The following is a 55601-nucleotide window of genomic DNA, read 5'->3' as shown; positions in this document are numbered from 1 at the left end:
CTCGACCTGCGGCGTCAGCGCCAGCATAAGCGCGCGGACCTGGCGGCCGACGCCGACATATTTTTCCATGTTGGGCGGGATCACCACGGCTTCCGGGCAGAGTTCCAGCGCCTTGAACATCGGCATGGCCGAGCGCACGCCCTGGATGCGGGCGATGTAGCAGGCGGTGGAAACGACGCCGCGCCGGCCGCCGCCGACGATCACCGGCCTGTCCTTCAGCGCCGGATTGTCGCGCTTTTCGATCGCCGCATAGAAGGCGTCGCAGTCGATATGGGCGATGTGCAGGCCATAGAGCTCGGGATGGCGGACAAGGCGCGGGCTGCCGCAGCGCTCGCAGCGGCGCGTTTCCGAGCGCTGGAGCGCCAGGCAGTCACGGCAAAAACCGTGTTCGGGATTGTTGACAGGAGCCGCCATCGCTTCGAACATAAAGAGAACAAACGCAATGGTACGACAGCGCAGGGCCGGCAACAAGCTTGGCCTGGGGATGAACGCATGAGCACGACCATAGCCCCGCTTACGCCTGAACGCTGGGCCGATTTCGAGGACCTGTTCGGCAAGCAAGGCGCCTGCTACGGCTGTTGGTGCACGCATTTCCGGCTGGCGCCGGCCGAGCGCCGGGCCAGCGACAAGGAGCGCAACAAGGATCATATCAAAGCGCGCATCGAGGCCGGTCCGCCGCCTGGGCTTCTCGCCTTCGAGGACGGCGCGGCGGTCGGCTGGATGCAGATCGGCCCGCGCGCCGACGTGCCGGAGTGGAACAATCAGGGCAGGGGTTCGGCGCCGATCGACCCGGCCGACGCGAAGGATCCGGACGTCTGGGCGATTTCGTGTTTCTTCATCCGCGCCAAGGCGCGCGGCAGAGGCGTCAGCCACCAGCTTGTCGCGGGCGGCATCGCGTTTGCGCGCGACAACGGCGCGAGGTTGCTGGAGGCCTGCCCGATCGACCTGTCGCGCGATTCGCGCTCGATCGGGCTGTTCGTCGGCTCGTCGCGCGTGTTCGAGAAGGCCGGCTTCGAACGGCTCCTGGAGCGCAAGCCCGGCCGGCCGCTGATGCGGCTGATGCTTTAGCCGGATGCGCGTTTGGCCTACAGTCGGCGTCTTGCGGCTGTAACGCTTCTTGCCTACCAGAAGCAGATTGTTTCGTCTTCCGAGCCAACGGAGAAACCGACGTGAAGCGTATTTTGCCATTTGTTTTCGCCGTCGCGTTCAGCGCGCCCGCCTTCGCCCAGACCGTCGACAGCCAAGGTGCGAAAAAGCTTACCGACGATCTGGCGCATTATTTCGGCAGGCAGGGTTTCGATATCGGCCTGTTGAAGATCACCGCCGATGGCGACGCCTACAAGCTCGCCTTCGACTTCAAGCCGCTCGTCGCCCTGCTGGCAAAAGAGCAGTCGTTAAAGTTCGACGTCTCGCCCTATTCCATGCGGGCCAAACCTCGCCAGGATGGGCAGTGGGACGTTTCGGCAGACACGTCGCTAACAGGATCGCTTGATTTCACTGGTCCCAAGGGGCCGCAGCACGTCGACTTTTCCGTGTCGAACAACAAGTTCACGGGTGTGTATGATCCAGCCTTGGCGGCCTTCGTCAGCGCCACGGGCTCAATGGACGCCATGTCGATGAAAACCCGGGAGCCGACGCAAGAGGCCCATGTCTCTGCCGGCGCCGGCACCGCCACGATTACTTCGACAAAATCTGCGAATGGCGGCATCGATTTCACCATGGCGGAAAAGATCTTGGACTTTGCCGAAATCGTCCAAATCAACGATCCCGACAGAGGCTTGAATTTTCCGGTTACCCTCAACGCGCCGGAACTTTCAGTGACTGCAAACGGCAAGGGGGTTCGAACAAAGCCGCTACTGGATTTGCTTGCCTTTGCGGTCGCTAACGAAGACGAGGCAAAACTGAAAGCAAATCAGGCAGAATTCAAATCGCATCTCCTTGCCGTTTTGCCCGTCTGGGAAAGAATTGACGGGACGTACGCCTTCAAGAATTTCGCGATGGAGAGCCCAGTCGGTAAGTGGGGCGCGAAGCAATTGGATTTGGCCAGCGGCATGGACGGCGTCTCTCAGAACGGCAAGATCAACTATGCGATCAAGGCCTCCGGTCTGACGATCCCGCGGCAATTGCTCCCCGCCTGGACTGCTCCGCTGGTGCCGACAGACATCGACCTCAACTTCGGCGGCGCCAATATCGACCTCGATACGATGGCGAAGAAGGCGATCGAAGCCTTTGATCTCAATCAGAATCCGCCGCTATCGGACGAGTTCGGACAGGCTTTGGTCGCCGATTTCAAGGCCAAGAAGCCCAAAGTCGTGCTTGGCCACTCGACCGTGAAGAATGGCGATATCGAAGTTGCCATGGAGGGCGAGATGACGTTCCCGGGCGGCGAGAAGCCCGATGCGAGCGTGACCGTCGACGTGGCCGGCTACGACAAGATCGTCGATGCGCTCAAGGAAGCCGCCAAGAGCGATGAGCAAATGGCGCAGGCCTTCCCGTTCGCGCTTGCCGTCAAAGGATTTGGCAAGACGATGCCGGATGGTCGCCTGGAGTGGGTGATCGACACCAAAGCCGACGGCTCGGTCAAGGTGAACGGCGCCATGCTGAAAGGTCCGGACGCCGTCCAGGAGGCTGGCGGTGACCAGGACGGCGGCGGCGCCAACCTCAACGACAATTCGAGCGGCGATGACAACGCTACCGGGGGCGATGGCTCGGATGGCGGCGACAGCGGCGGGGCCGGCGCGAAGCTGCAGCCTTAGCCGCTGGCCTACAGGCCAAGCGCTGCCGCGATCTTCGGGGCCGCTTCTCGCCAGTCCTCGACCGAGATGATGTCCTCGGGCGTCGGCGGCAGGAAGGCGCGCAGCGAATTGTCGGCCATCAAGTGGAAGAGATGCGCGTCCGCCACGGAATGGCGCGCGGAGATCAGGTTGGCGGGCTGGTCGTCGACGAAGGCGACCGGCCGGCCTTTCAATCCTCGTAGTTTCGCAATGGCCGGCCCTTTCGCCATCTCCGTCGTCAGCAAAGGATAATCAAGGCCGAGCGCGTCGAGATGCGCCCGGCGCACGGCGCGATGCTTGTGCGGCATGGCTGTGAGCATGATGATCTCGGCATCCCGGCCCAACATCGCCAGCGCGTCCGCCGCGCCGTCGGCAATGCTTTGCCAATCGGCCTGAGCATCAAAGAAATCGCCAAGCAACTCTGTCACCTCCGGCTGCTCGATCAGCCGGCCTGTCGCCGTCTCGGCGATGTTGCCCGTGAGGCGGAAGGAGGCGAGCGTCAGCCCGAAGCCGCGCGACTTCAAAAAATGCGGGAAGGGCCGGATGAATTCGAGCACGACGTCGTCGACGTCGAGCACCAGCAGCGGCCGGTCGTCGGCGGACAGTTCCTCGATCTGGCGCGCCGTCTCGGGATCATCGCTCATGTCGAACGCTCGTGGTCGTCATTGCCAAGGGGAAGCGCGCGCAAGGCCTTGCCGACGGCTGCCGGTGGTGTTCCGGTCTCCTCGGAAAAGCGCAGCAGCGTCGGCTCGTGGGCAAGGATGAATTGCAGCACGCCGGCGAGAAAGCCAGGTTCGGCGGCGGCCCTGCGGATCGAACTCGCCTCGATACCGGTGATCGCCAGGAAGCGGGGCAGTAGTTCGGGGTCGGCGGCGACGAATCCAAGCGCCTTGACCGCAATCGATTCCGCTTCCTCGCGCATTGACGCTGCGTTCGCCATCATTACCTTTGGATGGTGGATTGGTTTTTGAGTCTCTCTCCGCAGTAACGGCAAGCGTCGCTTGCGGCAAGTCTCCGCGCTCTCCAGTACAACGCCACACAGTGGAAACCGAACGGGCTTTTCCCAACCTGCGGTTTCCGTTTCGTCAATCATATTGGCGTAAGTGGAGAAGGGTTGGATGCGATCCGGAAAGGGGCGCATGACGATTGTCTTCGCGGTGAAGGCGGTCGGGATGGGAAATTGATGGCTAAGAAGGTCATGATCGTCGAGGACAACGAGCTCAACATGAAGCTCTTTCGGGACCTCATCGAAGCCAGCGGTTACGACACGGTTCGCACCCGCAACGGGCTGGAGGCACTCGATCTCGCGCGCCAGCACCGCCCCGACCTGATCCTGATGGACATCCAACTGCCGGAAGTGTCCGGGCTGGAAGTCACCAAATGGCTCAAGGAAGACGACGAGTTGCACACCATTCCGGTCATCGCCGTTACGGCTTTCGCCATGAAGGGCGATGAAGAGCGCATTCGCCAGGGCGGATGCGAGGCTTACATCTCCAAGCCGATCTCGGTGCCGCGCTTCATCGAGACGATCAAATCCTATCTGGGCGACGCCTGATGACTGCCACCCGCCGAACCGGAGCCTGCTGAATGACCGCGCGGATCCTCGTCGTCGACGACATCCCGGCCAATGTGCGGCTTTTGGAGGTTCGGCTGCTGGCCGAATATTTCGAGGTGCTGACCGCCAATAACGGCCCGGACGCCATCGAAACCTGCGAGAATGGCAAGGTCGATGTCGTGCTGCTCGACGTGATGATGCCCGGCATGGACGGGTTCGAGGTCTGCAAGCGGCTGAAGAGCGATCCGGCCACCTCGCATATTCCAATCGTCATGGTCACCGCGCTCGACCAGGTTTCGGACCGGGTGCGCGGCCTCGAGGCCGGCGCCGACGATTTTCTGACCAAGCCGGTCAACGACCTGCAGCTGATGACGCGGGTGAAAAGCCTGGTCAGGCTCAAATCGCTGACCGACGAACTCAGGCTGCGCGCCTCGACCACCCGCAATATCGGCATCGAAGAGCTGCTGAGCCGCGATTTCGCGAACGAAGACGTCAGGCCGCGGGTGCTTCTCATCGACGAGCGCCGGTCCTCCGTCGAGCGCATCCAGAAGATGCTGCGCAATATCGCCGATCTCGACGTCGCGACCGAGCCGAATGCGGGTTTCTTCCAGGCGGCCGAGACTCCTTACGAGTGCGTACTGATCTCGACGGCCTTCGCCGACTTCGATGCGTTGCGGCTGTGCTCGCAACTGCGATCGCTTGACCGCACCCGCTTCCTGCCGATCATGCTGCTCGCCGACGAGGGCGAGGAAGGCCGTATCCTGCGCGGCCTGGAGCTTGGCATCAACGACTATCTTATCCGGCCGATCGACCAGCATGAGCTGACGGCGCGGCTGCGCACGCAGGTGCGGCGCAAGCGCTATAACGACCAGCTGCGCGCCAGCGTCGCCCAGACCATCGAGATGGCGGTTATCGACGGGCTGACCGGGCTGCACAATCGGCGTTACCTCGACAGCCATCTGCAGACTTTGTTCGATCGCGCCGTGGCGCGGCGGCGGCCGCTTTCGGTGATGATCACCGACCTCGACCGTTTCAAGTCGATCAACGACACGCACGGGCATGACGGCGGCGACGACGTGCTGCGCGAGTTCGCGAGAAGGCTGCGCAAGAATGTGCGCGGCATCGATCTCGCCTGCCGTTTCGGCGGCGAGGAGTTCGTGGTGGTGATGCCCGACACCGACGGCGAGGTCGCCGAGAAGGTGGCAGAGCGCATCCGCGCCGAGATCGCGCAGGCGCCTTTCGCGATCGGCAGCGACGGCAAGATGATCGAGGTCACGGTCAGCGTCGGGGTGTCCTCCCTGCTCAGGGGGGCCGACAGCGTCGCGGCATTGATGAAGCGTGCCGACCTCGCGCTCTACGAGGCCAAAAGCGGCGGCCGCAACCGGGTGGTGGCCAAAGCCGCCTAGGGCGGCAGGCCGATTCCCATGTCAATCCGGCAAGGTTAGGAATTTACCTTAACCCAAGCGAATCGCGAGCGGTGGTTAAGAAATGGTTGATTTTTATAAGTCTTTGCGCAAATCTGCACCGCATAGACCGAAGACGAGGCCGGCACGAGGGTAGACTGTCCGGCCCGATCCAAAAAATACCCCATGATGCTCAGGTCCGCCGCATCTCCTGGGTCCGTGGGGTCGGCCGGCCGGCGCTGGCACATAGTGGCCTCCTCGTACCGCTGCCAAACGCCGACCGGCCCCCTTTGCTCAAAAGCCGCACTCTTTCCAAAAGACCAATGTCGAAACCCTGCGCGAAGTAGGGGTGCCGACGCCGTTGCTGTCAGTTGTACCGCAAAACAAAAACGCCGCCCGGAGGGCGGCGCTCTGATATTCCGGGATAACCAGATTACTTGATCTTGGTTTCCTTGAACTCGACATGCTTCTTGGCGATCGGGTCGTACTTGCGGAACGACAGCTTGTCCGTCTTGGTACGGCTGTTCTTGCTGGTCACGTAGAAGAAACCGGTGTCAGCGGTCGACAGGAGCTTGATCTTGATGTTTGCGGCTTTGGCCATGATGTTCGTCCGTTAATGTTCGTGGAGTTTTGGCCGCTGGAGCACGGGGAAAACACCCGGACGCGGGAAACTTGGCGCGACACATAAAGAACGCACCCGGAAAGTCAAGCCCGGGCGCCCTTTTTGGCCATCAGCAAGGCCTGATCTGCCACGTCAGGCGTCGATCATCATGCCGGCCTTCTTCCAGTCGCCGGTGGTATTCCACCAGCGATTCGGATTGGCCTGGTCATCGAGGCCCTTCGAACGGCTGGCAAGCAGCGGCTGGATGCGGATCACCGGCTCCTGGTAGGAATGCACCTGGAATATCGCCTCGACGACGCGAGCCGCCAGCGCCTGGTCGTCGGCGATCTCGAACGACAATTCGACCGTGCCCGGGCGCCGGCGCAACTCCGTCTCGGCGCCGGCAGCGGCACCCTCCAGCGGACGGTAGCGCTCGATGCCTTGCGCCGACTGGTAGGCATTGCTGTCATATTTGCCCATGCGCAGCGGCGTGATCGCCTCGACCGCCGCCATGACGCGCTCGACATCAGCCGCTGGCGCCTGGAATGTGACGAGCAAAAGCAATTCCATCCTGAGGGATTTGGTTTCAAAGCCGCTGTCGATCATCGGTTCGTCCTCGCTCTTCCTGCGTTGGAGCGCAGCTATAGCAGGGGTGCTGCTGACACGGTGATGTCAGCATTGCCCAGCGCGGCAACCGGATTCCCTCAAAGAATTTTTCGCACCAGTCTGACGCTGACCAGCACCATATAGGCGGCAAAGAACAAGGCGAGCGACCAGCCAAAGCCGGAAGGGCCGAAGGCATCCATGCCGATGCCGATCGCCTGCGGGCCGATCACCATGCCGACGCCGTAGCAAAGCACGAAGGCGGCGTTGGCCGAGGCAAGCTCGTGGCCGGAAAGCTGCGAGCCCAGATGCGCCAGGCCGATCGTGTACATGGCCGCGACAACGCCACCCCAGACGAACAGGAGCGCGGCCATCAGGTGCCAGTTCTGCGCGAAGAACGGCATAAAGGCGGTTCCGATCAGCCCTACCGTGGCGCAGGTGAGAAGCAGGTAGCGCCGGTCTGAGACGCGGTCGCTGACCATGCCGATCGGGATCTGTAACAGAACGTTGCCGAGACCGATCATGGTCAAAAGCAGCGCCGCATCGGCTTCCGAATAGCCGATGCGGTTGCCATAGACTGGGAACAGCGCGAAGCCGCCTGTCTCGACCGCTCCAAAGACCAGCACGGCGAAGGTGGCGGTCGGCACCAGCCAGATGTAGCGCAGGAAGTGGCTGGTTTCGCTGTCGGCGACGATCGCAGGGCTCTCCTTGCGTGCCGCAAGGACCGGGATGGCGGCGAGCGTCACCAAAACGATGATGACACCAAAGGGTCTGAAACCCGAGCTTCCGAGATGGGCGAAAAGCCATGGCCCGGCGGCGAAGCCGAGCGACAAGACGGTGGCGTATATGCCGAGCACCAGGCCGCGCCGCTGCGGAGGCGCGGAGGTGCTGATCCAGAACTCCGACAGGATGAACAGCACCGTCAGCGAAATGTGCAGCACGACGCGCAGCGGAAACCACATCCAGAAATCGGGCGCGAAATGGAAGCCGACAAAAGCAAGCGCGCCGATGAAAATCATCCACAGCATGGTCCAGGCGACACCGAGGCGCATGGCCAAAGGAGTGGCGAGCGGCGCGCCGGCGATCGAGGCGAGGCCCGCAACTGCCGTGTTTAGGCCGATCATGGAGGCCGAGTGGCCGCGGCTTTCCAGGATGACGCTGAGCAGCGGCATGCCAAGCCCGATGGCGATGCCGACGACGCTGATCGAGGAGATCGCGGCGATCATCGGCAGCCAATGGACGCGTTCGTCGCCCTGTTGTTGGGTATCGACCGTCATGAGATCAAAAACGCTCTGCTTCTAAAGGACTTCGCGGACAAATCGGCTGCGGACAAGCCGGAAGAACGGCACGGCGCCCCCCGGGCGCAGCAAGGGGTCATCGGCGAGCCGCTGTTCCAGTTCTTCCAGGATCATGCGGGTGATATCGGGAATGTCGGCCTTGCGCGCTTCGGCAAGGGGTAGCCAGACCAGTTCTTCCAGCTCGTTGGTCGGGCCGCCGCCGGGTAATTCCACGGCGACATCGCCGCGCCAGGCTGCGAAGAAGCGGGTGTCGAAGCGGCGCACGCGGTTCGGCGGGGTGATTGCGCGGGCGATGAAGCGCAACGCATCGAGCGAAGGGGCCACGCCATGGTCGACGAAGCCCTGCCAGTCGCGCTTGGTCGTCGCGAAGGGCCTCTTGCGGCCGATCAGCAGGCCAGCTTCCTCATAGGTCTCGCGGACGGCCGACAGGGCGATGGCACGCGCCCGCGCTGCATTGGTACGGCCAGGGCCGACGGCGAGCTTGGCCTCGATCTCGCCATGCAGCGGCGCGGCGACCGGAATGCGGCTGTCGGCGGGATCGGTGCGGCCGCCGGGAAAGACGAATTTACCGGGCATGAAGGCATGGCCGGCGTGGCGGCGGCCCATCAGCACCACGAAGTCACCGCCACTGCGGTCGAGCAGGATCAGCGTCGCGGCATCGCGCGGACGCAGCGCCCGGCCGCTGCGCACGGCCAGGCCTTTATCGAGCTTGTCGACATCCGCCTTGGTCATTCCTTTCATGCGCTCGACCTAGCGGAAACTTCCCGAATGCGAAAGTGGCTTGCGCCTCCGTGCCTTTGAACCAGCCTGGAAAGCAGTGCGTTGCTGCGATTTGTCAATGCGCTTCGAACTCGTCCTTCTCGCCACCGAAGCCGTGCATATAGAGCGCCCATTGCAAACCGATGACGGCGCCTTTGACCGGCTGCAGCAGCGCCAGCGACAGAATGATTGTCAGCGGTACCCAGATCAGCGCATGCTGCCAGGTGGACAGCGTGCTGGTCGCCTCCACAGCCATGAAGGCGCCGAGCACGACATGGCCGACAATGACGATCACCAGATAGGCAGGCAGATCGTCGGCGCGATGGTGGTGGATCTCCTCGCCGCAGACGCTGCAGGTGTCGACGGTCTTGGTGAAGCCGCGAAACAGCTTGCCTTCGCCGCAGCGCGGGCAGCGGCCGAGCAGGCCGCGCTTGATCGCCGTCCACAGCGGGCGCGCGACGCGGCCCGAATGATGCTCGCCGCCGAAAACCTGCTGCTCCATTTCCATTTCGTTTGGCATTCAACGTCTCCTGCCGCGCGGACCGACACGCGATTGCGACGCGCGGGCGCGGCCCTTTGCCTTGTGGAACGACCGCTTCGAGCCGGGCAGGGGCTTCGGGTCGGTTAGCATCTCGAAACGCATCGCGCCGGCCATGGGTGCTACCTCGACCAGCCGGACCTCGACGCGATCGGCAAGCTGATAGCCCTTGCCGGTACGCTCTCCGTACAGCGATCGGGCGGTTTCGTCGTATATATAGTAATCGCCGCCCAGAGTTGACACCGGGATGAAACCATCGGCGCCGAACTGCGGCAATTGGACAAAGAGTCCAGCCTTGGTGACGCCGGAAATACGCGCATCGAAGGTGTCGTTGACGCGTTCGGCAAGATAGGCAGCGATCAAGCGGTCGACCGTGTCGCGCTCGGCCGCCATGGCGCGGCGTTCCGTCGCCGAAATCAGCGCGGCGACCTCTTCCAGCCGGTCGGCCTCGGCTTGCGTCAGGCCGCCGGGGCCGAGACCGAGTGCGGCGATCAGCCCGCGATGCACGATCAAATCGGCATAGCGGCGGATCGGCGAGGTGAAATGCGCGTAGCGCCTGAGGTTGAGGCCGAAATGGCCGATGTTCTTAGGCGAATATTCGGCCTGGCTCTGCGAGCGCAGCACCACCTCGTTGACCAGCGCCTCGTTGTCGGCGCCGCGCACGCGCTCCAGGATCGAGTTGAACTGGCTCGGCCGCATCTGCGCGCCGCGCGCCAGCGACAGGCTCAGCGTCTGCAGGAACTCGCGCAGCGATTCCTGCTTGGCCAGCGACGGCGCATCGTGGATGCGGTAGACCAGCGGCTCCTTCTTGCCTTCCAGCGTTTCGGCGGCCGCGACATTGGCCTGGATCATGAATTCCTCAATGAGCTTATGCGCATCGAGGCGTTCCGGCACGATGACGCGATCGACCGTGCCGTCGGCTTTGAGCAGGATCTTGCGCTCCGGCAGGTCGAGTTCGAGCGGTTGGCGGGCATCGCGGCCGCGCTTCAGCACGACATAGGCGTCCCATAGCGGCTTCAGGACGCTGTTGAGGATCGGCCGCGTCTTGTCGTCCGGCACGCCGTCGATCGCGGCCTGCGCCTGCGGATAGGCGAGCTTTGCCTTCGACTTCATCATGACGCGGTGGAAGGAGTGGCGCAGCTTGCGGCCCTCGGCCGAAAAGGTCATGCGCACCGCGATCGCCGGCCGGTCCTCGCCTTCGCGCAGCGAGCAGAGGTCGTTGGAGATGCGCTCGGGCAGCATCGGCACGACGCGGTCCGGGAAATAGACCGAATTGCCGCGCTTCAGTGCCTCGCGGTCGAGGGCTGTATCGTAGCTGACATAGGCCGCGACATCGGCGATCGCCACAGTGGCGATGACGCCGCCGGGGTTCTTCTCGTCCGTGTCGGGCGTGGCGAAGACCGCGTCGTCATGGTCCTTGGCGTCGGCCGGATCGATCGTGACCAGCGGCAGGTCGCGCCAGTCCTCGCGGTGTTCCATCGTGGCCGGCTTCACCACATTCGCCTCGGCGATGACGTCGGCCGGGAAGATATGCGGGATGTCGTGTGCGTGGATGGCGATCATAGAGACCGCCTTCTCGCTGGTCAGCGAGCCCAGCACCGCCAGCACTTTCGCCCGCGGCAGGCCGTAGCGGGAAGCCCGCGCCGGCTCGACTTCGACCAGGTCGCCGTTCCTGGCGCCGTTCTGGAATTCCTTGTCGACGATCAACTCGGGCTGGCGGCGTTCGACCGGCTCGATGCGGAGCGTGCCGTCCTTGAGCACGCGGAAGACGCCGAGCACCGCATCGCTGCGCTTCTCGAAGACCTTCATCACCCGGCCGGTATAGGCGGGACCCGACGGATCGTCGGCCGGGAAGGTCTTTGCCAGCACACGGTCGCCGATGCCGGGCACCGGCCCGCTGGCGCCGCGCGAGATGCGGATGGCGATCACCGGCGGCGCGCCGTTGCCGGCATGCTCGGTCGGATGCGCCAGAAGCACGCCGTCGGCGTCGCGGCCAAAGATATCGAGCACGGCGACATGGGGCACGGCGCCGGCGCGGCTGAGCCGCTTGCGCTCCTTGGTCAGCAGGCCTTCGTCCTGCAGGTCGCGCAGCATGTCCTTCAGCCAGACGCGGTCGTCGCCGCGCAGCGCAAAAGCCTTGGCGATTTCGCGTTTTCCCGAGCGGTCCGGATTTTCGGCGATGTAGCGCAGGAGCTCGTCACGCGAAGGCCGGTAGTCGTCCTTGACCTTGGCTCTCGTGTCGGCGGTGCGCGGATCGCCGTGGCTTCGTCCGGAGATCCTGCGCGCCACGTCCCGCTACCCCTTCTTCGCGCCCCGGCGGAACGGTTTCTTGCCGCCTCCGCCCTTGGCTTCCTTTTCGGCGATCAGGGCGAGCGCCTCTTCCATCGTCACCGATTGCGGGTCCTTGCCCTTGGGCAGCGTCGCATTGACCTTGCCGTAATTGACATAGGGCCCGTATTTGCCGTCGCGTACGACGATCTTGCCGCCGCCGTCGGGATGGTCGCCGAGCTCCTTGAGCGCCGCGGGCGTCGAGCCGTTGCGGCCGCCCTTGCCCTTCTGCTGCTTCTCGGCGATCACCGATACGGCGCGATTCAAGCCGATCGAGAACACATCCTCGATGCTTTCGAGATTGGCATAGGTGCCGTCGTGCAGCACGAACGGGCCGTAGCGGCCGAGGCCGGCCGAGATCATCTTGCCGCTCTCGGGGTGCTTGCCGACGTCGCGAGGCAGCGCCAGCAGCGCCAGCGCCTTCTCGTGGTCGATCGTTTCCGGCGTCCAGCCCTTGGGCAGGCTGGAGCGCTTGGCGTCCTTGCCTTCGCCGCGCTGGATGTAGGGACCGAAACGGCCGCTTCTGAGCGTGATCTCTTCGGCCGTGTAAGGGTCCTTGCCGAGCAGCTTGACGCCGTCGTCGCCATTGCCGTTTTCGCCGTTCGGATTGGCGGCGTCGCCGAGCTGGCGGGTGTAGGAGCACTCCGGATAGTTCGAGCAGCCGACGAAGGCGCCGAACTTGCCGAGCTTGAGCGACAGGTTGCCTGAGCCGCATTTCGGGCAGATGCGCGGGTTGGAGCCGTCCTCGCGCTCCGGGAACACCAGCGGCGCCAGCTCGTCGTTGAGCGCATCGAGCACGTCGGTGACGCGCAGTTCCTTGATGTCGTCGACGGCGCCGGAAAAATCCTTCCAGAAGTCGCGCAGCACGTCCTTCCAGGCGAGCTTGCCGTCGGAGATCTCGTCGAGCTTTTCTTCCAGCGAAGCGGTGAAGTCGTATTCGACGTAACGCTCGAAGAAACTTTCGAGGAAGGCCGAGAGCAGCCGGCCCTTGGCCTGCGGCACCAGCTTGCGCCGGTCGATGGTGACGTAGTCGCGGTCCTCGAGCGTCTTCAGGATCGCAGTGTAGGTCGAGGGACGGCCGATGCCGAGCTCTTCCAGCTTCTTGATCAGCGAGGCTTCCGAGTAGCGCGGCGGCGGCTCGGTGGTGTGCTGCGTGGCGTTGATCGCCTGGCGGGCAAGCTGTTCGCCGGCGCGGATCTCCGGCAGGCGGCGGCTTTCCTCGTCCTCGGCGTCCTCGTCCTTCTGGTCGGTATAGGCGGCGATGAAGCCGTCGAAGCGGACGACCGAGCCGACGGCGCGCAGTTCGGCGGTGCGGGCGCCGTTGACCGCTTCGATCTCGACCGTGGTGCGCTCGATCTCGGCCGGCTGCATCTGGCTGGCGATGGCGCGCTTCCAGATCAACTCGTAGAGGCGGGCCTGGTCGGCGTCGAGATATTGCCGCACCGAAGCCGGCGTGCGGCGGAAATCGGTCGGGCGGATCGCCTCATGCGCTTCCTGTGCGTTCTTGGCCTTGGTGGTGTAGAAACGCGGCTTTTCCGGCAGGTATTTCGCGCCGAACTCGCTGACGATTGCGCTGCGGGCAGCCTCGATCGCCTCGGGCGCCATCTGCACGCCGTCGGTTCGCATATAGGTGATCAGGCCGGCGGTCTCGCCGCCGACATCCATGCCTTCATAGAGCTTTTGCGCGACCTGCATGGTGCGCGTGGCCGAGAAGCCGAGCCCGGAGGAGGCGGCCTGCTGCAGCGTCGAGGTGGTGAAGGGCGGGCCAGGGTTGCGTTTGGTCGGCTTGGCCTCGACCGAAAGCGCCTTGAAGAGCGCGCCTTCGAGCATCGCTTTGATGTCGTCGGCCTGCGCCTTGTTGGCGATATCGAGCTTTTGCAGCTTCTTGCCGGCAAAGGCGGTCAGCCGGGCTTCAAAGCTGTCGTTGCGCGGCGTGTTGAGGATTGCGGCGATCTGCCAGTATTCCTCGCGGATGAAGCGCTCGATCTCGGATTCGCGGTCGCAGACAAGGCGTAGCGCCACCGATTGCACGCGGCCGGCCGAGCGGGCGCCCGGCAGCTTGCGCCACAGCACCGGCGATAGCGTGAAGCCGACCAGATAATCCAGTGCACGGCGGGCGAGATAGGCGTCGACCAGCGGCGCATCGATCTGGCGCGGATTGGCCATGGCGTCCAACACCGAGGCCTTGGTGATGGCGTTGAAGACGACGCGGCTGACCGGCTTGTCCTTAAGCGCCCGCTTCTGCTTCAGCACTTCCAGCACGTGCCAGGAAATCGCCTCGCCCTCGCGATCAGGGTCGGTGGCGAGGATCAGGCCGTCGGCATCCTTGACCGCCTTGGCGATGTCGGCGAGGCGCTTGCCGGAAGCGGTGTCAACCGACCAGGACATGGCGAAATCCTCGTCCGGGCGCACCGAGCCATCCTTGGCCGGCAAATCACGGACATGGCCGAACGAGGCAAGGACCTTATAGTTCTTGCCGAGGTATTTGTTGATTGTCTTTGCCTTGGCCGGCGATTCGACGACGACGACGTCCATGAGGTCTCTTAATCTGCTGTGAGGCGGCGGAAGGAAACTCCGCGGCGCACGACGAAATCCCACTCTTTTCGTCGCTCACATGGCCGCGCTTTTGCCATCGGTCAAGGGGAAGCTGGCAAATTGCGGAGAGCTTGCCGACGATACACTCTTAGAGTGTATGGCAAAGATCACATTTTTGGGGATGGCGCGGCCCGCCTTTCCGATCAGGCGGGATCGGGGCGTGCGCTCGTGTCGCAAGTCGATCGTCGAACCGGCCCGGATCGCAAAAGGACCGCCGGCTGCCGGATCGCGAAGGATCCGGCAGCCACCCTCCAGCCAGGCGGTGGCGAGGGGCAGGTTCAATCGGCCCAGACTTCAATCGGGCTTCACTTCAATCGGCCCTGACTTCAATCGGCCCTGACTTCAATCGGCCTTGACGACGTGCCAGGCGCCGGCGACGCCTTCGCCGGTCATGTCGCCGGCCTTCTTGTCCTTGACGAAGGTGTAGACCGGCTTGCCGTCATAAGCCCACATCTTGGAACCGTCTGTGCGGTCGATGACAGTCCATTCGTCGTCGGCCTTGGCGTCGGCCTCGGCCTTCAGCGGCGGCCAGTTGGCGGCGCATTTGTCGTAGCAGTTGGACTTGCCCTTCTCGTCCTTGTCGAAGGTGTAAAGCGTCATGCCGTTGGCGTCGGTATAGATCTTTGTGCCGCCGACTTCGGCTTCCTTCCAGGCCTCGGCGGCATGGGACGCGGCGGTGCCGAGCAGAAGGGCGGCAAACCCGAGTGCGATCGTTTTCATGACAATCTCCCTGAGAATAAGCGCGCGGCAAATCGCGCGCTCATCCGGTGAACGCTTCGACGGCGCCGTTTCTTCCTCGCGACCATGCGCCACACAATGGTGATTGGCAGGCCGGCGTCCGCGTCGCTATATCGACGCCACATCATCGGGGTTCACGGAATGGCATTGGACATCGGCTATGTCAGCGCGGTCGGGGCGGGGGCGATCTCGTTCCTGTCGCCTTGCGTGCTGCCGCTGGTGCCGCCCTATCTGTGCTACATGGCCGGCGTCTCGGTCGACGATTTTCGTGGCAACCAAAGCGTGACGGCAAAGGAAGGCGCGCGGGGCGCGTTGCTTTATGCCTCGCTCGCTTTCGTGCTCGGCTTCTCCACCGTCTTCGTCGCGCTCGGCGCCGGCGCCTCGACCATCGGCCGGCTGCTGCGCGTCTGGCAGGAGCCGCTGGCAATGGTGGCGGGCGCGCTGATCATCGTCATGGGCCTGAACTTCCTCGGCATATTGCGCATCCCGCTCCTGTCGCGCGAGGCGCGCTTCCAGTCGCAGGGCAAGCCCGCCAGCATGGTTGCCGCCTATGTCATGGGCCTTGCCTTCGCCTTTGGCTGGACGCCTTGCATAGGCCCCGTGCTGGGACCGATCCTGACCTTGGCTGGCGGCCGCGAAACGGTGGGCGAGGGCGCGCTGTTGCTTGCCGCCTATTCGCTGGGGCTCGGCATCCCGTTCCTGATCGCAGCGCTGTTTTCCGGCGCCTTCATGCGCTTCCTCGGCAAATTCCGCGTCCATCTCGGCCGTGTCGAAAAAGCGATCGGCGCGCTGCTGGTCGTCGCCGGCGTGTTTTTCCTCACCGGCGGCGTACAGAGCGCGTCATATTGGCTGCTGGAGAATTTCCCGGTGCTGGGGCGGCTGGGGTAATCATCGTTGTGCACAGGATCGAACTGTGGACCCGCTGATTAAGAGTCAGATGCTCCGCCATCTCACCGGAATTTAACCGCATTGGTGCAGCATAGCGCCAATGCTAAATGTGCCTTGATTCCAAACCATTCCATACGGTTGCCCATCCATGAGCCAGAGATCCTGCCTGTCCGTCATCCTCGCCGCCGGCGAGGGCACGCGCATGAAAAGCGCGATGCCGAAGGTGTTGCATGCCATTGCCGGCCTGCCGATGGTGGCGCATGTGGTGAAGGCTGCCGAGGCGGCCGGGGCGACGGGCGTGGCGCTGGTGATCGGCCATGGCGCGGAGGACATGCGCAAGGCGGCGCAGAAATTCGTGCCCGAGGCAGAGACCTTCGTGCAGGAGAGGCGGCTCGGCACCGCGCATGCGGTGCTCGCCGCGCGCGAGGCGATTTCAAAGGGTTATGACGATGTCCTCGTCATGTTCGGCGACACGCCGCTGATCGACGCCGAGGCTCTGACGGCGGCCCGGCAAAAGCTGGCCGAGGGCGCTGCCGTCGCGGTCATCGGTTTTCGGCCGCCGAGCCCCACCGGCTATGGCCGGTTGATCGAAAAGGCCGGCCATCTCATCGCCATTCGCGAGGAGAAGGATTGCTCCGAGGCGGAGAAAAAGATCGGCTTCTGCAATGCCGGCATGATGGCGGTGGCGGGCGAGCACGCGCTTCGGCTGCTCGACAAGGTCGGCAACAACAACGCCAAGGGCGAATATTATCTCACAGATATCGTCGAGATCGCCGGCGCGGAGGGGCTGGATGTGGTGGCCACCGAGGCTAGTTTCGAGAGCGCGCTCGGCATCAACAACCGCGCTGAACTCGCCGAGGCGGAAGCCATATGGCAGGCGCGCCGGCGGCGCGAGGCAATGCTTGCAGGTGTGACGCTGATTGCGCCGGAAACCGTCTATTTTTCGCACGATACGGAGATCGGCGCCGATACCATCGTCGAGCCGAATGTCTGGTTCGGGCCAGGCGTCAAGATTTCCACCGGCGCCACGATCCACGCCTTCAGCCATATGACCGGCGCTACCATCGCGGAAAACTGCGAGGTCGGGCCGTTCGCGCGGCTGCGGCCAGGAACCGATCTCCGCAAGAAGGCCAAGGTCGGCAATTTCTGCGAGGTCAAGCAGGCAACGGTCGAGGAAGGCGCCAAGGTCAACCACCTGACCTATATCGGCGACGCGCGCGTCGGCGCCGCGGCCAATATCGGCGCCGGCACCATCACCTGCAATTATGACGGCTACTCGAAATTCTTCACCGATATCGGCGAGGGCGCCTTCATCGGCTCGAATTCCTCGCTGGTGGCGCCGGTTTCGATCGGCAAGAACGGCTATATCGCGTCGGGCAGCGTCATCACCGAAAGCGTGCCCGACGACGCGCTGGCCTTTGGCCGCGCCCGCCAGAAGACCATTCCCGGCAAGGCCAAGGAATTGCGCGAGCGGTTTGCCTCGGCTGCCGCGGCGCGAAAGAAGGCCGCGGCGGAATAGCATTCGTACCTCGCCTTTTGGTGGCATTGCTGAAGCGGCCCCGACTGGTCCAGAAATAAACGACTGGAAACTAAGACCTTGAAAAGGCGAGCGGTCCGGGTAACTGGATTGCAAGCGCAAACTGGCATTGTGCATCGGCAAAAAGGCCGTTCCGGTTGACACGGAACGAAACGCAAAGTGACTTTCGCGAAAGCCCGGCAATCCCTAGATAGCGCTGGGTTTTTCGCTGGGAATCGGGGGCAAGCGCATGTGCGGCATCGTTGGAATCGTCGGCCGAAGCCAGGTCGCGCCGCTTATTGTCGATGCGCTGAAGCGGCTTGAGTATCGCGGCTACGACTCGGCCGGCGTCGCCACCATCGAGAAAGGCGAGCTTGACCGCCGCCGTGCTGAGGGCAAGCTGATCAATCTCGAACGCCGGCTGAAGGACGAGCCGCTCGACGGCACGATCGGCATCGGCCACACGCGCTGGGCCACGCATGGCGTGCCCAACGAGACCAATGCGCATCCGCATTTTTCTAGCGGCGTCGCCATCGTCCATAACGGCATCATCGAGAATTTCGCCGAATTGCGCGACGAGCTGACCCGCGACGGCTACAAATTCGCCTCGCAGACCGACACCGAGGTCGTCGCGCATCTGGTGGCGCGCGAGCTTGCCAGGGGGCTGAAGCCGATCGAGGCGGCGCATGCGGCGCTGAAGCGGCTGTCGGGCGCCTTTGCACTGGCGATCATGTTCCAGGGTGACGAGGACCTCATCGTCGGCGCCCGCAACGGTCCGCCGCTGGCCGTCGGCCATGGCGAGGGCGAGATGTTCCTGGGTTCCGATGCCATCGCGCTGGCGCCCTTCACCAACTCGATCACCTATCTGGAAGACGGCGACTGGGCCGTCGTGCGCCGCGACGGCGTCGCGATCTACGACATCGACGGCAAGCGGGTCCATCGCAAGCGCCAGCAGTCGCTGTCGACCAGCTTCATGGTCGACAAGGGCAACCGCCGGCATTTCATGGAAAAGGAAATCCATGAGCAGCCGGAGGTGATCTCGCACACGCTGGCGCATTACGTCGATTTCGTTTCCGGCACCTCGAAGCCGCTTGCGCTGCCCTTCGACTTCGCCAAGATCGGCCGGCTGGCGCTCTCGGCCTGCGGCACCGCCTATCTTGCCGGGCTGATCTCGAAATACTGGTTCGAGCGCTATGCCCGGCTTCCTGTCGACATCGATGTCGCCTCCGAGTTCCGCTACCGCGAGATGCCGCTGTCGGCCAATGACGCGGCCTTCTTCATCTCGCAATCGGGCGAGACCGCCGACACGCTGGCGTCGCTGCGCTACTGCCGCCAAGCCGGCATGAAGATCGGCGCGGTCGTCAATGTGCGCGAATCGACCATGGCGCGCGAATCCGATGTCGTGCTGCCGACGCTTGCCGGCCCCGAGATCGGCGTCGCCTCGACCAAGGCTTTTACGTGCCAGCTGTCGGTCCTGGCGGCGCTCGCGGTCCGCGCCGGCGTGGCGCGCGGCACGATTTCTCCCGAGCAGGAAAAGCAGCTGGTGCGCGAGCTTTCCGAAGCGCCGCGCTTCGCGACCCAGGTGCTGAAGCTCGACGAGCAGATCGAGCGCATCTCGCGCGAGCTCTCGCGCTACAAGGACGTGCTCTATCTCGGCCGCGACACCAATTTCCCGCTGGCCATGGAAGGCGCGCTGAAGCTCAAGGAAATCTCCTACATCCACGCTGAAGGCTATGCCGGTGGCGAGCTGAAGCACGGGCCGATCGCGCTGATCGACGAGAACATGCCGGTGATCGTGATCGCGCCGCATGACCGCATCTTCGAAAAGACGGTCTCGAACATGCAGGAAGTCGCGGCGCGCGGCGGCAAGATCATCCTGATCACCGACGCCAGGGGCGCCGCGCAGGCGGGCATCAAGACGATGGAGACGATCATCCTGCCCGAAGTGCCGGAGATCATCTCGCCGATCGTCTACGCACTGCCGATCCAGATGCTCGCCTATTTCACCGCGGTCTTCATGGGCACCGACGTCGACCAGCCGCGCAACCTGGCGAAGTCGGTGACGGTGGAGTAGCTTCTCGGCTGCTGCGGCCCTTCTTTCGTCATCCACGGGCGGAGCAGGAGCGAAGCTCCTGCGCAGACCCGAGGATCCATTCCGTGACGTTTGCGGCCGATCAAAGCGGTGCAGAATCAAGCGCTACCACCCGGTCCCGCGAAAAAGCTCGAACCACTCCGGATTCGTCTTCTCGATCAGTTCGATCTTCCATTGGCGCGGCCATCGTTTCAGTGATTTCTCTCGCTGGATGGCATCGCGGATATCAAAATATTCCTCGTACCAGACCAGGCGCTGCACGCCGTAGCGCCCGGTAAAGCGTGAGCCTTCGCCGGACCTGTGTTCCGGCATCCGACGACCAAGATCGTTCGTGACACCGGTGTAGATGGTGCCGCGCTTGCGGCTTGCAGTCATGTAGACATAGCCCGTCATGCGTGAAGAATAGCGGATGGATGATCAGGCGACCATTCTGACGGGCTGCATTCCTTGGCCGGCGTCACGGAATGGATCCTCGGGTCTGCGCGCGTCGCTTCGCTCCTTGCTCCGCCCGTGGATGACGAAGGGAAGAATGTCTCGGCTAATCGCGAAAGGGAGCAGCTTCCATTTGGAACGTTGAAAGCCGCGCCTTAGCCAATCTCTTTAAAAACTTCGCAGTTCCAAACCGGCCCATGGTTCACTAATGTTTGCGGCGCAACCTCCGCCGCGGTGAGCCATGTCCGACGTCCCGAAAACCTCCGGCATGACCCGACTCAGGAACTATTTCCTGACCGGCTTCATCGTCTGCGCGCCGCTGGCGATCACCGCCTATATCGCCTGGTCGCTGATCGGCTGGGTCGATTCCTGGGTGAAGCCCTATATTCCGGTCCGCTACAACCCCGACACCTATCTGCCTTTCCCGGTGCCGGGCTTCGGGCTGATCGTGGCGCTGGTGCTGATTACGCTGATTGGTTTCCTGACCGCCAACATCGTCGGCCGCGCCATCGTGAATTTCGGCGAGCGGTTGCTTGGCCGCATGCCGCTGGTGCGCGGCATCTACGGCTCGCTGAAGCAGATTTTCGAGACGGTGCTGTCCAACAAGGGCGACATGTTCCGGCAGGTCGGGCTGGTCGAATATCCGCGCAAGGGCGTCTGGTCGCTGGTCTTCGTCGCCAGCGAGAAGGAAACCGAGATCAACCAGAAGCTCGACCAGGAAGGCGATCCGCTGATCGCGGTGTTCATGCCCTGCACGCCGAACCCGACCACCGGCTTCCTGATGTATGTCTATAAATCCGAGATCGTGCTGCTCGACATGTCGATCGAGGACGGCGCCAAGCTGATCGTGTCGGCCGGCATGGTGGCGCCGGAGGTCAAGGCGAAGCTGGTGACGCTGAACGGCGAGCCGGTCGAAGGCGGGCTTGCCAACCCGCCGGTCGGCGCTCAGCCCGCGCGCAGCAGCCGCACCGCCTCGTCACGCCCGAACAGGTAAAGCAACAAGCGCAGCGCCTCGCCGCGTTCGGACTGCAGTTCCGGATCGCGCGACAGGATCAGCCGCGCATCGTCGCGCGCGGCTTCGAGCAGGTCTGCGTGGAATTCCAGCCGGGCCACCTGGAAGCCGGGCGTGCCGGACTGACGTGTACCCAGCAATTCGCCTTCGCCGCGCAATTTCAGATCCTCCTCGGCGATCTTGAAGCCGTCCTCGGTCTCGCGCATCACCGACAGCCGGCGCTTCGCCGTCTCGCCGAGCGGATCCTTGTAGAGCAGCACGCAGGAGGAGGGCTTGTCGCCGCGCCCGACCCGGCCGCGCAACTGGTGCAACTGCGCAAGGCCGAAGCGCTCGGCATGCTCGATGACCATGATCGTGGCATCCGGCACGTCGACACCGACCTCGATGACGGTGGTGGCGATCAGGATGCGCGTCTCGCCCTCCTTGAAGGCACGCATCGCCTCGTCCTTTTCCGCACCTTTCATGCGGCCGTGCACAAGGCCGATGCGGTCGCCGAACAGCGGCTTCAGCGAGGCAAAACGGTCCTCCGCCGACATCAGTTTTATTTCCTCGGATTCCTCGACCAGGGGGCAGATCCAGTAGATTTTCTGGCCTTCGGCGACGGCGTCGCGCATGCGGCCGACCAGTTCGTCGAGACGCTCCATCGGCAAGGTGACGGTGCGGATCGGCTGCCGCCCGGCGGGCTTTTCGGTGAGTTTCGAGACATCCATGTCGCCGAAGGCGGTTAGCACCAGCGTGCGCGGGATCGGGGTCGCCGTCATCACCAGCATGTCGGGTGCGTCGCCCTTTGCGGTGATGGCCAGGCGCTGATGGACGCCGAAACGGTGCTGCTCGTCGACGACGGCAAGGACGAGATCGTGGAACGTCACGCTTTCCTGGAACAGCGCATGCGTGCCGACGACGATATCGATCGCGCCACTGGCGAGGCCTTCCAGCGTTTCGCTGCGTTCACGGCCTTTTTCCCGGCCGGTCAGGATCGCAATCCGAAGTCCGACCTTTTGCGCCAGTGGCGCGATGGTCGCCAGATGCTGCCGGGCCAGGATTTCGGTCGGCGCCATCAGCGCGGCCTGGCCGCCGGCCTCGACAGCGCGTGCCATGGCGAGCAGCGCCACCACCGTCTTGCCGGAGCCGACATCGCCCTGCAGCAGGCGCAGCATACGCTCCGGATCGGCGAGATCGGCGTTGATCTCGGCAAGCGCGAATTCCTGGCTCGGCGTGAGCTTGTAGGGCAGGGCGGCGCGCAATTTCTCGACGATGCGGCCGTCGCCGGTGAGCGGACGGCCCGACAGGCGGCGTATTCTCGATCGCACAAGCGCCAGCGACACCTGGCCGGCCAGCAGCTCGTCATAGGCAAGGCGGCGCCAGGCCGGGCCTTCGACGGCGACATCGATCGGGTCGGCCGGATGATGGACACGGGCCAGCGCGTCGCCGAACGGCGCGAAGGTGTGGCGGCGCATGAAGGCGTCGTCCTGCCACTCCGGCAGTTCCGGCAGCCGGCCGAGCGCCTGGCCGATCGCCCGGCGCAGCACCTTGGCCGACAGCCCGGCGGTCAGCGGATAGACGGGCTCGACCAGGGGCAGGCCGTCGGCTTCGCTCGCCAGCACGATATGGTCGGGATGGACCATGCTTGGGCGGCCGTTGAACCACTCCATGCGGCCGGAAATCACCACGCGCTCGCCTTCCGGCAGCTGTTTTTGCAGATAGGCGGCATGGGCGTGGAAGAAGGTCAGCGCGACCTCGCCGGTGTCGTCATGCGCATAGACGCGGTAAGGCACCGACTTGTTGCCGCGCGGCGGCGGCTGGTGGCGGTCGACCCGCACTTCCAGCGTGACGATCTGGCCCTCGGCCGAGAGCGCGATGCCGGGCCGGTTGCGGCGGTCGATCACCGTGTTCGGCAGCATGAAAAGGAGATCCGCCGCCCGCGCGGGCCGGTCGCCGAGATCGGCCGGCACGACACGCTCGATCAGCGTGCCGACCTTCGGGCCGACGCCGGCAAGCGAGGTGATGGGCACGAACAGGGGATCGAGGATGGAAGGACGCATCGTGTCAGCTTATGTCGCGACGGCGGCAGCGCAAAGGCTGACACCGTCCTCTATCCACGCTATATGCGCTCGCTTCAAGAGGGATGCATGCCATGACCGGAACACAGCGATCAAGCGAGGGGCTGGATGCCCGACGCCGCAAGCTCCTGTTTCGCTCCTGGCATCGCGGCATGCGCGAGATGGACCTGATCCTCGGCTCCTTCGCCGATGCCGAGATCGACGCCTTGACCGGCGACGAAATCGACCAATATGAAAGACTTCTCGAAATCCCCGACACCGAATTCTTCCCGATGGTCACCGGCGAGCGCCCGGTTTCGCCCGATATCGATTGCGCAGTGCTGCAAAAGATACTGGCGTCGCGCCGGACCATGACATTTTGAAACAAGCCTACCCATGAGCCTCATTCCCACCATCGGCCTGCCGAAGGGCCGCGCCGGCCAGTTCATCGTCGACGGCGTCGCCGACGGCTACGAAGCCTTTGCGCTTATACAGACGGCGCAGGAGATCGCGCCGGACAAGCCCGTACTGTTCGTGGCGCGCGACGGCCAGCGCTTGCCGGCAATCATCGATGCGCTCGCCTTCGCAGCACCCGGCCTGCCGGTGCTGGAGCTGCCGGCTTGGGACTGCCTGCCTTACGATCGCGTTTCGCCTGGCGCCGACGCCGCGGCGCGGCGGCTCGACGCGCTTTCGGCGATGATTGCGCTGGCGAAGAAGCCGCATCGCGCCGTGATCCTCACCACCGCCAACGCGCTGTTGCAGCGCATTCCGCCGGCCGAACTGATCGAGGCGCAGACTTTTCATGCCAGGCCCGTCAACCAGATCGATATGAACGCGCTGGTCGCGCGGCTTGAAACCTCCGGCTTCGAGCGCGTGCCGACAGTGCGCGGCCTCGGCGAATTCGCGGTGCGCGGCGGCATCCTCGACCTGTTCGCGCCGGGATGGAGCGAGGCGTTGCGCCTCGATTTCTTCGGCGACACGCTGGAATCGATCCGCGTCTTCGATGTAGCCACCCAGCGCACCACAGGGCAGCGAAAGTCGATGTCGCTGCAGGCGATGAGCGAGGTGGCGCTGACGCCGGAAACGATCAGCCGCTTCCGCCGTTCCTATATCGAAGCCTTCGGCGCGCCCTCGCGCGACGACGCGCTCTATGCCGCGGTCAGCGAAGGCCGGCGCTTTGCCGGCATGGAGCACTGGCTGCCGTTCTTCTACGAGCGGCTGGAAACGGTGTTCGACTATCTGCCGGACGCGCCTGTCGTCTTCGACCATCTGGCGCATGAGGCGCTGGCCGAGCGGCACACGCTGATCCTCGACCACTATGAAGCGCGCCGCAAACAGGCCGACAGCGCGTTGAAGGACGCGGTGCCCTATAAGCCGGTAGCGCCGGACCTGCTTTACCTCTCGCCGGACAATCTCAAGGCGTCGCTTGGGCCGCGCGAGGACATCGACTTCACTGTGTTCGATGCGCCCGACGTCGGCGCCAAGAAGGTCTTCCATGGCGGATCGCGGCAGGGCCGCAGCTTTGCCGAGGAACGCGCCGATCCGAACATCAACGTCTTCGACGTCGTCGTGAAACACATTGCCGACGAGCGCGCGGCGCGCCGCCGCGTCATCGTCGCCGGCTGGACGGAGGGCTCGCTCGACCGTCTTGGACAGATCCTGGCCGAACATCATCTTGGCAATCTCAAGTCTGTCGCGACGCTTGCCGAGGTCGAGAAGCTCGAGCCGGGGCAGGCCGGTCTGGCCGTGCTGCCGCTGGAAACCGGTTTCGAGACCGACGATCTGGTCGTCGTCGCCGAGCAGGACATCCTCGGTGACAGGCTGATCCGCCGTTCGAAGCGCAAGAAGAAGGCTTCGGACTTCATCGCCGAGGCCTCTTCGCTGTCGGCGGGCGACATCGTCGTCCACGCCGATCACGGCATCGGCCGCTTCATCGGCTTGCGCACCATCGAGGCGGTCGGCGCGCCGCATGACTGCCTGGAAATCCACTATGCCGGCGACGACCGGCTGTTCCTGCCAGTTGAAAACATCGAGCTTCTGTCGCGCTACGGTTCGGATTCGGCCGAGGCGACGCTGGACAAGCTCGGCGGCGGCGCCTGGCAGGCGCGCAAGGCGCGGCTGAAGCGGCGCCTGCTCGACATGGCCGGGCAACTGATCCGCATCGCCGCCGAACGGCAGATGCGTTCCGCGCCGGCCATGATCCCGGCCGAAGGCCTTTACGGTGAGTTCGCGGCGCGCTTCCCTTACGAGGAAACGGACGACCAGCAGACGGCGATCGATTCCGTCATGGGCGATCTCGGCGCCGGCAAGCCGATGGACCGGCTGGTCTGCGGCGATGTCGGCTTCGGCAAGACGGAGGTGGCGCTGCGCGCCGCCTTCATCGCGGCGATGGAAGGGTTCCAGGTCGCGGTCGTGGTGCCGACGACACTTCTGTCGCGCCAGCATTTCAAGACCTTTTCGCAACGCTTCTCCGGCCTGCCGATCCGCATCGCACAGGCGTCGCGCCTGGTCGGCGCGAAGGAACTGGCGGAGGCCAAGAAAGGCATCGCCGAAGGCACGGTCGACATCGTCGTCGGCACGCATGCGCTGCTCGGCTCTTCGATCTCGTTCAAGCGCCTCGGCCTGCTGATCATCGACGAGGAGCAGCACTTTGGCGTCAAGCACAAGGAGCGGCTGAAGGACCTCAAGTCCGACGTGCATGTGCTCACGCTGTCGGCGACGCCGATCCCGCGCACGCTGCAACTGGCGCTGACCGGCGTGCGCGAACTGTCGCTGATCGCCACGCCGCCGGTCGACCGCATGGCGGTGCGCACCTTCATCTCGCCCTTCGACCCGCTGGTCATCCGCGAGACGCTGCTGCGCGAACGCTACCGCGGCGGCCATTCCTTCTACGTCGTTCCGCGCATCAGCGACCTGGCCGAAATCCATGATTTCTTGAAGGAATCCGTACCAGAGCTGAAGGTCGCGGTGGCGCATGGTCAGATGCCGCCGGGCGAGCTCGACGACATCATGAACGCCTTCTACGACGGCCAATACGACGTGCTTTTGTCGACGACCATCGTCGAATCCGGCCTCGACATCCCGACCGCCAACACGCTGATCATCCACCGCGCCGACATGTTCGGGCTGGCGCAGCTTTACCAGTTGCGCGGCCGCGTCGGCCGCTCGAAGGTGCGTGCCTATGCGCTGTTCACGTTGCCGGCCAACCGCAAGCTCACCGACACCGCCGAGCGGCGGCTGAAGGTGTTGCAGTCGCTCGACACGCTGGGCGCCGGCTTCCAGCTCGCCAGCCACGACCTCGACATACGCGGCGCTGGCAATCTTCTCGGCGAAGAGCAGTCGGGCCACATCAAAGAGGTCGGCTTCGAGCTCTATCAGCAGATGCTGGAAGAGGCAGTGGCCGAGGTGAAGGACACCGGCGAGGCGCAGGATGGCGGCTGGTCGCCGCAGATCGCGGTCGGCACCGCGGTGATGATCCCGGAAAGCTATGTGCCCGACCTGCAACTCCGCATGGCGCTGTACCGCCGGCTCGGCGATCTCGAAAGCACCGAGGAGATCGACGGTTTCGGCGCCGAACTGATCGACCGCTTCGGCCCGCTGCCGGAAGAGGTGACGCATCTGTTGAAGATCGTCTTCATCAAGGCGCTCTGCCGCAAGGCCAATGTCGAGAAGCTCGACGCCGGCCCCAAGGGCATCGTCATCCACTTCCGCAAGCGCGAATTCCCGAATCCGGTTGGACTGGTCAAATTCATCGGCGAACAGGGCTCGCTGGCCAAGATCCGCGCCGACCACAGTGTCGTCTTCATGCGCGATTGGCCGAACGCGGAGAAGCGGCTCGCGGGGTCTGCGGTTGTCATGACGCAACTGGCGCGGTTGGTCGACAAGGCGGCATGACATGACCAGGACCATTCGCCACCGCTGAAAAACCCGGCTAGAATAGGCAGTCGGCTTCGTGTAAGGAGCCGCGACCTCGTTTCGAGGCTGAATGGCGGGCAAGGGCGCTCGCCGGTTTGTTTTGACGCAATTCCGGACGAAAACAGTTCACGTTTCCTGGAATTGCCCTGGAAGGCCCAGGAAGGGCATTGGGTGCAGCGATGACGAAATGGTCGCCGAATTCGTGGAGAACAATGCCGATCAAGCAGGTTCCGGCCTATCCGGACGCTGCGGCGCTGCAGGCGACGGAGGCGCAGCTCGCCACGTTCCCGCCGCTGGTTTTCGCCGGTGAGGCGCGCAAGCTGAAGAAGCAACTGGCGGCGGTCGCTGCCGGCGAGGCCTTCTTGCTACAGGGCGGCGACTGCGCCGAGAGCTTCGCCGAGCATGGCGCCGACAACATCCGCGACTTCTTCCGCGTCTTCCTGCAGATGTCGGTTGTGCTAACCTTCGCCGGCGCGCAGCCGGTGGTGAAGGTCGGCCGCGTCGCCGGCCAGTTCGCCAAGCCGCGCTCCTCCGACAACGAGACCAAGAGCGGCGTGACGCTGCCGAGCTACCGCGGCGACATCATCAACGGCATCGAATTCGACGAAAAGTCGCGCATCCCGGATCCGGCGCGCCAGGAAATGGCCTACCGCCAGTCGGCCGCGACGCTCAACCTTCTGCGCGCCTTCGCGCAGGGTGGCTATGCCAGCCTGGAGAATGTGCATCGCTGGATGCTCGGCTTCGTTGCCGACAGCCCGCAGGGCGAGAAATACGAGTCGCTCGCCAACCGTATCACCGAGACGATGGAGTTCATGCGCGCGGTCGGCATCACGTCGGAAACCAATTTCGCGCTGCGCGAGACCGATTTCTACACCAGCCACGAGGCGCTCCTGCTCGGCTATGAAGAGGCGCTGACCCGCGTCGATTCCACCTCCGGCGACTGGTACGCCACCTCCGGTCACATGATCTGGATCGGCGACCGCACGCGCCAGCCCGATCATGCGCATGTCGAATATTGCCGCGGCATCAAGAACCCGCTCGGGCTGAAATGCGGCCCGTCGCTGACGCCGGATGGCCTGCTCGAGCTGATCGACCTGCTCAACCCCGAGAACGAGCCGGGGCGGCTGACGCTGATCGCGCGCTTCGGTTCCGACAAGGTCGCCGAGCACCTGCCCAAGCTCGTGCGGGCGGTGAAGAAGGAAGGCCGCAACGTGGTCTGGTCGTCCGACCCGATGCACGGTAACACGATCGAGGCAGCCGGCTACAAGACGCGGCCGTTCGACCGCATCCTGAAGGAAGTGCAGACCTTCTTCGAGGTGCACCGCGCCGAAGGCACGCATCCGGGCGGCATCCATGTCGAGATGACGGGCAAGAACGTCACCGAATGCACGGGCGGCGCCCGCGCCATAACGGCGGAAGACCTGCAGGACCGCTACCACACCCATTGCGATCCGCGTCTCAACGCCGACCAGGCGATCGAACTGGCCTTCCTGGTTTCGGACCTGCTCAAGAAGAGCCATCCGGTCCAGCACAAGCAGGCCGCCAACGCCTGAACCGACGCGTTTTTTGCGAGATTTGCGAAAGGCGTCGGATAGGATCCGGCGCCTTCTTCAATTCGTACTGGAGGTTGGCAAAGCTTCGCCGCTAGAGCAGTTCACCGTTCAACGGAATCGGTGAGCCGCTCTATCTCTTTGTTTTTACGCAATTCCGGACGGAAAACCGATCACACTTTTCCTGGAATTGCTCTAGTCAGGGTCAGGCGCCTGTGTCGGATCATCAGGAAAATTGCTTCTGCCCGGTGGCAGAACGGCAAAGTTGATGGCGATGGGCCGCGCCCTCAGCGACCAGTTGAAAAGCACCGTCTTGACCGGCAGGCCGGCGACCCAGGGCTGCAGTCGCGGCGGGACGGTCTTGCCGCGCGGCCATACCAGCAGCATGCCTTGGTCGCGCAGCCGCTCGTTCGTGATCCAGGGCGCGAAGCGTTTGTTGAGCATGGTGTAGATCGACGGCTCGTCGGGAGCGTCGAGCCCCGCAAGCATGGCGACGGTGTCTTCGCCGCCGACAATGCCCAGCCGTCCCGGCACCGTCTCGTGCCAGATCGTCTCCGCGGTATCGGAGATCGATTGCGCGGGCCAGCAGAAGGGTTGCAGGCGCCCGGAAACATTGCAGCCTGTCCAGCGGGTCGCGGCATAGGCGCTCGACACGCCGACGATGCAGACCATAGCAAGCACCGTCAGCCGGCGAAGTTGCGTTGCTCCGAGTCGCTGGCCGAACAGTGCGACAGCCACGGCGCCGACGAGGTTGTACATCGTCGCGCCCCATGACTCGCCCGCGCCCGTGAATAGCGAGGCAATCACCACGAGCAGCGCCGGCCCAAGGCCCATCCACGCCAGATAAACGATCGCGCGCCGCTCCGGCTCAGGATGCAGCGCAGGGCCCGAGCTCGGCCGCGGCAACAGGCCCGAGAGACCGAGAACGACCAGGAAGCCGGAGAGGGCGGCAAGTTGGACGCCGAGATAATAGAGGCGCGCGCGGTGCGCGAGCACCCAGGCATTGCGGTTTTCTGCATAGGTCAAAGGCAGGAAATCGAAGCGATAGAGCGCCAAAGCGAGCGGCGCGACGACAGCGATGAAAACGGCAAGGCCGAGCCACGGCCAGGGCGTGGCGAGCCGGCTGCGGGCGCGGGCGTCGTAGAGCAGCCACAGGGCGCCGAACGTCAACAGCAAGCCGGTGGAGAATTTAGCATAGAGCCCGACTCCAGAGACGAGGCCCAGCGCAAGCCACCAGCCCGGACGTCCGTCGCGGGCGGCGCGCCAAAGCAACCAGCAGATGCCGGCCCAGAAAGGCATCTGCGCATAGTCATGGTTGAACTGCGGGGTCGGCCAGCCGAAAAAGTAGATCGACGGCATCAAAAGCACGGCAGCCAGCGCGCGGGTCGGGCCCATCATGTCGCGGGCGAGACGATAGACCAGGACGAAGGTCGTCGAGATCATCAGCTGCGAGATGAGATATTGCGGCCAGCGCGTCGAGCCGGTCAGAAGATGACCGATCTCGAGCAGCCAGCAGGGGAGTTGCGGGTGCTTGTAGGTCAACAGCACCCATTCGCGACCCCACATGAGGCCCTCGACGACATCGTGCGGCGGCCCGATGTCGACGATCGCCGGCATGACGGTCCAGAAGGAAATCTGAACAAGGCACAAGAGCGCCAGCAATCGCCACGGATGCTGGGTCAGGCTGGTCCATATCGAAGACAGGCTGCCTTCGGCCGAAGTCGCCGCCGGCCAGACATGCAGGGATTCGCTTGACATGCGAGCCTAAAATCACACCGGCGGATTTCTGAACAGCGCAATAGCGAAAGCTTACGAAAATGTATGCTTGCGCAACATTGTAAAACCAAGATCGCGGTGGAATTCGACGACAAGTCTGCCTTGGCGCCCAGGGCTGGACCGTGGCCGGCTGACCGTAGAGGAACCCTGGCACGTTGTTTCCGAGGCGCGTCGATCCCGGGCAAAAGGTGCCTCCAATGCGTCATGAGCATGCCGTCATCCATCATCGCGGGCTCGATTTCTGGTCGGCGCGCGCGGCGGTTCTGGTGATCATCTGCCTGCAGCTTCTGGTCATCAACGACCTGTCCTTCGGCCCGCGCTGGCTGGCACCGGCGATCGAGGCGGCGTTGCTGGCGCCGCTCTCCATCGCGACGGCCTGGACGCAGATGGCGACGCAGAAGGCCGTGGATCACGAGCACTGGTATGCGATCGGTCGGTTCCGCCTCTATATCCGCCGTACCGCGCTGTTCATGACCGGCGTCATCAGCTTCATGAATTGCGGGGCGTTGGTCTTCTTGGTGCGGGCGCTGCTTCAAGGGCATGCCGGCGTCGGTACCACGCTCCTCGTCGATGCGCTCAACATCTGGGTCACCAATGTGATCGTCTTTGCGCTTTGGTTCTGGAGCACCGACCGCGGCGGGCCGCCGACCTGCGGCCTGGTCAAGCGCGCGCAGGCGGATTTCCTGTTCCCGCAAATGACGTTGCCCGATCGCGAAATCCAGGGATGGCTGCCGGGCTTCGTCGACTATGTCTTCCTCGCCTTCACCAATGCGACGGCGTTCTCGCCGACCGACACCTTGCCGCTCAGCCAGCGCGCCAAGCTTTTGATGATGGCCGAGGCGATGATTTCCTTGCTCACGATCGCGCTGGTGGCCGCAAGGGCTGTGAACATCCTCGCCTAAGCTGCGCCGATATTCAGGTGAGGCCGGCCTGCGAAAGGCGGCTTTCTGCGCTTCCGGTGCTCACGTACTTAAGTACGCTCCGCTCCGGTTCTCTGAAGCCACCATTCTCGGCGCGGCCTGACCTGAATCTCGACACAGCTTCCGAGCTCAGCGGCCGCGCTCCCATCGCATCGCGGCCAGCCTCGGATCGGCGAAGGTGGCGCGCGAGAATTCGAGCCGCTTGTCCGGGAATTCGCAGATCGCCTGGAGGCCGAAGGCGCCGATCCTGATGCGCCAGGTCTGCGGCTCCAGCGGCTTGGCCTTGGCAAAGCCCTTGCAGGTCAACAGCGCGATGTTGGCGCCCTTGGGATCGCGCACCGAGCGGTAGCGGATCGCTTGCATCCCGGCCTCGCGCGCCACATCGGCGATCGCCTGGCAGGCGGCGTAGTCGGTCGGATGCGTCCAGGCCTGTGCATCGCGGTCGAGCGGCCGGCGCGTCAGGTCGATGGCAGCCCCGCATTTGATCGCGGCGGCGAAGGCCGTGTAGTCGGCGGCGTCGTTCGGCCATGGCGTCAGTGGCGATTCGGCGAAAAACAGCAGGCGATAGAAAGCCATTTCCGCCACCGCGGTCAGCACCGTCTCGGCCGCGTAGTAAACGCCTTTGGTCTTGCCGGCGCGGCGGAAGCGTGAACCGTAGGGATAGACCGAGCCGTAGCGGAAGGGCGTCGCCAAGAGATAATGGAGGTGGCGGCATTCCAGCGGGATTTGCGGCTTGGTGCCCTCGACGAGTTCCTCCAGCAGCGCCTGCTCGTCGAGCGTGTCGACAAGCTTCAGGGTCGAGACGCGATGCTGCGCCTCGACGATGCGCCAGTACTTGCCGTCGAGCCTGACGGCCTCAGACGAGAGCGCGTCGGGAGTCCAGATAGGCAATGACATCGACAAGTCCGGCAATCGTCAGGATCTTTTCGAGCGGCGTGCCGTCGAAGGCCGTGTTGGGGTTCTTCAGCCATGCCCGCGCGACGGTTTCGTCACCACCGACGATTGCGTCGAGCGAGCGGAACAGGCGCACGAACAGCACCGCCAGTTCGAACGGCTTGGTGCCGCGCTCGAGCTGAAACTCCTCTCTGCGCATGCGCGAGACCGTCGCTTCCGAGACGCCGATGACCAGGGCAAGCGTCCTGGCGGTGATGTCGAGCAGGTCGGCCGCGCGTAGCGTGGCCTTGGTGATGACGGCATTTTCGGCCGCCGTCGCGGCCGCGACTGGACGTTGCATAAAGCGCACCCTTTCATTTCTGTGGAAAATATAGTCCGCAAAAATTCACTTGGAAAGGATTTTGCCTCGGATTTCAGTCTTTCTTGTAGAGCAGCCAGCCCTTGCCGGTGCGGCCGGTCATCGCAGAATGCCTGCTCACCCGGTTGCGGCCGCCGACCTTGGAACGGTATAGCGCCCGGTCGGCCTTGCCGTAGAGATCCTCGGGGTTTTCCGCTTCCGAGGCCATGCAGACGCCCATGGATACGGTTACGGTGCCGTAGTTCATGCCTGTCTGGCTGCTGGTGAACGGGGTCTGTTCGATGAGGACACGGATGCGCTCGGCGATCTCATAGGTCGCGTCCTCGCTGGCGCCTTCGACGATCAGCGCGAATTCCTCGCCGCCGGTGCGCGCCACGAAGATGTCGGCACGCACGCTCGACTGGAAGATCTCGGCGATGATCTGCAGGATCCTGTCGCCGACGGGATGGCCGTAGCGGTCGTTGATGTCCTTGAAATGGTCGATATCGGCAAGGATCAACGCGTTGAACAGGATGCCGCGGTTGCTGTTGTAGATGCGGGTGATTTCCTTGTCGAAGGCGCGGCGGTTCCACAGCTGCGTCAGCGGGTCGGTATCGGCCAGACGCTTGTATTCCTCCAGCTTCGACTTGACGCTTTCGAGTTCCGCCGTCTTCTCGCTCAGCGTGCTGGAGGCCTGGCGGTTGTGGTCGAGCGTCGAACTCGTCGCCGCCGACATGGCGCCGGCAATCTTGTGCAGCAGTTCCTGCGACAGCAGGCTGCGATTGCTCAAGCCGCTCGACGTCTCGTCGAGGATGCGGCCATATTTCTCCATATGTGTGCGCTCGTTGCGCAGAAGCGCCGCCACGTCCTCGAGCTCCTTGGCGATGACGTCGCGGGCATGCTCGACGATGGCCGGACCATGGTGCTGCGGAAAGAAGGCGCGGCCGATGCGGTCGAGGTCTTCCTGGGTCGGCCGGTTGCTCAGCGAAACCACGGCGACGCTGAGCTCGCGGTTGCTGCCGGTGAGGGCCTCGTAGAATATTTCGTAGTTGCGCGGCAGGCCAAGCACGCCGAGCTGACGCATCGTGGCCACGACCTGGCCGGCAATGTCGGTGTTCCTCTCGGGGGCAACGGCTGCCGGCTGCATGGTCTTTCCATATCCTCCGGAGCGGCGGCGGGCCCTAAGGCCACCGGCTATCCGCCCATGTGGGGACATGCAAAGAATCGCGACAATCGAAGGTGTGTCCCCATCACGACCTTCACTTGCAGGAACCATAAATGCGGCGGCGCTAAAGTTTCCTTAATAGCCGGCATTTCCTTATTGTTTTTGCTACCTCAGGCTGTATCCCAAGCACGGCGCGCGGTTTTCGAAACACGCCCCTTCGATGTCGCATTTGCCCGTACCTGACGGCCGCAAAGATGGAATTCTCTGCGGCGACAACAAACGCCGGAAGTATCGAGGAGGTCGGGATGGACGACAATCACAGCGGATCGTGCCTGTGCGGGGCAGTGCGCTTCAAGACACAAGGCCCGCTGCGTGGCGTTATCTATTGCCATTGCTCGCAATGCCGCAAACAGAGCGGACACTTCTATGCGGCGACCAACGTCGCGGACGCCAATATCGCCATCGAAGGCTCGGAAAACATCACCTGGTACGAGGCATCCGGCTTCGCCAGGCGCGGCTTCTGCAAGACGTGCGGTTCGGTGCTGTTCTGGAAGCCGAATGAGGACGCCTATGTTTCGGTCATGGCGGGTTCGTTCGACGAGCCGAGTGGGCTTCTGGGCGAATGTCATATCTTCGTCGGCAGTAAAGGTAGCTACTATTCCGTCGATGACGGGCTGCCGCAGTTCGAGAAGTCGACGCCGTCACTGAAGGTCGCGGACGAATGAATTTTGGGGCAGCTGGCTTATTCCCTTGATCCCGCCATTGCGATATCCCCTGCCGGTGACACGCAAGGGGGCTGGGCATGCAGCGGCTGATCGATGCTTTCATCAACTCGGTGCGGGCGTTCCGCAAGCTCGCCGCTCATGAAAAGGCCTTCCAGCAGGAATTGCTTTTGCTGGCGCTCGCGCTGCCGGCCGGCTGGTTCATATCGGTGTCCTGGAGCAGCTATGCTCTTTTGATCGGCGCGGTGCTGCTCCTGATCCTGGTGGAAGTGCTGAACACCGGCATCGAAGCAGCCTGCGACGCGATCTCGCGCGAGTTCCACATCGACATCCAACTCGCCAAGGACTGCGGTTCGCTGGCGGTGCTGATTTCGATCGTGATCGCCGGCGGCGTCTGGATCATCGCCCTCATCGAGCGCCTTTTGGGCGCGCCGATCTGATCTGAATTACGATCCCGCCTGATCTTCCCGGGCGCGTTCGCGCTTCGCAAAGTGGTGACCAACCAGCCAGGCGATGACGGCGACAACGACGCCGACGCCGAGCGCGATGACCAGCCGCTCGTGGCGCGCAAAGGCCTGGCCCACCATCTGCTCGGCGCCGAGGCCGAAGACAAAGCCGATGCCGCTGAACAACGCCGCCCAGGCGGCGGACGAGATGGCGTTCAGGATGATGAAGCGCGGCACCGATACGGTCGACAGGCCAGCTGCTATGCCGCCGACAAGCCGCATGCCGTAGACATAGCGATTGGTCAGCACGAAGATGTTGGGGTGGGTGTTGAGCAGACGGTAGGCGCGGCTGAAGCCCGGCCGCCGGCGCAGCCTTTTCACATAGGCATGGTCGGCAAAGCTGCGGCCCAGCGTGAAGAAGCCGGTGTCACCGACAAAGGCGCCGAGGAAAGCGGCCAGGAATGTATGCCAGAGCACAAAGACGTGCTGGTGCGCGAAGAAGCCGCCGAGGATCGCAGCGCTTTCGCCTTCGGCGACGCAGCCGAGAAAGACGGCGATCAGGCCATATTGTTCGATGAGACGATGGATGACTTCGGTCATTGGGTGGCGGACCGTGCCGATAGCTTCTCGTCGATCTGCCTGAGCTGTTCGGCCAGGCGCGTGATGTCGTCGCGCATGGCGATGATCTCGCTGTGGCGCAATTCGTCGAGTTTTTCATGCAGGGCCATGATCTCGATCTCGGCTTTCAGATTGACCTCGTAGTCATGAGCGGCGTCGATGCGGTCGCGCTCGGTCTGGCGGTTCTGCGACATCATGATCACCGGCGCCTGGATCGCGGCAAGCATCGACAGCACCAGGTTGAGGAAGATGAAGGGGTAGGGGTCGAACGCATCGCGCGTCAGCAGCCAGACATTGCCGGCGGTCCAGACAACGAGAAAGGCGAGGAAGCCGAGGATGAAGGACCACGAACCGCCGATCCTGGCGATGGCGTCAGCGACGCGGTCGCCATAGGTCTCATGGAAAGCCACCGCCTTGTTGATGTCTTTGGTGATGGTGGTGCGCTCGAGCGTAGACTGCAGCACGCGGCTCTCGAGCGGGCCGAAACCGCCCGGTTTTCGCTTCAGCAAGCGGTTCGCCATGTCCTCGACGATCTTGTTCATCTGGCCCTCCTTCGCGCGACCCCGATAGAGGTAGAGGCTACCGGGGCGGACGTGAAGTGATAGATTGAGCCAAACAGGCGAGGGCCGACATGCTCGATTTCAAGAAAATCCGCGAACGTGCGGCAAAGCGCAAAGGCGGCGAAGCAGCACTCGCCTCGCTGTTGGGACCAATGCCCGACAATGCGGCGGTGGCGAAGGTCTCGGACGACCGCATCCTGTCGACTATGGCCGAACGCATCTTCGCCGCCGGCTTCGTCTGGCGCGTCATCGAACAGAAGTGGCCTGGTTTCGAGGAAGCGTTTCTTCATTTCGAGCCGAAGCGGTTGTTGTTCCAGCCGGACGATTTCTGGCACGAGCTCGCCTCCGATAGCCGCATCGTGCGCAATCCGCAGAAGATCAAGTCGGTGCGCGACAATGCCGCCTTCGTCGAGCGCGTCTCGAAGGAGCATGGCGGCTTCGGCAAGTTCATCGCGCAATGGCCGGCCGACGACCAGGTCGGGCTGACCGCCTATCTCGCCAAGCATGGCAGCCGTCTCGGCGGCAATACCGGTCAGTATTTTTTGCGCTGGCTGGAGTGGGACACGTTCGTCGTCTCGGCCGACATGGCGGCCGCCTTGCGCGACGCCGGGCTCGACATCGCCGAGAGCCCGACCTCGAAGCGGGACCTCGACAAAATCCAGGCGCAAATCAACCAATGGTCGGCAAAGAGCGGCCTGCCGCGCCGGCACATCTCGCGCATCCTGGCCATGTCGATCGGCGAGAATCACTCGGTCGAGACGTTGCGCGAGTACGCAGGCGATTAGGCCAGGCCTGGTTGCCGCATGCGGCGTATTTGGCACAAGCAATCGCCATTGCGAGCCGATTTCAGCCACGCTACATGCGTTGCATGACCAAGACCGCTCCCGACATCCTGCGCATTGCCGTCGCCCAGCTCAACCCGACCGTCGGCGATGTCGCCGGCAACCTGGCAAAAGCGCGCGAGGCGAGGGCGGATGCCGCGCGCCAGGGCGCCGATCTGGTGCTTTTTACCGAGCTCTTCCTCGCCGGCTATCCGCCGGAGGATCTGGTGCTGAAGCCTTCCTTCCTGAAGGCCTGCGAGAAGGCCGCGCAGGATTTCGCCAAGGATACAGCCGATGGCGGTCCGGGCGTCATCATCGGCACTCCGCTCAAGCGCAAAAGCGGAACGCACAATTCGATCGTCGTCGCCGACGGTGGCAAGATCATCGCCGAACGCTACAAGCTCGACCTGCCGAACTACGGCGAGTTCGATGAGAAGCGCGTCTTTCAGGCCGGGCCGGAACTGCAGGGGCCGGTCAATTTCCGCGGCGTGCGCATCGGCATTCCGATCTGCGAGGATATCTGGGGCGAGGTCGCCGTCTGCGAGACGTTGGCCGAGAGTGGCGCCGAGATCCTTCTGGTGCCGAACGGCTCGCCCTATTACCGCGCCAAGATCGATGTCCGCCACCAGGTCGTGATCAAGCAGGTCATCGAAACCGGCTTGCCGATGATCTACGCCAACCAGCTCGGGGGTCAGGACGAGCTGATCTTCGACGGCGCCTCGTTTGCGATTGGCGCCGACAAGACGCTGGCCTTTCAGATGAGCCAGTTCGAGGATGCGGTCGACGTCACCACCTGGAAAAGAACGGATGACGGCTGGGTCTGCTCGGAAGGCCCGATGTCGAAAATCCCCGAGCGCGAAGAGGCCGACTATCGCGCCTGCATGCTGGGCCTGCGCGACTACGTAAACAAGAACGGTTTCAAGAACGTCGTGCTCGGCCTCTCCGGCGGCATCGATTCGGCGATCTGCGCGGCCCTTGCCGTCGATGCGCTGGGCGAAGAGCGGCTGCGCACCGTGATGATGCCTTACCGCTATACGTCGAAGGATTCGCTGAAGGACGCCGAGGATTGCGCCCGCGCGCTCGGCTGCCGCTACGACATCGTGCCAATCTCCGAGCCGGTCGAAGGTTTCAAGCATGCGCTGACGAGGCTGTTCGAGGGCACGCAGGAAGGCATCACCGAGGAAAACCTGCAGAGCCGCGCTCGCGGCACGATCCTGATGGCGATCTCGAACAAGTTCGGCTCGATGGTGGTCACCACCGGCAACAAGAGCGAGATGTCGGTCGGCTACGCCACGCTTTACGGCGACATGAATGGCGGCTTCAACCCGATCAAGGACCTCTACAAGATGCAGGTCTATGCGCTGTCGCGCTGGCGCAATTCCCATGTGCCGCCGGGCGCGCTCGGGCCTTCGGGCGAGGTGATCCCGAAGAACATCATCGACAAGGCGCCATCGGCGGAACTGCGCGAGAACCAGACCGACCAGGATTCGCTGCCGCCCTATCCGGTGCTGGACGACATACTGGAATGCCTGGTCGAGAACGAGATGAGCGTCGACGACATCGTCGCGCGCGGCCACGACCGGGCGACGGTGACGCGCGTGGAGCACCTGCTCTACATCGCCGAGTACAAGCGCCGGCAGGCAGCGCCAGGCGTGAAGATCACCAGGAAGAATTTCGGCCGCGACCGCCGCTACCCGATCACCAACCGCTTCCGGGACCGGGCGTAACGCTCGCCTGATCCGACGGTTCCGCACGACCATTGTTGCAAAATCGTCGCAGTGGTTGAACCAGATTTGTCTTTGGCCGCGCCCTGCCTTGGCGAGGCGGCGAGACGTTCCTATAAGGGCTTCTCCGCGATTCCCTTCCGGGAGGAACGTATGGCAGGATTTGACATCGTTAAACGAGGTCGCAAGGCCTAGGTCTGCCCAGGCGCTCCGAAGCCTTTTCGGATAGCCGGACGCAGCACAGGCATTTGCCGCTGTCGGCCGCCGCCTCGGGCGCGCGACCAACCATACTGAACCTCCCGTTTTAGACGCCGCCATTTGGGCGCCAACGCGGGTTTTCCAATTCAGACTTTTACCGGGACCGGGCAGCTTTGCGCCCGGATGACATCATGGCTCGTTTCAAGATCGATCTGCGCGCCAGCGCCTTTCGCAGCGTGCTCGGCTTCACGTTCAGCCACTGGCGGCGCCAGCCGTGGCGGCTGTCGCTCATCATGGGCGCCTTCCTGCTGGCGACGCTGGCCGACGTTTTGACGCCGCTCTATTCCGGCCGGCTGGTCGACGCCGTCGCCAGCAGCGCCGGCGCCAACCAGGTCGCCTGGAATGCCGCAATGACGGCGTTCTTCGTCCTGATGGCGCTGGCTTTGGGCGGCGTCGTGCTGCGAAACGCCGCCTTCATGGGAATCGTCGAGCTGACGCTGAAGATGATGTCGGATATCGCTGCCGATGCCTTCCATCGCGTGCAGCGTTTCTCGACCGACTGGCACGCCAACAGCTTTGCCGGATCAACGGTGCGCAAGGTCACGCGCGGCATGTGGGCGCTCGACCTGCTCAACGACACAATCCTGATCGCGCTTTTGCCGTCGGTGGTCATGCTGGTCGGCTCGACGCTGCTGCTCGGCTGGTTCTGGCCGCTGATGGGCACTGCGGTGGCGGCCGGATCGGTGCTGTTCATCGCTGTGACGGCGGTGCTGTCGCTCGGCTATGTCGCGCCGGCCGCGCGGCTTGCCAACAGCTGGGACACGCGGCTCGGCGGCTCGCTCGCCGATGCGGTGAGCTGCAACGCCGTGGTCAAGGGCTTTGGCGCTGAGGCGCGCGAGGAAGCGCTTCTTGCCAAGGTCGTCGCCAAATGGCGCCTGCGCACCGGCCGCACCTGGGTGCGCGGCACGATCAACGGCACCACGCAAGGCGCGATGCTGCTTCTCATGCGGGCGGCGGTGATCGGGCTTGCGCTGATGCTGTGGGCCTGGGGCCAGGCGAGCGCCGGCGATGTCGCCTTCGTGCTGACCTCGTTCTTCGTTCTGCAGGGTTATCTGCGCGACATCGGCACGCATATCCGCAACTTGCAGCGCTCGATCAACGACATGGAGGAGCTGGTCGACTTCCAGTCCGAGCCGCTCGGCATCGAGGATCGGCCCGGCGCTTCGCCGATCCGCATCAGCGAGGGGCGCGTCGCCTTCGACAAGGTGACGTTCCACTACGGCAATCACCGGCTGCCGCTCTATCGCGATTTCTCGGTCGAGATCGCGGCGGGCGAGCGCGTCGGTCTGGTCGGGCATTCGGGTTCGGGCAAGACGACCTTCGTCAAGCTGATCCAGCGTCTCTACGACGTGAATGCCGGGCGCATCCTGATCGACGGGCAGGATATCGCGCAGGTGGCGCAGGCCTCCCTGCGCGGCCAGATCGCCATCGTCCAGCAGGAGCCGATCCTGTTCCACCGCTCGCTGGCCGAGAACATCGCCTATGCCAGGCCCGGCGCCACGCAGGCCGAGATCGAGCATGCGGCGAAGCTCGCCAGCGCGCACGACTTCATCGCCGCTTTGCCCAAGGGCTACGGAACGCTGGTCGGCGAGCGCGGCGTGAAGCTGTCGGGCGGCGAACGCCAGCGGGTGGCGATCGCACGCGCCTTCCTCGCCGATGCGCGCATCCTGATTCTGGACGAGGCGACATCGAGCCTCGATTCGGAATCGGAGGTGCTCATCCAGAAGGCGATGGAGAGGCTGATGGTCGGGCGCACGACGCTGGTCATCGCGCACCGGCTGTCGACGGTGCGCGCGCTCGATCGGCTGCTGGTCTTCGATCGTGGCAAGATCATCGAGGAAGGCTCGCATGATGCGTTGATCCGCCTGAACGGCGGCATCTACCGGCGGTTGTTCGAGCGCCAGGCGCTCGAATTGACCAAGGGCCTTGTCGATTGAAGCAATGACAGCCCCGGCTTCGGCCGGGGCCGTCGGCGACTCCAGCTGACGGGGCTGCTTTCGCAGGATGCAACTTCAAAATCCGCAGTTGCGACCGATGGGCGACTGCTGGACGCGCCTCATCTCCGACGATTTCGGTGATGCCTGACGGTCAGGCGAACTCGTGCGGCGCTGCGCAAAAACCGGCGATGATCTGGCAGAGGTCCGGCTCATTGATCATCTGGACGGCTTCGGTCGCGCCGACCCATTTGCGCGTGCGCGCGCGCTTCTCTTTCCAGCGATCGGCGACGCGGTCGACATGCAGCGGAAACACCAGCACTTCGCAAGGCACTTCCTCGCCTGAACCGAGGACCTTGGCGTAGAAATAGCGGCCGGCCTCGCGATGCGAGACCGTGCCGCGCAAGCCTGCTTCCTCGCCGGCCTCCCGCGCAGCCGCTTCGCACAGCGGTTCGCGTGCTTCCGGCCAGCCCTTGGGCAGCACCCAGCGGCCTGTGTCGCGGCTGGTGATCAGCATGATTTCGACACCGTGCTCGCCCTCGCGCCACGGCAGGGCGGCTACCTGCAGACGACAAGGCGCAGTGCCGAAGAGTCGCCGGACTCTTTCGGCCATCTGGTTCTGTGTCGTCGGCCTCGTCAACATCGGATGAGCTGCCCCCAGCCTCCAGAATCGTTTGCCACCTTACGAATCTTACGGCGAATTATCAGCTTTAGAAGTAAAAAAATTCACACCGGGGGGAATATCCCCCCAAAAATAGTCAATCCTTTAAAGACGTTGTGCCTCGCGAGGGCTGTTGCAAGGCACGCCACTGCGTTCGGGTCGGCTTCTTATGTAAAAGAACAGTTCTTATCCGGCGTGATCGTCGGCGATCGGCTTCTGGTAAGTGAAGCCCATGTCCCACGGAAAATAGATCCAGGTGTCCTGGCTGACCTCGGTGACGAAAGTATCGACCAACGGTCGGCCCTTCGGCTTGGCGTAAACGGTGGCGAAATGCGCCTTGGGCATCATCGCGCGGACAATACCCGCGGTCTTGCCGGTGTCGGTGAGGTCGTCGATGATCAGCACGCCGGCCCCGTCATCAGCAAGCAGCGGCGGCGAGATCTCCTTCAACACCTGCAACTGACCCTGGCTGGTGTAGTCGTGATAGGACGCGACGCATACCGTCTCGATCACGCGGATGCCGAGCTCGCGCGCGATGATGGCCGCCGGCACCAGGCCGCCGCGGGTGATGCAGACGATCGCCTTCCACTGCCCCTTGTTGGCGCCGGACAGCCGCCAGGAAAGCGCGCGGGCGTCGCGATGGAACTGGTCCCAGGAGACGGGAAAGGCTTTTTCGGGAAGGGACATGGTTCGCGCACTCCGCAAGCGCGCGCCGCAGCGCGCAGACACACTGGAATGCAGGCGGAATTAGCCGGAAAGCGCCAGGCTTGGCAAGGGCAGGGGCGGGCGATGGCTGTGGACTTACCGCGACAGGAAGGCCGCCACGTTGGTCGTGCGCAGCACCGTGCGGGTGACGCCGCCGAACAGAAGCTGGCGCAGCCAGGAATGGCTGTAGGCGCCGAGCACCAGAAGATCGGCGCCGGATTCCGCGATGCGGGTCTGGATCATGTCGTCGACCGCGGTGCCGCCCGACTGTTGCACGCAGACGCTGACATTGGCGCCGTGGCGCGACAGCGCCGCCGCGATCTCGGCGCCGGCCGCCTCGGGCGACTCGTCAAGCGATTCCGGCGGATCGATGACGAGGATATCGGTCTTGTCGGCCTCGACGATGAAGGGCAGGGCGTCGAAGGCGGCGCGCGCCGCTTCCTTGCTGCCGTTCCAGGCAAGCAGCACGCGCCTGAAGGTGGTCACCAGCGGCCCGGCATGCGGCACCACCAGCACCGGCCGGCCGGCGTCATAGACCAGAGTGTCGACATCGGCGCTCGGGTCGCCGCCGGCGTCGCGCTGCGCGGCGATGATGAGATCGGCGGCGCGCACGCTCGATATGCCGGTCAGCGCGCTGTCGCCCGAAAAACTCTCCAGGCTTCGCCACTCGAAGGAGAGGCCGGATTCCTCGATCCGCTTGAGGAAATAGGCCTGCAGCTTGTCGGCGCGTTCCTTGTTCATTTCGGCCGAAACCTGCAGGAACTCGGTGTCCGGGAAGCCGGTCGCCGATGTGTAGGGCACCGGCAGCGCCTCGGCATGGATGCCGATCAGGTGGCTCTCGAACCGCTCGGCAAGCGGAAGGGCGCAATCGAGCACGCGCTCGGCGTCCTGCTCGTTCTGCAAAATGGCGACGATGGTCTTGAAGCGCATGACGTTTCCCTCAATTGCCGGCGCATGCCGCACCGCGGCAGAAACGTCGCAATGTCGCGCTTGGTTCCGGCTCGATCGAGGCCGGGCGGACGTACCAACCCGCGTTCTCAGCTCGCCTTGGCGAAGCCCGCGACCATCGCCTCGACATCCTTGCGCGCGGCCTCAAGTGCTTCCTCGCCGCGGGCGCGCACGACGAGCTCGGTCCAAAACTTGCCGTCGCCATATTTGGGGTAGGAGCCGATGATGGTGTCGGGATGCGCCTTCTGGATGTCGGCCAGCGGACCGCCGATCAGGCCCTCGCCGAACGGGCAATGCACTGTGGCCGACAGCATCTTGGTGCCGGCCTTGAGCGTCGGCACGACATTGTCGAGCATGGCCTGGAAGATCGACGGCACGCCGGCCATGACATGGACGTTGCCGATACGGAAGCCCGGCGCGACGGAGACCGGATTGTCTATATGGTCGGCGCCGCGCGGCATGCGCGCCATGCGCTTGCGCGCCTCGGTGAATTCGATGCCGCGCTGGGCGTAGCTCGCTTCCAGCAAAGCGTAGGCCTTGGCGTCATATTCGCAAGGCACGCTGAAGGCCTTGGCGATAGAGTCCGCGGTGATGTCGTCATGGGTGGGGCCGATGCCGCCGGTGGTGAAGACATAGGTGTAGCGGGCGCGCACGGCGTTTACCGCGGCGATGATCTCATCTTCCTCGTCGGGAACGATGCGCACTTCCTTCAGGTCGATGCCGATCGCCGTCATGATGTCGGCGAGGTGGCCGATATTCTTGTCCTTGGTGCGGCCGGAGAGGATCTCGTCGCCGATGACGAGCATGGCGGCGGTGACGATTTCAGGCATGACGGGCTCCGGCGAGAAAGGTCGCCTGAGATAACGCGACTGGCGGCCGGCCGCAATGCGACAGCCGGATTGCGCTTGTGACGCCAGTTGTTGCGGCTATGGTGCGGCCGGTCAGATCCGGGTGAAACAATGCTTCTATCGATCGTCTCCTGGCTGCTCGGCGGTCTGCTCGTCGTGGCTGCCCTTGTTCTTCTCGGACTGGTGGTCGCAACCCGGCTAATCGCGGCGAAGGCCGAGCGATTGGTGCCGGCTTGTGGAAAATTCGTCGAGATCGACGGCAACCGCATCCACTATGTCGAGGAAGGCGAGGGCAGGCCAATCGTCTTCGTGCACGGGCTCGGCGCGCAACTGCATCACTTCCGCCGGACGCTGTTCGGACGTTTCGGCTCCGGCTACCGGCTGATCGCGCTCGACCGGCCGGGCTCTGGCTATTCGGTCCGGGCAAGCGGCGCGACCGGCCGGCTGCCCGAACAGGCGGACGTGATACGGCGCTTCATCGAGAAGCTCGGGCTGGAGAGACCTTTGGTCGTCGGCCATTCGCTCGGCGGCGCCATCGCGCTCACGCTGGCGGTCGAGCATCCGCAAACGGTTTCTGGCATCGCGCTGCTTTCGCCGCTGACGCATCTGGAATCCAGGATACGCCAGCGATTCGACCTGCTCTATGTTCCGTCGCGGCTGCTGCGTCGCATTCTCGCTTATACGGTGGCGATACCGGCGAGCCTGCGCTACGCCGAGCCGACCATGCGGTTCATTTTCGCCCCGCAAGCGGTTCCGGCGGACTACATGATCGGAGGCGGCGGATGGCTTGGGCTGCGCCCGGCGCATTACTTCGCCACCTCTTCCGACGTCGTCGCGGTGGATGAGGACCTTGGCCGCATCGAACAGCGTTACGGCGAGATAGAAATGCCGGCCGGCATCCTGTTCGGCAGCGCCGACCGTGTCATCGGCGAGGCCGTGCATGGCGAGCCGATGCTGGACCGGATCCAGGGGCTGGACTTCGAGCGGATCGAGGGCCTCGGCCATATGCCGCAATTCGTCGATGCCGAACGGGTGGTCGCCTTCATCCGGCGCATTGCCGCCCGCGCCTTCGCAGTCGTGAACTGACTTTGAGCGTAGTTTCTCTGAGTTGACCAGTGTCGAGCCTCAACCGGCTCACGAGGCCGTCACACAAACGTGTCGAAAGCCTTGGTTTTTCGTGATTTTCCGGCCGGAACCTTTGACCGCGAGCGGGGGTTTCATGCGCGTCGCCGGCCAGATTTCGGCGATCAACGGAATGGAGACTCCAATGCTTAGGAACATCATAGCAGCCTCGGCGCTCGTGCTCGCCATGAGTGGCGCGGCGATGGCTCAGTCGTCCGGCGACTGGTCGTGGTGGCACAACAACGCCGCCTCGAGCGAGCGGCCGGTCGACCGCACGACCACGGGCGCGATTGCCGGGGGCGACTCTTCCGGCCTCAACATCCTCGGCAATACCGGCGCGATGGGCCCGTGCGCGTCCAACACGCCCGGACCGGACGCCAATGCCGAGGGGAACGTGAACGATCACTATTGCGGCAAGTAAGAGACCGTTTGGAAATTCTACTCTGGCGGCCATCTGATGGCGTTTTCTGCGCTTCCGGTGCTCACGGACCCAACTGTCCGCTCCGCTCCGGTTCTCGAAACCACCACCATATGACTCGCCAGAGCGAATCTCGAAACGGTCTCTAAGCCCGGCGCCCGCCAGCGGCCGTCATGAAGGCTCGGGCAGGGTCGGTCGCGGCGCGGGCAAGAAGATCAGTTTGATTTGAGCAATTCCGGGCAGAAGCTGCGGCGAAGTCGCCGCGCTCAACCGTGCGACACCTTTGCTGGAATTGCTTAGTCAGACACTTCGGTCTGCGGCCTGTCGCGGCCGTCGGCCAGTTCGTCGTGCCACTTGCCTTCGGCATCCTCATACTGGATGCCGTCCGTGGTGCCGGCGACCTGTTGTTCGGCGGATGCGATCTCGGCGGCCCGCAGCGCTTCCTGGTGGGTGCGGAACGTCTCGGAAAAGGTCGCGCCCACCTTGTAGGCCCAGCCGCCATCATGCTCGACGATCTTGTAAGTCAGCTTCGCCATGAAATCCTCCGGTTGAGAAGCCTGCTGGAGCGTTCACGGAAACGATGAAACGCTCCAACTCCTTGATCTACGCAATCCCGAACGGGAACCACTCACACTTTTCCTGAACTGCTCTAGTGCAGCCTTCCGTCAGGCAGCCCGTCCTCGGGGACCAGCACTTCCGACTCCCTGGCTGCCTCGATCAGGGCGCGGCGTGCCTCCGCAATCGAACGATAACCTTCCAACGCTTTGAGGCAAGTGTCGAGAGCATCACGATGGCGCTCGCCGCGATTGAGCGGCCAAACGGTCATCAGGCACTCGGCGGCTTCGCGGGTGCTGCTGATGTGGCGATATTTGCCGACGTGGCCGAGCTCGACCACCACCGGCTTTTCGAAGGGCTTGTTGTCTATCATGGCCGCAAACGTAAAACGGCCAATTTGGTTGCAATGGTGACGAGGCGCCTGCGCCCAAACGTCTCATCACCTTGGGGCAATCGCGGCGGTCAGCCGGCCTTTTTGACCCAGTGTTCCATGGTCGTCACCGATCGCGCCAGCTGCGGGGCGGGGTGGATCTTCTCGCTGAGCGTCGCCGCGGCGCGCCAGCCCCAGCGCGGATCGGCAAGGAAGGCGCGCGCCAGCGCCACCATGTCGGCGCGGCCGTCTGCAACGATCGTCTCAGCCTGGCCGGGATTGTCGATCAGCCCGACGGCGCGCGTCGGGATGCCTGCGCCCTTGCGCACGGCTTCCGCCAGATGCACCTGGTAGCCCGGCCCGGTCGGCAGTTTCTGATGCGGCGAGTTGCCGCCGCTGGAACAGCAGAGGTAGGCGACGCCCTCGGCCTTCAGCGCCTTGGCCACATCGATCGCCTCGTCGACGTCGAAGCCGCCATCGACCCATTCCTTCACCGAAAGGCGGGCGCCCAACATCAGCTTCGGAGCGGCTTTCTTCACCGCCCGGGCGATCTCGACGGCGAAGCGCATGCGGTTTTCCAGCGAGCCGCCCCAGCGGTCGGTGCGCTGGTTGGAGAGCGGCGAGAGGAACTGGAAGATCAGGTAGCCATGCGCGGCATGCAGTTCGATGAAGTCGAAGCCGGCGCGGTCGGCGCGCCCGGCGGCCTCGGCGAAGCGTTCGATCAGCCGCAGGATTTCGTCCTCTTCGAGCGCGTGCGGCACCTGCCAGCCGGTGTCATAGGCGATGGCCGAGGCCGACACGATGGGCCAAGGGTCCTGGTCGGGCTTCAGCGGCCCGCCGCCTTCCCAGGGCCGCTGGCACGAGGCCTTGCGACCGGCATGGGCAAGCTGGACGCCGAATTTGGCGTCGGGCGTCGCGACGCGCCTGGCGGCATCGAGCGTGCGCCTGGCCGCCGCTTCATTGTCGTCGGAATAGAGGCCGAGGCAGCCATGCGAGATGCGCCCGCGCCGTTCGACGTCGGTCATCTCGACGGTCACCATCCCGGCGCCCGACATTGCGAGGTTCATCCAGTGATAGACATGCCAGTCGCTGGCCGAGCCGTCTTCGGCCGAATACTGGCACATGGGCGCGACCGCGATGCGGTTGGGGAAGGTGAGGCCGCCAAGGGTGATCGGCTGGAAAAGGGCTGACGTCATGAAAAGCTCCGGCAAGGTCACGTCTATCTAGGCACTGGTTTTGGTTAACACCATACACGGGCCGGTGACAGCTGTGCTGGACCAACGGCTTTCCCGGATTGCGCAGGCGCGGCTTCCCCGTTACCCCTCTGCCAGCGAAAACACGGAGTCCGTCATGGAAGATCGCATTCGTATCCGTTCCGAGGAAGTTTTATCCGACGACTGGGCGGTGCTGAAGAAGACAGTGCTCGACTATCGCCGCCGCGACGGGCGTTGGGAAACGCAGATCCGCCAGACCTACAATCGCGGCGACGGCGCGGTGATCCTGCCCTTCGACCCCGAGCGCCAGACGGTGCTTCTGGTGCGGCAATTCCGCTATCCCGCCTATGTCACCGGCCATCGCGAACCGCTGATCGAGGCCTGCGCCGGCCTGCTCGACGAGAACGATCCCGAAACGGCGATCCGCAAGGAGGCGGAGGAAGAGCTCGGCTACCACCTGAACAAAGTGGAGCGGCTGTTTTCGCCCTATATGAGCCCCGGCAGCGTGACGGAGCGGCTCTGGTTCTTCGTCGCCCGCTACTCGCCCGCCGACCGCATCTCGGCCGGCGGCGGCGCGCCGGAGGAGGGCGAGGATATCGAGGTCATGGAAATGCCGCTGGACGAGGCGATGGCGGGCATTGCCGATGGGCGCATCGTCGATGCGAAGACGATCATCCTGGTCCAGTATTTGAAGCTTAATCCGATGAGGGATTGAGGTTGTAGCGGGTGGCCTGCCTTCGGAAGCTCGAAGAGCGAATGCTGGTGCGGACGACGGGAATCGAACCCGTACGATCAGAGATCGAGGGATTTTAAGTCCCTTGCGTCTACCAATTCCGCCACGTCCGCGCGCCGCGATTACAAGCACTTAAGGCGATTCCGGTCTAGCCCTGTGGGCGAATTTGCCACCGGATTGGCGTCTTATATGCCTCTTGCTGTCCTCGCCGGTTCTCATCGCAGCTTCGATCGCCGCTGCCGCGCGTTCGTACGACAATTGCGCGTAAACCGACAGCGTGACCGCGGGCAACGCATGCCCTAGACGACGGCTGATTGCAACCACGCCGAGACCGGCGGCGATAACGTCCATACGCGCGAGGCTTTTGCCTAAGCCGTTGCACCGGGGAGGGCAGGCTGATGGCTTTACAGCCCCAAGGTCCAGCCAGCCTTTGGCAGTCTAATCGGCTCCTCAGGCTCGACAGCTTCGACCAATTCGGCCGCAGCCTTCAGGACCATATCCGCGTCGTGGTCGATGTTATCGAAGTGCTGCATGATCTGAACGCGCAGGCGCACCAGCCGGTGGAGTTCGGTGCGTGCTCCAATAGTCAAGGGTTCGAACTTAAACAACGCGGTTACGGCTCCCCAGTGCCCGGTGATGTCCCGGCTAACCGTCTCTCGGATCGAGAGCCCCCACGAGACCGCCATACGGCGTACAGTCCCCAACCTTTGACGTACCTTTGGTGACAGCCGAAAATCCGCATCCGGGTGTCAGACGCTCCGGGCCGTGGTTCGCGTCGGCAAGAATTTCAAATTAAAAAGTTGCGCTCTCGACCGCTTTTCGCAGGTCGAAGTGGGCTTCTTGTTTTTTGGCGCCACTGAAACGAAGGCCCGGAGCGTTCCGGGCCCGAGATAGGCCAATGGAATGGCCGGTGCCACCTCAGGTGTCTGGGTTTTGGGGGATCAGTGGCACCGGCCGTGCGGGTGGGTTGGCGGACCCGCGCTGCTGAATTTATAGTTACATTAGGAATCGCTCAATCTGGACTGAGTGCCCAAAAGCATAGCGGCCCAAAGCTCGCCGACACCGCGCCTACTTTCGCCGAATGACGGTGTTTTAGCCGGGATGCACGCACGCAATGCGTGCGTCGTTACACCCTAATGAGTACTCTCGGGCTAAAATAATCAGCAGAATGAGCCCGAAACGCTTTCATACCCCGACCCTTGACGCAGACAGCTGCGGCTCCAAGTTGCATTGTGGGCCGGCGAGGCAATTTCCCCTCAAAAATTGCAGTCGCTTGCCTACCCGCCGTAGAATCCCTGCGGCGGGTTTTTTGTTGGATGAACGACGGCACATGGGTCGCATTCATGAAGAAACGCGGCCTAAAAGACGGCCGATGCCTTCCGTTGGGCGGAATTGCCGAAAGGAGGCACCGGCCGGGCGGTCCCGGCCCTAACAGCGCCCAACCGGGATAAGGTCGAGATGCGGCTTTAGGAAACTAGACGCGCCAGCCTGCACCTCAATCTGGCTTGAGTGCCCATGCGCCACTTGGAGGTTGCCTGAATGTAAGCGCCGGCCAAAGAGAGGTGTGCGCCGCAAGCCATAACTGAGTCTTTACGTGACGTCACCCGGCCGCACGTGTTCGATACATCGCACGGGGGCATTTTGCCAAATTCGGCCGCCATCGAAACGGCAGGAAATTGCAACATTAGTGATATTTAAAATTCAACGTTACCCGAATCCAGCTCGTTAGGCTTTTTCTGCCAGCATGCAACCGGCTTTCAGGGGTGGAAACCATGCGCGGGGCAGGTTGGATCAGGGGCTTGCGGGAGGCCGAGGCGGTGCAGTTGCGCCGTGAGATCGGCCGACTCGAGCGGAATATGCTCGATGCCGCCAACTCGAAGGCCAAACGCAACCTGCATGATGCCGCGCATGCGCTGCGCTGGCAAAAGGCGAGGCTCAGGCGGCTGGAGGAGTGCCTCGCCGCCATGCCGGCCGCGAAAATCGCTTCTGACGAGCCCTGACGGGTCCGATTCAACCCTGCCTTGAAACTTAACCATTATTGGTCCGGCGCTTGCGGAGCAGGGGCGCGTTGGAAAGTGGCGCGATCGCGGAATTACCCTTTACCCAGGGGAAAGTTAGGGTCTTCACAAGGCGGCTCGATCCGCCGAAGGCCGGCGTCTTTCAGGCCCCTACCCATTCCCCCGCCCCCTGCGGGCGCCGGCCAACCCCTTTCAGCGATATATGGAAGAAGTAGGGAGTATCGTCGCTGAGACGGTAAGTCTTTGAGGCTTTGTTTTGCGCATGCTGTCTCTCAAAACCGCAGCGCAGTTTTGGGCGGCGTGCTTAGAATTTATAGCTGAAATTCACCCCGAGCGTCTGCAGCTTGACGCCCTGGTCGCGGTCGGAGAAGGCGTCGGGGGCGTCGAAATGCTCCTTGGAGAAATCGTAGTAGCGGTACTGCGCGCCGACGACGACGCGGTCGCTGAAGGCGTAGTCGACGCCGGCGCCGAGTGTCCAGCCGGTGGCGGTGCGCGTCTGGGAGAAGGCCGTGCCCGCCGCCTGCGAGGTTTCGGTGCCGGCGAAAGCGAAGCCGCCTATGCCGTAGACCAGCACGCGGTCCATCGCGTAGCCGGCCTTGGCGTTGACCGATCCGAACCATTTGACGTCGGTGCCGAAGACGTTGCCCGGGCTGGCGGTGGCTGTGCCGTCGATGGCGGCATAGTTGAGCTCGGCTTCGGCGCCAAGCACCGCCTGGTCGAACTGCCACAGTCCGGCGATGTGGCCGCCGATAAAGCCGCCGTCAATGTTCGGGCTGAAGGAAAACGGGCCGCCGTCGTTTCCGCTGATGTCGGACTTGCCCCAGCCGTAACCGGCCTGCGCACCGGCGTAGAAGCCGGTCCAATCGAAGCCCGGCGCGGTCATCGGCAGGTCCAAATCCGCCGCCTGGGTTGCCCCGGACAGAAGCGCAAGAAAGCCGGCAGTGGCGAGCGCCAGGCGACGCATCGAGCTCTCCGAAAATGGCGGTTTCGAAAGCCTCTCCAGTACAGACTAACGCCATTCGCCGTGAAACGGAATTGTATCTCTGCAACAGTGGTTTACGTCGATGGAACGCGGCGCTTGTCGCGCCGCGCATGCCCAGGGGCTCTTTCGCTATTTGGCGTCGATGAAATCCAGCGCCGCCTGGCTGTACTCGTCCGGCGCCTGCAGCATTGCGAAATGGCTGGCGTTGGGCAGGATGATCAGCTTCGCGCCGGGAATGACCGACGCCATGTATTCGGTGTGCGCGCGCTTGATCGCCTCGTCATGGTCGCCGGCCACGATCGCGGTCGGCGTGGTGATCTTGCCGAGCTCTTCCTTGGTCCAGGCGGGTTGCGATTCCCACATATGGCTGATCTGCGCGACGAAGGCGTCGTACTGCTCGGGGGTCTTCGACAGTTTCTTGTAGTCGCGTCCTGAGCGCTCGATATAGGCGGCGAAGGTCTTGTTGGTCATCACGCCCGGATCGACGCCGTCGGTGGTGACGTTGGCGGCCTGTGCGAAAAGCCTGGTCAGGCGCTCTGGATGGTGAAGCGCGATGTCGATGCCGATGATGCCGCCGTCGCTCCAGCCGACCAGCGCGGTCTTGTCGATCTTGAGATAGTCGAGCAGGGCGAGATAGTCCGAGGCCATGAGGTCGTAGCCATAGGGCTCGTCGGTGCGGGTCGAGCGGCCGTGGCCGCGGCTGTCGGCAACGATGACCTTGTGCGTCTTGGAAAGAGTGGCCACCTGGCTTGCCCAGATGTCCGCATGGCCAAGGCCGCCATGGATCAGCAGCACCGGATCGCCCTTGCCGAAGACGGCGTAGTACATCTGGATGCCGTTGACCGGTGCGTAGCCGCTTTCGTCGGCCTTGGGCATCTGCGCCGGCTCCGGCAGGGTCAGCCAGCGCTCCTCGGCGGTGGCGAATGCGGTCGAAGCGACAAGCAGGACGGCAGCGGCGAGCACATTCCAGAAACGGGTCATCTTCCCCTCCGATAGGTCGGCCTCAGAGGTCAGCATCGCCTTTTGCCTGGATTAGTCAACAAGCGCGGCTTTCCTCGAGGTGTTCAGGCGGACGGCTCTGGCTCCGCGCGCTGACATTTGCCAGAGTGGCGTTCAGAAGAGGACTCGCCGATGACCAAAGCCAAATCCCAAAGCGCCGCAAGACCGAAAGCCTGGACGGACGTGGCGACGCATCTCGTCGATGTCGCCATGGGGCGAAAGCCCGCCGATCTGGTCGTCCGCAACGGCCGCTGGGTGAATGTCCATTCGGGCGAGATCATCCCGGGCACCGACATCGCCATCGCCGCCGGCCGCTTCGCCTATTGCGGGCCGAATGCCGGCCATACGATCGGGCAGGGGACCAAGGTGGTCGATGCCGGCGGGCGCTATCTGGTGCCCGGCTTTTGCGACGGGCATATGCATGTCGAAAGCGGCATGGTGACGGTGACGGAGTTCTGCCGCGCGGTGATCCCGCACGGCACCACGTCGATGTTCATCGATCCGCACGAAATCGCCAATGTGCTGGGCTTGCCGGGCGTGCGCCTGATGCATGACGAGGCGGTCGCCATGCCGGTCAACGTGCATGTGCAGATGCCGTCCTGCGTGCCCTCGGCGCCGGGACTGGAGCATGCCGGCGCCGAACTGACGGTCGCCGATGTCGCCGAGGCGATGACGTGGGAAAACATCATCGGGCTGGGCGAAGTGATGAATTTCCCCGGCGTCGCGGCCAACAATCCGGTGATGTCGGGCGAGATCGCCGAAACGGTCAGGGCCGGCAAGACGGTCGGCGGCCACTATGCCTCGCCCGATCTCGGCCTGCCGTTCCACGGCTATGTCGCCGGCGGCGCCGAGGACGACCACGAAGGCACGCGCGCCGAGGATGCGATCGCGCGAGTGCGCCAGGGCATGAAGGCGATGCTCAGGCTGGGCTCGGCCTGGTACGATGTGGCGTCGCAGATCAAGGCGGTGACCGAAGGCGGCATCGACCCGCGCAACTTCATCCTGTGCACCGACGACAGCCATTCCGGCACACTGGTGCATGAAGGCCATATGGACCGGGTTGTTCGCCACGCCATCCAACAAGGGTTGAAGCCGGTGACGGCGATCCAGATGGCGACGCTGAACACCGCCCAGCATTTCAAGCTGGAGCGCGAGATCGGCTCGATTTCGCCGGGCAGGCTGGCCGATCTGCTGATCGTTTCGGATTTCGCTGAGATGACGATAGACGAGGTCTATGGCCGCGGCGTCAGGCTGGCCAAGGCCGGCAAGCTCGAAATCGATATCCCGGCTTATGACTATCCGCAATCGGCCAAGAACACCGTCAAGCTCGGCAAGAAACTCGCCGCCACGGATTTCGATATCGCGGCACCCCAGGGCGCCAACGAGGTGCGGGCACGGGTGATCGGCGTGATCGAGAACCAGGCGCCGACGCGGGCGCTGGAAGCCGACCTGCCGGTCGAGGACGGGCTGGTCGCCATGGATCGCCGCAATGATGTCTGCCAGATCGCGCTGGTCGAGCGCCATCGCGGCACCGGCGGCGTCACCAATGCCTTCGTTTCCGGCTTCGGCTATATGGAAGACTGCGCGATGGCCTCGAGCGTCGCGCATGACGCGCACCACATCATCGTCGTTGGCACCAACAAGGAAGATATGGCGTTGGCTGTCAACCGGCTGAGCGAGGTCGGCGGCGGCGTCGTGCTCTATTCCAAGGGCAAAGAACTGGCGCTGGTCGAGATGCCGATCGCCGGCCTGATGTCCGACGAGCGCGCGGAGATCGTCGCCGCCAAGGCCGAGCAACTGACCGAGGCGATGCGCAAGGTCGGCTGCTCGCTCAACAACGCCTATATGCAGCACTCATTGCTGGCGCTGGTGGTCATTCCTGAACTCAGAATCTCGGATGTCGGCCTGGTCGACGTGACGACTTTCCAGAAGGTCGATCTTTTTGTTTAGGTGGGGCTGGCGTTAGCCGATCATTCGCCGCCGGTGGCTATGGTCAGCACCTTGAACGGCGTGGTGATGACCACTTCGGCCACCGATCCCACGGCCTTGCCGATACCCTGGCCGATATTGTCCAGATCCGCCGAGCCGGGTTCGGTCGACCGCAGCGCCGCCGGCGTGCGCAGCCGGTCGCCAAGCAATTGCACCAGGACCGGGTTATCGGCGAATTTGGCATGGTTCAGCCGATCGCCGCCTTTGGTCTTGGTCAGGTCGACCACCACCACGCCGTAGCTCGCGAGATCGGCGGCGTTGCCGTAGTCGCCGACGCGCGGCTTGTCGCCGGAGATCAAGCTTGACAGCTTCAATGCCCGGTCGTCGCCGGAAAGCAGGATGGCGAACGGCTTGTCGGGCTTGCCGTAGCGGATCATCTGCTTCTTGAAGACATCGACGTCGATGTCCGGCGAGGCCAGCACGACATAGCCGAGCTTGCCGCCGAGATCGCGGTCGCCGGTGATGGCGAGCTGGCGCAACGCTTCCATCGTCAGCCAGGTGCCCATCGAATGGGCGATGATGTCGATGCTTTTCACGCGTGTCTTGGCGAGCATTCTGAGCGTCGCCTCGAGATCGTCGCGCGCAGCGTTGGCGCTGTCCTTGTCGTAGATGTAGCCGGTGGTCTTGCCGCTCGATGCCCAGGAGAACAGCACCGGCGTTCCGGGATATTTCGTGTCATGGGCGATCTGCGTCAGCCGGAAGACGCCGTCGTCGAAGCCGTTGTTGAAACCGTGCACGAAGACCATGGCGCGATCGCCGCTTATGGCGATGTTGGCGCCCACCGCCTTGGCGAACTGCGAGGCATCCGCATAGTGGACGACATCGGTGGCGGTGAACTGCTTGGCCGGATTGGAGTCGGCCGAGCCCTTGGCGCGCTCGATGGCGCCGACCTGGTGGATTTTCGGGACCGTCACGTCGACGCGGGCATAGGAGGTGGCCAGCGAGCGGTCGCCGTCGAACACCTGGCGCGGATCCTTGGTCGCCTGCTGGCGGGTCGTGGCGACGAAGATCTCGTGCGTGGCCGCGATGTCGGCGGCGGGCGCCGAAACCGTCTTGCGGTTCAACAAATCATGCGCGTTCTGGCCGGCGCAGCCGGCAAGGGCGAGCGCGAAGGCAAGGCCAGCGACGATCTTCACACGCATGGTCACCCGGGATCCCCCAAGGGCGGCAAACCTCTCCGACTATTCCGATAAAGCCAGAGCGCGGCCGGGTCCAGTTCTAAGTAGAT

At 63.8% G+C, this 55601-nt stretch carries 53 protein-coding genes and 1 tRNA gene (1 of these 54 cut by a window edge); 22 read left to right on the top strand and 32 right to left on the bottom strand.

Annotation, left to right across the window (positions count from 1 at the left end; all coding sequences use genetic code 11):
- Positions 1-426: the beginning of a DNA polymerase IV gene (locus tag FJ988_RS05080; RefSeq protein ID WP_140815662.1), read on the bottom strand. It extends 903 nt beyond the left edge of the window; 426 of the gene's 1329 nt are visible here — the first part of the coding sequence; the start codon lies at positions 424-426; its stop codon lies off the left edge, out of view.
- Between the two features lie 66 nt (positions 427-492).
- Here FJ988_RS05080 and FJ988_RS05075 point away from each other — a divergent pair, with 66 nt between their 5' ends.
- Positions 493-1068, top strand: a complete 576-nt coding sequence (locus FJ988_RS05075) for a GNAT family N-acetyltransferase (RefSeq protein WP_140815661.1) — start codon at positions 493-495, stop codon at positions 1066-1068.
- A gap of 101 nt (positions 1069-1169) precedes the next feature.
- Positions 1170-2756: a DUF2125 domain-containing protein gene (locus FJ988_RS05070; protein ID WP_140815660.1), complete on the top strand. Its 1587-nt coding sequence runs from the start codon at positions 1170-1172 to the stop codon at positions 2754-2756.
- An 8-nt stretch (positions 2757-2764) separates the two neighbouring features.
- On the opposite strand, the gene FJ988_RS05065 is transcribed toward FJ988_RS05070, so the two are convergent.
- Both FJ988_RS05065 and FJ988_RS05060 read right to left on the bottom strand, forming a co-directional pair.
- On the bottom strand, positions 2765-3418 hold the full coding sequence (locus FJ988_RS05065) for a hypothetical protein (RefSeq protein WP_140815659.1): 654 nt from the start codon (positions 3416-3418) through the stop codon (positions 2765-2767).
- Positions 3415-3714, bottom strand: coding sequence for a DUF3572 domain-containing protein (locus FJ988_RS05060; RefSeq protein WP_140815860.1), 300 nt, complete (start codon positions 3712-3714; stop codon positions 3415-3417). The genes FJ988_RS05065 and FJ988_RS05060 overlap by 4 nt, the downstream gene beginning before the upstream one ends.
- A 243-nt stretch (positions 3715-3957) precedes the next feature.
- Between FJ988_RS05060 and FJ988_RS05055 the strand changes: the two genes are divergently transcribed.
- Positions 3958-4329: a response regulator gene (locus tag FJ988_RS05055; RefSeq protein ID WP_140815658.1), complete on the top strand. Its 372-nt coding sequence runs from the start codon at positions 3958-3960 to the stop codon at positions 4327-4329.
- A gap of 32 nt (positions 4330-4361) precedes the next feature.
- Positions 4362-5735, top strand: a complete 1374-nt coding sequence (locus FJ988_RS05050) for a PleD family two-component system response regulator (protein ID WP_140815657.1) — start codon at positions 4362-4364, stop codon at positions 5733-5735.
- A gap of 430 nt (positions 5736-6165) precedes the next feature.
- Here FJ988_RS05050 and rpmG read toward each other — a convergent pair whose 3' ends face one another.
- The 9 genes from rpmG to FJ988_RS05000 form a co-directional block, all read right to left on the bottom strand.
- Positions 6166-6333: a 50S ribosomal protein L33 gene (rpmG, locus tag FJ988_RS05040; RefSeq protein ID WP_040995604.1), complete on the bottom strand. Its 168-nt coding sequence runs from the start codon at positions 6331-6333 to the stop codon at positions 6166-6168.
- Positions 6334-6486: 153 nt separating this feature from the next.
- Positions 6487-6939, bottom strand: coding sequence for a hypothetical protein (locus FJ988_RS05035; RefSeq protein WP_140815656.1), 453 nt, complete (start codon positions 6937-6939; stop codon positions 6487-6489).
- A gap of 98 nt (positions 6940-7037) precedes the next feature.
- Positions 7038-8213, bottom strand: coding sequence for an MFS transporter (locus FJ988_RS05030; protein WP_140815655.1), 1176 nt, complete (start codon positions 8211-8213; stop codon positions 7038-7040).
- Between the two features lie 21 nt (positions 8214-8234).
- Positions 8235-8975, bottom strand: coding sequence for an NUDIX hydrolase (locus tag FJ988_RS05025; RefSeq protein ID WP_140815654.1), 741 nt, complete (start codon positions 8973-8975; stop codon positions 8235-8237).
- 94 nt (positions 8976-9069) lie between these two features.
- Complete coding sequence (locus tag FJ988_RS05020; protein ID WP_407067764.1) at positions 9070-9495, bottom strand: DUF983 domain-containing protein; 426 nt, start codon at positions 9493-9495, stop codon at positions 9070-9072.
- A gap of 18 nt (positions 9496-9513) precedes the next feature.
- Positions 9514-11820, bottom strand: a complete 2307-nt coding sequence (rnr, locus tag FJ988_RS05015) for a ribonuclease R (RefSeq protein WP_140815652.1) — start codon at positions 11818-11820, stop codon at positions 9514-9516.
- 6 nt (positions 11821-11826) lie between these two features.
- Positions 11827-14394, bottom strand: a complete 2568-nt coding sequence (gene topA / locus FJ988_RS05010) for a type I DNA topoisomerase (protein WP_140815651.1) — start codon at positions 14392-14394, stop codon at positions 11827-11829.
- A gap of 75 nt (positions 14395-14469) precedes the next feature.
- Positions 14470-14736: a hypothetical protein gene (locus tag FJ988_RS05005; RefSeq protein WP_140815650.1), complete on the bottom strand. Its 267-nt coding sequence runs from the start codon at positions 14734-14736 to the stop codon at positions 14470-14472.
- A 60-nt stretch (positions 14737-14796) separates the two neighbouring features.
- The gene (locus FJ988_RS05000; RefSeq protein ID WP_140815649.1) at positions 14797-15174 is read right to left on the bottom strand and encodes a hypothetical protein; all 378 of its coding nucleotides are present in this window, start codon (positions 15172-15174) and stop codon (positions 14797-14799) included.
- A gap of 159 nt (positions 15175-15333) precedes the next feature.
- On the opposite strand from FJ988_RS05000, the gene FJ988_RS04995 reads away from it, so the two are divergent.
- The 3 genes from FJ988_RS04995 (at position 15334) to glmS (ending at position 19670) form a co-directional block, all read left to right on the top strand.
- Positions 15334-16080: a cytochrome c biogenesis CcdA family protein gene (locus FJ988_RS04995; RefSeq protein WP_140815648.1), complete on the top strand. Its 747-nt coding sequence runs from the start codon at positions 15334-15336 to the stop codon at positions 16078-16080.
- Positions 16081-16228: 148 nt separating this feature from the next.
- Entirely contained in the window at positions 16229-17599 is a 1371-nt protein-coding gene (gene glmU / locus FJ988_RS04990) for a bifunctional UDP-N-acetylglucosamine diphosphorylase/glucosamine-1-phosphate N-acetyltransferase GlmU (protein WP_140815647.1), read from the top strand.
- A gap of 247 nt (positions 17600-17846) precedes the next feature.
- Positions 17847-19670 carry a glutamine--fructose-6-phosphate transaminase (isomerizing) gene (glmS, locus tag FJ988_RS04985; protein WP_140815646.1) on the top strand — a complete coding sequence of 608 codons (1824 nt, stop codon included), beginning with the start codon at positions 17847-17849 and terminating at the stop codon, positions 19668-19670.
- A 123-nt stretch (positions 19671-19793) separates the two neighbouring features.
- Here the strand turns inward: glmS and FJ988_RS04980 are convergent, their stop codons facing one another.
- A complete protein-coding gene (locus FJ988_RS04980; RefSeq protein WP_140815645.1) occupies positions 19794-20081 on the bottom strand; it encodes a GIY-YIG nuclease family protein in 288 nt (95 codons plus the stop codon).
- A gap of 280 nt (positions 20082-20361) precedes the next feature.
- On the opposite strand from FJ988_RS04980, the gene FJ988_RS04975 reads away from it, so the two are divergent.
- A complete protein-coding gene (locus tag FJ988_RS04975) occupies positions 20362-21114 on the top strand; it encodes a DUF502 domain-containing protein (RefSeq protein WP_140815644.1) in 753 nt (250 codons plus the stop codon).
- Here the strand turns inward: FJ988_RS04975 and recG are convergent.
- Positions 21066-23174 (bottom strand): ATP-dependent DNA helicase RecG, encoded by a 2109-nt coding sequence (recG, locus tag FJ988_RS04970; protein ID WP_140815643.1) that lies wholly within the window; start codon positions 23172-23174, stop codon positions 21066-21068. The genes FJ988_RS04975 and recG overlap by 49 nt on opposite strands.
- 92 nt (positions 23175-23266) lie before the next feature.
- On the opposite strand from recG, the gene FJ988_RS04965 reads away from it, so the two are divergent.
- The 3 genes from FJ988_RS04965 to FJ988_RS04955 all read left to right on the top strand — a co-directional run bounded on the left by FJ988_RS04965 (position 23267) and on the right by FJ988_RS04955 (position 28639).
- On the top strand, positions 23267-23554 hold the full coding sequence (locus tag FJ988_RS04965; protein WP_140815642.1) for a succinate dehydrogenase assembly factor 2: 288 nt from the start codon (positions 23267-23269) through the stop codon (positions 23552-23554).
- A gap of 13 nt (positions 23555-23567) precedes the next feature.
- The gene (gene mfd, locus FJ988_RS04960; RefSeq protein WP_140815641.1) at positions 23568-27065 is read left to right on the top strand and encodes a transcription-repair coupling factor; all 3498 of its coding nucleotides are present in this window, start codon (positions 23568-23570) and stop codon (positions 27063-27065) included.
- Positions 27066-27265: 200 nt separating this feature from the next.
- Positions 27266-28639 carry a class II 3-deoxy-7-phosphoheptulonate synthase gene (locus FJ988_RS04955; RefSeq protein ID WP_140815640.1) on the top strand — a complete coding sequence of 458 codons (1374 nt, stop codon included), beginning with the start codon at positions 27266-27268 and terminating at the stop codon, positions 28637-28639.
- Between the two features lie 192 nt (positions 28640-28831).
- Here FJ988_RS04955 and FJ988_RS04950 read toward each other — a convergent pair whose 3' ends face one another.
- Positions 28832-30394 carry a glycosyltransferase family 39 protein gene (locus tag FJ988_RS04950; RefSeq protein ID WP_140815639.1) on the bottom strand — a complete coding sequence of 521 codons (1563 nt, stop codon included), beginning with the start codon at positions 30392-30394 and terminating at the stop codon, positions 28832-28834.
- 215 nt (positions 30395-30609) lie between these two features.
- Between FJ988_RS04950 and FJ988_RS04945 the strand changes: the two genes are divergently transcribed.
- Positions 30610-31314 carry a hypothetical protein gene (locus tag FJ988_RS04945; protein WP_140815638.1) on the top strand — a complete coding sequence of 235 codons (705 nt, stop codon included), beginning with the start codon at positions 30610-30612 and terminating at the stop codon, positions 31312-31314.
- A 147-nt stretch (positions 31315-31461) separates the two neighbouring features.
- Here the strand turns inward: FJ988_RS04945 and FJ988_RS04940 are convergent, their stop codons facing one another.
- The 3 genes from FJ988_RS04940 to FJ988_RS04930 all read right to left on the bottom strand — a co-directional run bounded on the left by FJ988_RS04940 (position 31462) and on the right by FJ988_RS04930 (position 33710).
- Positions 31462-32229, bottom strand: a complete 768-nt coding sequence (locus FJ988_RS04940; RefSeq protein ID WP_140815637.1) for an RES family NAD+ phosphorylase — start codon at positions 32227-32229, stop codon at positions 31462-31464.
- Complete coding sequence (locus tag FJ988_RS04935) at positions 32189-32566, bottom strand: MbcA/ParS/Xre antitoxin family protein (protein WP_140815636.1); 378 nt, start codon at positions 32564-32566, stop codon at positions 32189-32191. The genes FJ988_RS04940 and FJ988_RS04935 overlap by 41 nt, the downstream gene beginning before the upstream one ends.
- Positions 32567-32639: 73 nt before the next feature.
- Complete coding sequence (locus FJ988_RS04930) at positions 32640-33710, bottom strand: GGDEF domain-containing protein (protein ID WP_140815635.1); 1071 nt, start codon at positions 33708-33710, stop codon at positions 32640-32642.
- Between the two features lie 323 nt (positions 33711-34033).
- Here FJ988_RS04930 and FJ988_RS04925 point away from each other — a divergent pair, with 323 nt between their 5' ends.
- The gene (locus tag FJ988_RS04925) at positions 34034-34453 is read left to right on the top strand and encodes a GFA family protein (protein ID WP_140815634.1); all 420 of its coding nucleotides are present in this window, start codon (positions 34034-34036) and stop codon (positions 34451-34453) included.
- Positions 34454-34530: 77 nt separating this feature from the next.
- Positions 34531-34890: a diacylglycerol kinase gene (locus FJ988_RS04920; RefSeq protein ID WP_140815633.1), complete on the top strand. Its 360-nt coding sequence runs from the start codon at positions 34531-34533 to the stop codon at positions 34888-34890.
- Between the two features lie 6 nt (positions 34891-34896).
- Here FJ988_RS04920 and FJ988_RS04915 read toward each other — a convergent pair whose 3' ends face one another.
- Positions 34897-35496 (bottom strand): DedA family protein, encoded by a 600-nt coding sequence (locus FJ988_RS04915; RefSeq protein ID WP_140815632.1) that lies wholly within the window; start codon positions 35494-35496, stop codon positions 34897-34899.
- Entirely contained in the window at positions 35493-36056 is a 564-nt protein-coding gene (locus FJ988_RS04910; protein ID WP_140815631.1) for a DUF1003 domain-containing protein, read from the bottom strand. Before FJ988_RS04910 ends, FJ988_RS04915 begins: the two co-directional genes overlap by 4 nt.
- 89 nt (positions 36057-36145) lie before the next feature.
- On the opposite strand from FJ988_RS04910, the gene FJ988_RS04905 reads away from it, so the two are divergent.
- From FJ988_RS04905 to FJ988_RS04895, 3 genes are all read left to right on the top strand, one after another.
- A complete protein-coding gene (locus tag FJ988_RS04905; RefSeq protein WP_140815630.1) occupies positions 36146-36859 on the top strand; it encodes a DNA-3-methyladenine glycosylase I in 714 nt (237 codons plus the stop codon).
- Positions 36860-36942: 83 nt separating this feature from the next.
- Positions 36943-38622 (top strand): NAD+ synthase, encoded by a 1680-nt coding sequence (locus tag FJ988_RS04900; protein ID WP_140815629.1) that lies wholly within the window; start codon positions 36943-36945, stop codon positions 38620-38622.
- Between the two features lie 386 nt (positions 38623-39008).
- Entirely contained in the window at positions 39009-40814 is a 1806-nt protein-coding gene (locus FJ988_RS04895; protein ID WP_140815628.1) for an ABC transporter ATP-binding protein, read from the top strand.
- 151 nt (positions 40815-40965) lie between these two features.
- Here the strand turns inward: FJ988_RS04895 and FJ988_RS04890 are convergent, their stop codons facing one another.
- The 4 genes from FJ988_RS04890 to FJ988_RS04875 form a co-directional block, all read right to left on the bottom strand.
- The gene (locus FJ988_RS04890; RefSeq protein ID WP_140815627.1) at positions 40966-41454 is read right to left on the bottom strand and encodes an NUDIX hydrolase; all 489 of its coding nucleotides are present in this window, start codon (positions 41452-41454) and stop codon (positions 40966-40968) included.
- Between the two features lie 204 nt (positions 41455-41658).
- The gene (gene gpt / locus FJ988_RS04885) at positions 41659-42159 is read right to left on the bottom strand and encodes a xanthine phosphoribosyltransferase (protein ID WP_095765134.1); all 501 of its coding nucleotides are present in this window, start codon (positions 42157-42159) and stop codon (positions 41659-41661) included.
- A 114-nt stretch (positions 42160-42273) separates the two neighbouring features.
- Positions 42274-43107, bottom strand: a complete 834-nt coding sequence (locus FJ988_RS04880; RefSeq protein WP_140815626.1) for a universal stress protein — start codon at positions 43105-43107, stop codon at positions 42274-42276.
- A gap of 107 nt (positions 43108-43214) precedes the next feature.
- Positions 43215-43955: a competence/damage-inducible protein A gene (locus FJ988_RS04875; protein WP_140815625.1), complete on the bottom strand. Its 741-nt coding sequence runs from the start codon at positions 43953-43955 to the stop codon at positions 43215-43217.
- 129 nt (positions 43956-44084) lie between these two features.
- Between FJ988_RS04875 and FJ988_RS04870 the strand changes: the two genes are divergently transcribed.
- On the top strand, positions 44085-45059 hold the full coding sequence (locus FJ988_RS04870) for an alpha/beta fold hydrolase (protein WP_140815624.1): 975 nt from the start codon (positions 44085-44087) through the stop codon (positions 45057-45059).
- Positions 45060-45240: 181 nt separating this feature from the next.
- Positions 45241-45516 (top strand): hypothetical protein, encoded by a 276-nt coding sequence (locus FJ988_RS04865; protein WP_140815623.1) that lies wholly within the window; start codon positions 45241-45243, stop codon positions 45514-45516.
- A gap of 293 nt (positions 45517-45809) precedes the next feature.
- Here the strand turns inward: FJ988_RS04865 and FJ988_RS04860 are convergent, their stop codons facing one another.
- The 3 genes from FJ988_RS04860 to FJ988_RS04850 form a co-directional block, all read right to left on the bottom strand.
- Complete coding sequence (locus tag FJ988_RS04860; protein WP_140815622.1) at positions 45810-46049, bottom strand: DUF2188 domain-containing protein; 240 nt, start codon at positions 46047-46049, stop codon at positions 45810-45812.
- A gap of 113 nt (positions 46050-46162) precedes the next feature.
- On the bottom strand, positions 46163-46441 hold the full coding sequence (locus FJ988_RS04855; RefSeq protein WP_140815621.1) for a DUF982 domain-containing protein: 279 nt from the start codon (positions 46439-46441) through the stop codon (positions 46163-46165).
- An 89-nt stretch (positions 46442-46530) separates the two neighbouring features.
- On the bottom strand, positions 46531-47634 hold the full coding sequence (locus tag FJ988_RS04850) for an NADH:flavin oxidoreductase/NADH oxidase (protein ID WP_140815620.1): 1104 nt from the start codon (positions 47632-47634) through the stop codon (positions 46531-46533).
- Positions 47635-47788: 154 nt separating this feature from the next.
- Here FJ988_RS04850 and FJ988_RS04845 point away from each other — a divergent pair, with 154 nt between their 5' ends.
- Positions 47789-48367, top strand: a complete 579-nt coding sequence (locus FJ988_RS04845) for an NUDIX domain-containing protein (protein ID WP_140815619.1) — start codon at positions 47789-47791, stop codon at positions 48365-48367.
- Positions 48368-48412: 45 nt separating this feature from the next.
- On the opposite strand, the gene FJ988_RS04840 is transcribed toward FJ988_RS04845, so the two are convergent.
- Positions 48413-48498: transfer RNA gene (locus FJ988_RS04840), tRNA-Leu, on the bottom strand.
- 291 nt (positions 48499-48789) lie between these two features.
- Positions 48790-49071 (bottom strand): hypothetical protein, encoded by a 282-nt coding sequence (locus tag FJ988_RS04835; RefSeq protein ID WP_140815618.1) that lies wholly within the window; start codon positions 49069-49071, stop codon positions 48790-48792.
- 1113 nt (positions 49072-50184) lie between these two features.
- Between FJ988_RS04835 and FJ988_RS04830 the strand changes: the two genes are divergently transcribed.
- The gene (locus FJ988_RS04830; protein ID WP_246688433.1) at positions 50185-50385 is read left to right on the top strand and encodes a hypothetical protein; all 201 of its coding nucleotides are present in this window, start codon (positions 50185-50187) and stop codon (positions 50383-50385) included.
- 322 nt (positions 50386-50707) lie between these two features.
- Here FJ988_RS04830 and FJ988_RS04825 read toward each other — a convergent pair whose 3' ends face one another.
- A complete protein-coding gene (locus FJ988_RS04825; protein ID WP_140815617.1) occupies positions 50708-51367 on the bottom strand; it encodes an outer membrane protein in 660 nt (219 codons plus the stop codon).
- 147 nt (positions 51368-51514) lie between these two features.
- Positions 51515-52366 (bottom strand): alpha/beta fold hydrolase, encoded by an 852-nt coding sequence (locus FJ988_RS04820; RefSeq protein ID WP_140815616.1) that lies wholly within the window; start codon positions 52364-52366, stop codon positions 51515-51517.
- 150 nt (positions 52367-52516) lie between these two features.
- Between FJ988_RS04820 and ade the strand changes: the two genes are divergently transcribed.
- Positions 52517-54334, top strand: a complete 1818-nt coding sequence (gene ade / locus FJ988_RS04815; protein ID WP_140815615.1) for an adenine deaminase — start codon at positions 52517-52519, stop codon at positions 54332-54334.
- Positions 54335-54354: 20 nt separating this feature from the next.
- Here the strand turns inward: ade and FJ988_RS04810 are convergent, their stop codons facing one another.
- Positions 54355-55515 carry an alpha/beta hydrolase gene (locus tag FJ988_RS04810; protein ID WP_181183436.1) on the bottom strand — a complete coding sequence of 387 codons (1161 nt, stop codon included), beginning with the start codon at positions 55513-55515 and terminating at the stop codon, positions 54355-54357.
- Positions 55516-55601 lie beyond the last annotated feature (86 nt).

The organism is Mesorhizobium sp. CU3, assembly GCF_006442965.1.
Classification (GTDB): domain Bacteria; phylum Pseudomonadota; class Alphaproteobacteria; order Rhizobiales; family Rhizobiaceae; genus Mesorhizobium.
The sequence above is the reverse complement of the archived record's forward strand: the minus strand, read 5'-3'. Positions and strand labels throughout refer to the sequence as shown.

Excerpts from the sequence above, each read along its gene's own strand:
- recG (WP_140815643.1), bottom strand. The coding sequence starts at position 23,174 with ATGCGTCCTTCCATCCTCGATCCCCTGTTCGTGCCCATCACCTCGCTT.
- FJ988_RS04975 (WP_140815644.1), top strand. The coding sequence starts at position 20,362 with ATGTCCGACGTCCCGAAAACCTCCGGCATGACCCGACTCAGGAACTAT.
- FJ988_RS05065 (WP_140815659.1), bottom strand. The coding sequence starts at position 3,418 with ATGAGCGATGATCCCGAGACGGCGCGCCAGATCGAGGAACTGTCCGCC.
- FJ988_RS04915 (WP_140815632.1), bottom strand. The coding sequence starts at position 35,496 with ATGACCGAAGTCATCCATCGTCTCATCGAACAATATGGCCTGATCGCC.
- glmS (WP_140815646.1), top strand. The coding sequence starts at position 17,847 with ATGTGCGGCATCGTTGGAATCGTCGGCCGAAGCCAGGTCGCGCCGCTT.
- FJ988_RS04920 (WP_140815633.1), top strand. The coding sequence starts at position 34,531 with ATGCAGCGGCTGATCGATGCTTTCATCAACTCGGTGCGGGCGTTCCGC.
- FJ988_RS04890 (WP_140815627.1), bottom strand. The coding sequence starts at position 41,454 with ATGTTGACGAGGCCGACGACACAGAACCAGATGGCCGAAAGAGTCCGG.
- FJ988_RS04860 (WP_140815622.1), bottom strand. The coding sequence starts at position 46,049 with ATGGCGAAGCTGACTTACAAGATCGTCGAGCATGATGGCGGCTGGGCC.
- FJ988_RS04905 (WP_140815630.1), top strand. The coding sequence starts at position 36,146 with ATGCTCGATTTCAAGAAAATCCGCGAACGTGCGGCAAAGCGCAAAGGC.
- FJ988_RS04950 (WP_140815639.1), bottom strand. The coding sequence starts at position 30,394 with ATGTCAAGCGAATCCCTGCATGTCTGGCCGGCGGCGACTTCGGCCGAA.
- FJ988_RS04940 (WP_140815637.1), bottom strand. The coding sequence starts at position 32,229 with ATGTCATTGCCTATCTGGACTCCCGACGCGCTCTCGTCTGAGGCCGTC.
- FJ988_RS05035 (WP_140815656.1), bottom strand. The coding sequence starts at position 6,939 with ATGATCGACAGCGGCTTTGAAACCAAATCCCTCAGGATGGAATTGCTT.
- gpt (WP_095765134.1), bottom strand. The coding sequence starts at position 42,159 with ATGTCCCTTCCCGAAAAAGCCTTTCCCGTCTCCTGGGACCAGTTCCAT.
- FJ988_RS04910 (WP_140815631.1), bottom strand. The coding sequence starts at position 36,056 with ATGAACAAGATCGTCGAGGACATGGCGAACCGCTTGCTGAAGCGAAAA.
- FJ988_RS04980 (WP_140815645.1), bottom strand. The coding sequence starts at position 20,081 with ATGACGGGCTATGTCTACATGACTGCAAGCCGCAAGCGCGGCACCATC.
- FJ988_RS05025 (WP_140815654.1), bottom strand. The coding sequence starts at position 8,975 with ATGAAAGGAATGACCAAGGCGGATGTCGACAAGCTCGATAAAGGCCTG.
- FJ988_RS05030 (WP_140815655.1), bottom strand. The coding sequence starts at position 8,213 with ATGACGGTCGATACCCAACAACAGGGCGACGAACGCGTCCATTGGCTG.
- rpmG (WP_040995604.1), bottom strand. The coding sequence starts at position 6,333 with ATGGCCAAAGCCGCAAACATCAAGATCAAGCTCCTGTCGACCGCTGAC.
- FJ988_RS04930 (WP_140815635.1), bottom strand. The coding sequence starts at position 33,710 with ATGCAGCCGGCAGCCGTTGCCCCCGAGAGGAACACCGACATTGCCGGC.
- topA (WP_140815651.1), bottom strand. The coding sequence starts at position 14,394 with ATGGACGTCGTCGTCGTCGAATCGCCGGCCAAGGCAAAGACAATCAAC.
- FJ988_RS04870 (WP_140815624.1), top strand. The coding sequence starts at position 44,085 with ATGCTTCTATCGATCGTCTCCTGGCTGCTCGGCGGTCTGCTCGTCGTG.
- FJ988_RS04900 (WP_140815629.1), top strand. The coding sequence starts at position 36,943 with ATGACCAAGACCGCTCCCGACATCCTGCGCATTGCCGTCGCCCAGCTC.
- FJ988_RS04955 (WP_140815640.1), top strand. The coding sequence starts at position 27,266 with ATGACGAAATGGTCGCCGAATTCGTGGAGAACAATGCCGATCAAGCAG.
- FJ988_RS04835 (WP_140815618.1), bottom strand. The coding sequence starts at position 49,071 with ATGGCGGTCTCGTGGGGGCTCTCGATCCGAGAGACGGTTAGCCGGGAC.
- FJ988_RS05050 (WP_140815657.1), top strand. The coding sequence starts at position 4,362 with ATGACCGCGCGGATCCTCGTCGTCGACGACATCCCGGCCAATGTGCGG.
- FJ988_RS04965 (WP_140815642.1), top strand. The coding sequence starts at position 23,267 with ATGACCGGAACACAGCGATCAAGCGAGGGGCTGGATGCCCGACGCCGC.
- FJ988_RS04825 (WP_140815617.1), bottom strand. The coding sequence starts at position 51,367 with ATGCGTCGCCTGGCGCTCGCCACTGCCGGCTTTCTTGCGCTTCTGTCC.
- FJ988_RS04855 (WP_140815621.1), bottom strand. The coding sequence starts at position 46,441 with ATGATAGACAACAAGCCCTTCGAAAAGCCGGTGGTGGTCGAGCTCGGC.
- FJ988_RS04875 (WP_140815625.1), bottom strand. The coding sequence starts at position 43,955 with ATGCCTGAAATCGTCACCGCCGCCATGCTCGTCATCGGCGACGAGATC.
- FJ988_RS04925 (WP_140815634.1), top strand. The coding sequence starts at position 34,034 with ATGGACGACAATCACAGCGGATCGTGCCTGTGCGGGGCAGTGCGCTTC.
- FJ988_RS04820 (WP_140815616.1), bottom strand. The coding sequence starts at position 52,366 with ATGACCCGTTTCTGGAATGTGCTCGCCGCTGCCGTCCTGCTTGTCGCT.
- FJ988_RS04865 (WP_140815623.1), top strand. The coding sequence starts at position 45,241 with ATGCTTAGGAACATCATAGCAGCCTCGGCGCTCGTGCTCGCCATGAGT.
- mfd (WP_140815641.1), top strand. The coding sequence starts at position 23,568 with ATGAGCCTCATTCCCACCATCGGCCTGCCGAAGGGCCGCGCCGGCCAG.
- FJ988_RS04935 (WP_140815636.1), bottom strand. The coding sequence starts at position 32,566 with ATGCAACGTCCAGTCGCGGCCGCGACGGCGGCCGAAAATGCCGTCATC.
- FJ988_RS05055 (WP_140815658.1), top strand. The coding sequence starts at position 3,958 with ATGGCTAAGAAGGTCATGATCGTCGAGGACAACGAGCTCAACATGAAG.
- FJ988_RS05075 (WP_140815661.1), top strand. The coding sequence starts at position 493 with ATGAGCACGACCATAGCCCCGCTTACGCCTGAACGCTGGGCCGATTTC.
- FJ988_RS04895 (WP_140815628.1), top strand. The coding sequence starts at position 39,009 with ATGGCTCGTTTCAAGATCGATCTGCGCGCCAGCGCCTTTCGCAGCGTG.
- FJ988_RS05060 (WP_140815860.1), bottom strand. The coding sequence starts at position 3,714 with ATGGCGAACGCAGCGTCAATGCGCGAGGAAGCGGAATCGATTGCGGTC.
- FJ988_RS04880 (WP_140815626.1), bottom strand. The coding sequence starts at position 43,107 with ATGCGCTTCAAGACCATCGTCGCCATTTTGCAGAACGAGCAGGACGCC.
- glmU (WP_140815647.1), top strand. The coding sequence starts at position 16,229 with ATGAGCCAGAGATCCTGCCTGTCCGTCATCCTCGCCGCCGGCGAGGGC.
- FJ988_RS04850 (WP_140815620.1), bottom strand. The coding sequence starts at position 47,634 with ATGACGTCAGCCCTTTTCCAGCCGATCACCCTTGGCGGCCTCACCTTC.
- FJ988_RS04945 (WP_140815638.1), top strand. The coding sequence starts at position 30,610 with ATGCGTCATGAGCATGCCGTCATCCATCATCGCGGGCTCGATTTCTGG.
- FJ988_RS04995 (WP_140815648.1), top strand. The coding sequence starts at position 15,334 with ATGGCATTGGACATCGGCTATGTCAGCGCGGTCGGGGCGGGGGCGATC.
- FJ988_RS05020 (WP_407067764.1), bottom strand. The coding sequence starts at position 9,495 with ATGGAGCAGCAGGTTTTCGGCGGCGAGCATCATTCGGGCCGCGTCGCG.
- FJ988_RS04810 (WP_181183436.1), bottom strand. The coding sequence starts at position 55,515 with ATGCGTGTGAAGATCGTCGCTGGCCTTGCCTTCGCGCTCGCCCTTGCC.
- FJ988_RS04845 (WP_140815619.1), top strand. The coding sequence starts at position 47,789 with ATGGAAGATCGCATTCGTATCCGTTCCGAGGAAGTTTTATCCGACGAC.
- FJ988_RS05000 (WP_140815649.1), bottom strand. The coding sequence starts at position 15,174 with ATGAAAACGATCGCACTCGGGTTTGCCGCCCTTCTGCTCGGCACCGCC.
- ade (WP_140815615.1), top strand. The coding sequence starts at position 52,517 with ATGACCAAAGCCAAATCCCAAAGCGCCGCAAGACCGAAAGCCTGGACG.